At 67.7% G+C, this 40,732-nt stretch carries 43 protein-coding genes and 1 pseudogene (2 of these 44 only partly in view); 14 read left to right on the top strand and 30 right to left on the bottom strand.

Translation table 11 applies throughout. The features are described from left to right. Positions 1-293: 293 nt before the first annotated feature. Positions 294-1,445 (bottom strand): hypothetical protein, encoded by a 1,152-nt coding sequence (locus KLK06_RS55140; protein ID WP_214643899.1) that lies wholly within the window; start codon positions 1,443-1,445, stop codon positions 294-296. A gap of 305 nt (positions 1,446-1,750) precedes the next feature. After that, positions 1,751-2,027 (bottom strand): annotated as a pseudogene (locus tag KLK06_RS63400) (HU family DNA-binding protein). 433 nt (positions 2,028-2,460) lie between these two features. On the opposite strand from KLK06_RS63400, the gene KLK06_RS55130 reads away from it, so the two are divergent. Next, positions 2,461-3,063 (top strand): NPCBM/NEW2 domain-containing protein, encoded by a 603-nt coding sequence (locus tag KLK06_RS55130; protein WP_214643897.1) that lies wholly within the window; start codon positions 2,461-2,463, stop codon positions 3,061-3,063. Between the two features lie 232 nt (positions 3,064-3,295). Here KLK06_RS55130 and KLK06_RS55125 read toward each other — a convergent pair whose 3' ends face one another. Both KLK06_RS55125 and KLK06_RS55120 read right to left on the bottom strand, forming a co-directional pair. Next, positions 3,296-3,733 (bottom strand): DNA cytosine methyltransferase, encoded by a 438-nt coding sequence (locus KLK06_RS55125; RefSeq protein ID WP_214643896.1) that lies wholly within the window; start codon positions 3,731-3,733, stop codon positions 3,296-3,298. 86 nt (positions 3,734-3,819) lie between these two features. Continuing rightward, positions 3,820-4,080 (bottom strand): hypothetical protein, encoded by a 261-nt coding sequence (locus KLK06_RS55120; protein WP_214643895.1) that lies wholly within the window; start codon positions 4,078-4,080, stop codon positions 3,820-3,822. Positions 4,081-4,584: 504 nt separating this feature from the next. Here KLK06_RS55120 and KLK06_RS55115 point away from each other — a divergent pair. Beyond that, positions 4,585-5,439, top strand: a complete 855-nt coding sequence (locus tag KLK06_RS55115) for a helix-turn-helix transcriptional regulator (protein ID WP_214643894.1) — start codon at positions 4,585-4,587, stop codon at positions 5,437-5,439. A 101-nt stretch (positions 5,440-5,540) separates the two neighbouring features. Here the strand turns inward: KLK06_RS55115 and KLK06_RS55110 are convergent, their stop codons facing one another. The 3 genes from KLK06_RS55110 to KLK06_RS55100 are packed head-to-tail and all read right to left on the bottom strand — an operon-like array spanning position 5,541 to position 6,594. Then, positions 5,541-5,702 (bottom strand): hypothetical protein, encoded by a 162-nt coding sequence (locus KLK06_RS55110; protein WP_214643893.1) that lies wholly within the window; start codon positions 5,700-5,702, stop codon positions 5,541-5,543. Continuing rightward, the gene (locus KLK06_RS55105; protein WP_214643892.1) at positions 5,699-6,298 is read right to left on the bottom strand and encodes an rRNA adenine N-6-methyltransferase family protein; all 600 of its coding nucleotides are present in this window, start codon (positions 6,296-6,298) and stop codon (positions 5,699-5,701) included. The genes KLK06_RS55110 and KLK06_RS55105 overlap by 4 nt, the downstream gene beginning before the upstream one ends. Beyond that, positions 6,292-6,594 carry a hypothetical protein gene (locus KLK06_RS55100; RefSeq protein WP_214643891.1) on the bottom strand — a complete coding sequence of 101 codons (303 nt, stop codon included), beginning with the start codon at positions 6,592-6,594 and terminating at the stop codon, positions 6,292-6,294. Before KLK06_RS55100 ends, KLK06_RS55105 begins: the two co-directional genes overlap by 7 nt. 265 nt (positions 6,595-6,859) lie before the next feature. Between KLK06_RS55100 and KLK06_RS55095 the strand changes: the two genes are divergently transcribed. Beyond that, on the top strand, positions 6,860-7,432 hold the full coding sequence (locus tag KLK06_RS55095; protein ID WP_214643890.1) for a hypothetical protein: 573 nt from the start codon (positions 6,860-6,862) through the stop codon (positions 7,430-7,432). Between the two features lie 97 nt (positions 7,433-7,529). Next, entirely contained in the window at positions 7,530-7,718 is a 189-nt protein-coding gene (locus tag KLK06_RS55090; RefSeq protein WP_214643889.1) for a hypothetical protein, read from the top strand. Positions 7,719-7,893: 175 nt separating this feature from the next. On the opposite strand, the gene KLK06_RS55085 is transcribed toward KLK06_RS55090, so the two are convergent. The 10 genes from KLK06_RS55085 to KLK06_RS55040 all read right to left on the bottom strand — a co-directional run bounded on the left by KLK06_RS55085 (position 7,894) and on the right by KLK06_RS55040 (position 14,270). After that, positions 7,894-8,193, bottom strand: coding sequence for a hypothetical protein (locus tag KLK06_RS55085; RefSeq protein ID WP_214643888.1), 300 nt, complete (start codon positions 8,191-8,193; stop codon positions 7,894-7,896). Then, a complete protein-coding gene (locus KLK06_RS55080; RefSeq protein ID WP_214643887.1) occupies positions 8,190-8,591 on the bottom strand; it encodes a hypothetical protein in 402 nt (133 codons plus the stop codon). The genes KLK06_RS55085 and KLK06_RS55080 overlap by 4 nt, the downstream gene beginning before the upstream one ends. Next, positions 8,588-9,316: a protein phosphatase 2C domain-containing protein gene (locus KLK06_RS55075; protein WP_214643886.1), complete on the bottom strand. Its 729-nt coding sequence runs from the start codon at positions 9,314-9,316 to the stop codon at positions 8,588-8,590. Before KLK06_RS55075 ends, KLK06_RS55080 begins: the two co-directional genes overlap by 4 nt. An 11-nt stretch (positions 9,317-9,327) precedes the next feature. Next, entirely contained in the window at positions 9,328-9,606 is a 279-nt protein-coding gene (locus KLK06_RS55070) for a hypothetical protein (RefSeq protein WP_214643885.1), read from the bottom strand. Between the two features lie 70 nt (positions 9,607-9,676). Next, complete coding sequence (locus KLK06_RS55065; RefSeq protein ID WP_214643884.1) at positions 9,677-9,841, bottom strand: hypothetical protein; 165 nt, start codon at positions 9,839-9,841, stop codon at positions 9,677-9,679. A gap of 154 nt (positions 9,842-9,995) precedes the next feature. Beyond that, positions 9,996-10,562 (bottom strand): hypothetical protein, encoded by a 567-nt coding sequence (locus KLK06_RS55060; protein WP_214643883.1) that lies wholly within the window; start codon positions 10,560-10,562, stop codon positions 9,996-9,998. A 26-nt stretch (positions 10,563-10,588) separates the two neighbouring features. Next, positions 10,589-10,735, bottom strand: a complete 147-nt coding sequence (locus tag KLK06_RS55055; protein WP_214643882.1) for a hypothetical protein — start codon at positions 10,733-10,735, stop codon at positions 10,589-10,591. A gap of 23 nt (positions 10,736-10,758) precedes the next feature. Continuing rightward, positions 10,759-11,805, bottom strand: coding sequence for a hypothetical protein (locus KLK06_RS55050; protein ID WP_214643881.1), 1,047 nt, complete (start codon positions 11,803-11,805; stop codon positions 10,759-10,761). Positions 11,806-12,762: 957 nt separating this feature from the next. Further along, complete coding sequence (locus KLK06_RS55045) at positions 12,763-13,074, bottom strand: hypothetical protein (RefSeq protein WP_214643880.1); 312 nt, start codon at positions 13,072-13,074, stop codon at positions 12,763-12,765. Then, complete coding sequence (locus KLK06_RS55040) at positions 13,071-14,270, bottom strand: hypothetical protein (RefSeq protein WP_214643879.1); 1,200 nt, start codon at positions 14,268-14,270, stop codon at positions 13,071-13,073. The genes KLK06_RS55045 and KLK06_RS55040 overlap by 4 nt, the downstream gene beginning before the upstream one ends. 270 nt (positions 14,271-14,540) lie before the next feature. Between KLK06_RS55040 and KLK06_RS55035 the strand changes: the two genes are divergently transcribed. Next, the gene (locus KLK06_RS55035) at positions 14,541-15,947 is read left to right on the top strand and encodes a site-specific integrase (RefSeq protein WP_214643878.1); all 1,407 of its coding nucleotides are present in this window, start codon (positions 14,541-14,543) and stop codon (positions 15,945-15,947) included. An 89-nt stretch (positions 15,948-16,036) separates the two neighbouring features. On the opposite strand, the gene KLK06_RS55030 is transcribed toward KLK06_RS55035, so the two are convergent. Both KLK06_RS55030 and KLK06_RS55025 read right to left on the bottom strand, forming a co-directional pair. Beyond that, the gene (locus KLK06_RS55030) at positions 16,037-17,245 is read right to left on the bottom strand and encodes an acyl-CoA dehydrogenase family protein (RefSeq protein WP_214643877.1); all 1,209 of its coding nucleotides are present in this window, start codon (positions 17,243-17,245) and stop codon (positions 16,037-16,039) included. Between the two features lie 165 nt (positions 17,246-17,410). Next, positions 17,411-18,640, bottom strand: a complete 1,230-nt coding sequence (locus KLK06_RS55025) for an MFS transporter (RefSeq protein WP_214643876.1) — start codon at positions 18,638-18,640, stop codon at positions 17,411-17,413. An 88-nt stretch (positions 18,641-18,728) separates the two neighbouring features. Here KLK06_RS55025 and KLK06_RS55020 point away from each other — a divergent pair, with 88 nt between their 5' ends. Beyond that, a complete protein-coding gene (locus KLK06_RS55020; RefSeq protein ID WP_214643875.1) occupies positions 18,729-19,316 on the top strand; it encodes a TetR/AcrR family transcriptional regulator in 588 nt (195 codons plus the stop codon). Between the two features lie 269 nt (positions 19,317-19,585). On the opposite strand, the gene KLK06_RS55015 is transcribed toward KLK06_RS55020, so the two are convergent. The 5 genes from KLK06_RS55015 to KLK06_RS54995 all read right to left on the bottom strand — a co-directional run bounded on the left by KLK06_RS55015 (position 19,586) and on the right by KLK06_RS54995 (position 25,253). Continuing rightward, positions 19,586-21,817 (bottom strand): cation-translocating P-type ATPase, encoded by a 2,232-nt coding sequence (locus tag KLK06_RS55015; RefSeq protein WP_214643874.1) that lies wholly within the window; start codon positions 21,815-21,817, stop codon positions 19,586-19,588. Between the two features lie 29 nt (positions 21,818-21,846). Beyond that, positions 21,847-22,776, bottom strand: a complete 930-nt coding sequence (locus KLK06_RS55010; RefSeq protein ID WP_214643873.1) for a hypothetical protein — start codon at positions 22,774-22,776, stop codon at positions 21,847-21,849. Beyond that, positions 22,773-22,985: a heavy-metal-associated domain-containing protein gene (locus KLK06_RS55005; protein WP_214643872.1), complete on the bottom strand. Its 213-nt coding sequence runs from the start codon at positions 22,983-22,985 to the stop codon at positions 22,773-22,775. Before KLK06_RS55005 ends, KLK06_RS55010 begins: the two co-directional genes overlap by 4 nt. A gap of 18 nt (positions 22,986-23,003) precedes the next feature. Continuing rightward, a complete protein-coding gene (locus KLK06_RS55000) occupies positions 23,004-23,285 on the bottom strand; it encodes a metal-sensitive transcriptional regulator (protein WP_214643871.1) in 282 nt (93 codons plus the stop codon). A gap of 495 nt (positions 23,286-23,780) precedes the next feature. Further along, positions 23,781-25,253 carry a helix-turn-helix domain-containing protein gene (locus KLK06_RS54995; protein WP_374197207.1) on the bottom strand — a complete coding sequence of 491 codons (1,473 nt, stop codon included), beginning with the start codon at positions 25,251-25,253 and terminating at the stop codon, positions 23,781-23,783. Between the two features lie 267 nt (positions 25,254-25,520). On the opposite strand from KLK06_RS54995, the gene aceA reads away from it, so the two are divergent. The 5 genes from aceA to KLK06_RS54970 all read left to right on the top strand — a co-directional run bounded on the left by aceA (position 25,521) and on the right by KLK06_RS54970 (position 30,398). Further along, a complete protein-coding gene (aceA, locus tag KLK06_RS54990) occupies positions 25,521-26,807 on the top strand; it encodes an isocitrate lyase (RefSeq protein WP_214643870.1) in 1,287 nt (428 codons plus the stop codon). A 131-nt stretch (positions 26,808-26,938) separates the two neighbouring features. Further along, the gene (locus KLK06_RS54985) at positions 26,939-27,139 is read left to right on the top strand and encodes a hypothetical protein (protein WP_214643869.1); all 201 of its coding nucleotides are present in this window, start codon (positions 26,939-26,941) and stop codon (positions 27,137-27,139) included. A 220-nt stretch (positions 27,140-27,359) separates the two neighbouring features. Continuing rightward, positions 27,360-27,533 (top strand): hypothetical protein, encoded by a 174-nt coding sequence (locus tag KLK06_RS54980; protein WP_214643868.1) that lies wholly within the window; start codon positions 27,360-27,362, stop codon positions 27,531-27,533. 599 nt (positions 27,534-28,132) lie between these two features. Next, positions 28,133-29,638 carry a carboxylesterase/lipase family protein gene (locus KLK06_RS54975; protein ID WP_214643867.1) on the top strand — a complete coding sequence of 502 codons (1,506 nt, stop codon included), beginning with the start codon at positions 28,133-28,135 and terminating at the stop codon, positions 29,636-29,638. Between the two features lie 85 nt (positions 29,639-29,723). Further along, a complete protein-coding gene (locus tag KLK06_RS54970) occupies positions 29,724-30,398 on the top strand; it encodes an ABC transporter substrate-binding protein (protein ID WP_250907528.1) in 675 nt (224 codons plus the stop codon). Between the two features lie 253 nt (positions 30,399-30,651). Here KLK06_RS54970 and KLK06_RS54965 read toward each other — a convergent pair whose 3' ends face one another. Further along, positions 30,652-31,305 carry a class I SAM-dependent methyltransferase gene (locus KLK06_RS54965; protein WP_214643866.1) on the bottom strand — a complete coding sequence of 218 codons (654 nt, stop codon included), beginning with the start codon at positions 31,303-31,305 and terminating at the stop codon, positions 30,652-30,654. Between the two features lie 37 nt (positions 31,306-31,342). Between KLK06_RS54965 and KLK06_RS54960 the strand changes: the two genes are divergently transcribed. After that, positions 31,343-31,822 carry a MerR family transcriptional regulator gene (locus KLK06_RS54960; protein WP_214643865.1) on the top strand — a complete coding sequence of 160 codons (480 nt, stop codon included), beginning with the start codon at positions 31,343-31,345 and terminating at the stop codon, positions 31,820-31,822. On the opposite strand, the gene KLK06_RS54955 is transcribed toward KLK06_RS54960, so the two are convergent. From KLK06_RS54955 to KLK06_RS54935, 5 genes are all read right to left on the bottom strand, one after another. Then, positions 31,788-33,836, bottom strand: a complete 2,049-nt coding sequence (locus tag KLK06_RS54955) for a serine/threonine-protein kinase (protein ID WP_214643864.1) — start codon at positions 33,834-33,836, stop codon at positions 31,788-31,790. The genes KLK06_RS54960 and KLK06_RS54955 overlap by 35 nt on opposite strands. A 2-nt stretch (positions 33,837-33,838) precedes the next feature. Beyond that, positions 33,839-35,938 (bottom strand): serine/threonine-protein kinase, encoded by a 2,100-nt coding sequence (locus KLK06_RS54950; protein ID WP_214643863.1) that lies wholly within the window; start codon positions 35,936-35,938, stop codon positions 33,839-33,841. Positions 35,939-36,029: 91 nt separating this feature from the next. After that, positions 36,030-37,529, bottom strand: coding sequence for a serine/threonine-protein kinase (locus KLK06_RS54945; RefSeq protein ID WP_214643862.1), 1,500 nt, complete (start codon positions 37,527-37,529; stop codon positions 36,030-36,032). Positions 37,530-37,755: 226 nt separating this feature from the next. Further along, positions 37,756-38,589 carry a siderophore-interacting protein gene (locus tag KLK06_RS54940; RefSeq protein WP_214643861.1) on the bottom strand — a complete coding sequence of 278 codons (834 nt, stop codon included), beginning with the start codon at positions 38,587-38,589 and terminating at the stop codon, positions 37,756-37,758. A 161-nt stretch (positions 38,590-38,750) separates the two neighbouring features. After that, a complete protein-coding gene (locus KLK06_RS54935) occupies positions 38,751-39,725 on the bottom strand; it encodes an alpha/beta hydrolase (protein ID WP_214643860.1) in 975 nt (324 codons plus the stop codon). A 113-nt stretch (positions 39,726-39,838) separates the two neighbouring features. On the opposite strand from KLK06_RS54935, the gene KLK06_RS54930 reads away from it, so the two are divergent. Further along, positions 39,839-40,732, top strand: the 5' portion of a protein-coding gene (locus KLK06_RS54930) for an ABC-2 family transporter protein (RefSeq protein ID WP_250907527.1). Its footprint extends 3 nt past the window's final position; the window shows 894 of its 897 coding nt (coding positions 1-894); the start codon lies at positions 39,839-39,841; its stop codon lies off the right edge, out of view. Further along, on the top strand, positions 40,728-40,732 hold the 5' end (the start) of the coding sequence (locus KLK06_RS54925) for an ABC-2 family transporter protein (RefSeq protein WP_308168945.1). 784 nt of this gene lie beyond the right edge of the window; 5 of the gene's 789 nt are visible here — the first part of the coding sequence; it begins with the start codon at positions 40,728-40,730; the stop codon falls past the right edge of the window. The genes KLK06_RS54930 and KLK06_RS54925 overlap by 8 nt, the downstream gene beginning before the upstream one ends.

Below are 40,732 nucleotides of genomic sequence, written 5' to 3'. Positions count from 1 at the left end.
CTCTGCTCCGCCGGGCCATGACCAACTTCGCTGTCACCGACCTGGCCGGTCTCGTCCGGATCGTCAAACGCAAGCTGAAGAAGATCCAATACCGGCCCCACCTGCTCACCGGCTGCCTGGCCCAGACCGGACTCACCCTCGATACCCCGACAAAGCCATGACCGACTCTACGAATTCAACCTGTGTAGCCGGGCTGCAATGCCGTGAAGCGGACACTCCATAGGCACGTGGCCATGGGCTATTTGGAACAGTCGGCGCGTTCATATTTGTTCCACATTAAACCCAGACTTGCGTCAACGACCTCCAGGAGTCCGCTTTCGCTTCCAATGCATCCTTCTGGCGATCTCACCTCGAAAGTAGCAGCCCGCAAAAAAGGACACCAAGGAAACCACAAGAAGCCCCTTCGAGCTAGGGCGTTTCTGCGAAAACTTCTCCGTACGCTCGCCTGTGGATAAAGTGGTCACACTTGAGTCCGGATCAGTGCCACTAGAAACGGCTTGCGCCGATTGACTAGCAGGGTCATGCTGTTCGCTAAAGAATGCAGTCCTGATGCCAGCAAGTAGTTCGAGTGCCCAAATGAACGCACCTCCTCCAACACCCAATAGGGCGCCAGCAAAAAAGATACGAGCTTGCCCCGAGGACTGCCGGTCCTGCAACTCGCCTGCGAGTCGGTACTCGGACGGGAGCCTGCTTTCCGACCCGAGTCTATTTGTCCATCGCAGACGCCCGGAATCGGGAAACTGAGGACTCGCCGTGACGGCTTGAAGGTCTATCGGTACCGAATTAAGACCCACCGTTAGAGAGGATTTAGGTGGCAGGGGAACCGGCGTGAGGTCGCCTAGCGGAAGTGTGGCCGTCACTGTAACTACACCTGGCAAGGCATACAGCACCTTCGGCCCGGAAACCTGATTAGGAGGATTCCCAGAAGAGCCGGCGAGTATTGCTTGGCGAAATTTCACGCTCGGGTTGAACTGTACCATCTTGACCGGCGTGAAGACACATTGCGATACGTCGCCAAATGACGAGCTCCAAACCTCGCCCTTCTCTAGGGCTGGCGCTCGCCACTCAATCTGCCGGTTGAGGCTATCCACGAAATGCGGGTTTTTTGCGATTGCTCCGCATAGGAAAACCAAGAGTTCGTAGGGATCACTGTCCCGAGCAGCCTGGTCTGGTCGCTGGGTCAGGACGATGTCGAAGACCGTGGTTCTCTGGTCTATGGAGCCCGCGAAATTCAGATCGATCGAGAGCGGGTCGCGCGCACCGCCATGTGGACCATTTACGGCTACGACAATCGTGCCCGGCCGGGGAACTCGCGGAGCTAGCGAGAACTCGCTTGATGAGAGGTTCCAAGCCCATAGCGCAGCTATGGTCGTCACGCTCACTGCGAGCACAAAAAGCACAAGACTCTCGATTACGCCACGACGTCGTTTGGCGATCATGGTCATTGGGCCAACCTACCGCGACCGCTTAGGGCTGTACTGCGGATCTGCCGAAAGCGCAGGTCAACGAACGCAAGGCGCCGCAAGTGCGAAGGGCATGCAGCCCACCGTGGGTGGGGTGTCGCGCGACACGGGGCCGCCTACGCCGGGCGTAGTCCCGAATCGTCTGCCAGAACTGCGTTGAAGGTTGTAGTTGGGTCTTGAGACAGTCCAATTGGTCCGTAGCTGCCACCGCTCCATATGGCGCCCTTCGCAAATGGAAACGTCGGCGGTCCGCGCCCCCGCAGCGGACCGCCGACGAGCTGGTGTTGTTACTTGTTGACGGCGGCCTTGACCTTGGCGGACGGCCGGAACCGGATGACCCACTTGCCGGGCACCTCGACCACTTCGTTGGCGTTCGGGTTCCGGCGCGCGCGCCTGGTGATACGCGCGCTCGAACACGCCGAGCCCGCCGACCCGCACCTCCTGGCCAGCAGCCACGGTGCCGACGATGATGTCGATGAACGCCTGGACGCTCCGCGCCGCGGCGGCACGGGACGGCGCGGCGGTGCGCTGACGGAGCTCCTCGATGACGTCTGCCTTGTTCACGCGCCTAACTCCCGTGTGCGACAAGCCTGCTGGCACAGAATTCTAAAGTACGCACCAGACGCTGCAGACACTTCTGACGCGTCAGACAGGTCCATCCTCTGCATGCGAGCGACGTTGCAGGCACTTTCAGCAGATTCCGACGCCCACAGCACACTCATAGCTCCAGAGGTACAAGCCGCCCGTTTTCGCTAGCCCATAGCACTACACGACAGGCAATTCCTCCCAGATAGGCCCAATGGACGCAAATACGATATATATGCCATTCGAGCTGCACCAGCGCGAACTCCTGCTTGCCGATCAGCACGTATACCCATTCAAGAGCAACTGACTGATTCGCCTGTTTCGCAACGCTGCGACCGTTACCCTCGCCTCCATGACTCCCCCAACGACTCAACGGCGCCGCCCCCCATGGGCGGATCGCCCTGGCGCCAAGATGACCACCTGGATAGTCGGCATAATCACCGCCATACTGACGGCTGCTGGTGTGATAGTGGCATACCTCGCATTGCCGCAAACCACCCCCTTGGCGCAAGCAACCCAGCAGCCTCACACCACCTCAAGCAGTCGACCCAAGACACGTTCACCTGACCCTTCATCGACAAAATCGGACGATGCGAAGCCCCTCGTCGAAATGGATCTGCAGTCGACAGACCAGGGCGGTGACTCGTGGTTTTCCTACACGACTGGCGAGGCAAGGGTGCAGGGCAAGCAGTATTCAGCTTCGCTTATCGCAGAAGCCAGTTGCTTGGATTATGGAGCCAACATCAACCTGCTGCGCAAATATCGCACCTTTACGGCAACAGTAGCTTTGCTTGATTCCTCCGGAATCCCTGAGGATCCCATCCCTTTCGCCGTATTCGTTGACGGCAAGCAGGTCCGTACGGTGTCCGTCTCCTTGGGAGAGGATAAAGCGATCAAAGTTGATGTGTCGGGCGCCTTCAGGTTGACGATCACCACCGAGCTGAGAGCGAAGGGTCTCCGGTGTCAGCCCGAGGATGTTTCCGCTGCCTGGCTAGATCCGGCCCTGCACCGATAGGCAGCGGGAGTCGCACCCGTCGAATCCAGGCTGTGCGCGGCATAGCGGTGCGTACATCAGCAGCAAGCCGCCGCGGTGTCGAACAGACTCGGCTGTCGAACCTTCCTGCGACGACGGACCAGACCGCCGCCGCTCATCTGCACGACATGGCGGGTGGCCATGACGATCTCCTTCGTTCTTGGGATGGGCCCTGCCGTGCAAGCAGGGCCAAATGCGGTACCGCAATTAGCTGTCAGGCGGCGGGTAGGTAGCGCTCCAGTTCCTCAGCCGTAATGCACTCGACCAGCGCAGAGACCAGCACCTCAGCAGCAGGCGGCGTGACGGCGTTGCCGTACTGCCGCACCTGCGACCTCTTGTCGCCGAGCACCACGTAGCCGTTGTTGAACGCCATGCCCCTGGCGATCTCGTGAGGTTCGAGCATCCTGAAGCCGACCTCGTTTATGTCGATCTCTGGCAGGTCGGCAGTGGCGAGCCCGTACCGGTCGTGCGTGGACAGCGTCCCCATCGGCTGTGACGTGGGCCGGGCCACGCCGGTGCGGTAGTACGGAATCAGCAGCGCCTCCGGCGGCTCCACGAGTCCGTGATGGTTGCCGCCTGAGGTGATCGTGTGGAGCGGGTCGGAGAGCGGGCGGGCCCGCTCCTTGTCGCCGCCCCCGCGCATGGGGATCATGAAGGATTCGGCCTGGACGATGTTCCTTTCGCGTTCAGCAGGACGGCCCCGCCTTGGGCAGGCGAGGCCGTCGAGATGGTGAGGGGTTAGAACGAGAGCGAGAGCTGGGCGGGCCCGTTGAGCCCGGCCAGCCATGCCGTCTCGAAGGAGCGATAGGTCTTGTGGTTCGCCAGCGCGGGCGCGGCGGTCAGGATGTGCTCGACGCACGGGTAGTAGAGGTTCCGGGTGCGCAGCCACACCCGGTGGTGGCGGCTGTCCGTCTCGATGTCGCGACCGAGCAAGTGCGCGGCCCGGCCAAGGCGAGCAAGCACATTGGCGCGCGAGCCCTTGGTCGGCAGCTCTAGCAATTCGAGGAGAAGAGCCTCATAAGCACAGGGCCTAGATCCGATCCGCCGCTCACGGCGATCCAGGCCCTGTGAACAAAGCTGACTGGACAGTAAGGGCTTATCTACGATTGCGACGCCGCAACCAACTACGCATTCGCAAGGTGAACCGCGCGGTCGTAGAGATGAAAATGATAAGCGCAGTAGCGAATTTGAGAGCAACCGTAATTTCGGCCAACGCCTCGGTCCACTGCGCGACTTGCACGACCAAATAGCTCATGCCCGCTCCCTTCGCGAAATCGCTAGTGAGCAGTACTCCACCAGGCCGCAAGCCGTCCCTGCGAGAGCTCAGGACGAAACAGGCTGGCCCAACATGTCAGTACGAGGCCGCTCGCTACTCGTGATGCTGTCCGGCTTGTCCGCCAGACAGGCCGGACAAAGATGGGCCAAAACAGGACGCTGCTCAGCTTTGGATCGGATGGCGCTCGCAATACCATAGGAATGTCAATTCTTCCCGGGAGGCACAGTATGACCCAGAACGTCGACGCAAACGATCTCGCCGAGGTACGCACCCCGGACCAGTTCGGCAAGTGCCTGCATCGCCTCCGGCGCCATAGTGGCCTATCGCTCAGAGACCTACACAGGGAAGGCCGTAACGGACCAGGGCTGTCCAGAACCTCCCTCAGCGAGTTCGAGGCAGGTACACGGTTACCTCCGAAGACCACGCTCGAAAGTCTCCTCAAAGTCTGCAAGATCACCGATCAGGGCGATATCGATCACTGGTGGGAGGCACGAGAACGCGCTGCCGAAGGAATCTTCACGCCGACGCGCGGCGGCATTATTCGCGCATCACAATTCTTTCAAGAGGAGGACAGCGAGAACGAGATTCGGCGACTAATTCTTACAGCACAAGAGGAAGTGTGGCTCTGGGGGGCGACTCTTTCAGCGCACATCCCTGGACTAGTTGATTATTTCGAGCGCGCACTGGAAAACGGCACAAAGATCAAGATACTCTTGATCAAACCGAGCGATGAGACTGGACCTAGCACGAGCCTCACAATGTCGGCTTTCCGCGCCAACAAGAGCGCAGAGGCGTTGAATAGGAGACTGCAATATAACCTTAACCTGCTCGAACCACTGTCCGAGCAGAAAGGTTTCGAGCTTCGCGTAGTCGACTATCTCGGCCCATATACTTTATACGCTTATGATCCTGACTCACCGCACGGGAAGATGGATCTTCGGCTCAGTTCATTTCGGGGCAAGCACGAGCTACGTCCTACATTCCGCATCGAGCATGAGCACGACCCCGACTGGTTCGACTACTTCCTTGATCAGTTCCTACAAACCTGGAACGCTGGCGAGCGAGTGACACCCGGGTCGTAGCCTTTCTGCTTCGTATTCGCGCCCGCATAGCAAAATGATCTTCACAGAGTTTTCGGCAGGATGCCCCCGCCTCAGCAGGCGGGGGCGAGTACGGGCGGCGGCTACTGCTCTGCGGGGATGACCACGACGACCGTGTTGATGCCGGTCGCTGGGGCGAACGAGCCCTCGGGCAGCTCCTCGAACCGGCCGTCGCGCTCCTCCACCAGGGCGCGAAACCGTTCGGCCGCCTTGAACTGCTGGTGGAGTACCCCGGCGGCTATCACCGCGACGAGCCGGCCACCGGGCTTGAGGAACTGCAGGGCGTGCGTGATGTGCGCGATGTCCTGCCGCCAGAGAACGGCGGGTTCATCACGACCCGGTCGAACGACTGGCCGTCCGGCTCCAGATCGAGGAAGTCTCGGATGCTGAGGCGATTCACGCCAGAAACGCGCTCGGCCAGGACCTTCGCCAAGCCGCTGTCGAGCTCGACGCAGTCCACAGCCGCGCCCAACTCGACAGCGGCCGCCGCGATGTTGCCGGTGCCCGCCGAGGGTTCGAGGACCGTCATGCCGGGCTCGATCTCGGCTAGGTCCTTGAGCCGGTCCACCACAGCGGGCGGGGACACGAACGCCTCACGCTCCCGGCCCACCCGCATGTTGTCAGCCATGTTCGCGGCCGCCTTGAGCTTCTCGGTGTCGAGCTTCGACACCTCGACTTTCGGCCTGGCCGGGGCCTTCTTCGCGGGCCGATTCGGCGCGATGACGGCCGGCCCATCCTCCCCGTGCGGGCATTCGATGGCGCGGATGTCGGTGAAGGGCACCTTGTCGGGCCAGGAGTAGCCGGAATCGGCGCTTACCGTCACCCGGTTGACTTTCAGCACGACGCTCCGGCGCCAGTAGAGACCGTGTCACCGACGTGCACGCTGTGCTTGCCGTACTCGATGTACTCGCCCGCCCCCGCCGCAGCGACGAGCTGCGCCCGGTCGTATTCGAGCTGGTTCTCCAACTGCGCCTTGCGGGCGAGCTGCATCTCCCGGTAGTCGCCCTCGGCAGGCTCGTGCTTCTCGATGTAGTACGGGTTGCCCGAGTGGTCGCGGAACGCCCGCTGGTAGCCGTCCAGGTTCTTCTCGATCTTGCGTAACTCGGACTCTGCCGTCTTGATGCGGCGCGCGGTCACGGCCGGAGTCGCGGAGCGACGTAGCTGTTGCCGACCGCGTTCGCGCGCTGGGCAGCACTCTGCGCCGCGTCGTTCTCGGTGATGCTCTTGCCCCGGCCTAGTACCCCCAGCCGGGAATCGGCCAAACGGAACCAATACTGCAATTGCTGACAATTCGACGGCAATGACCATGACGAGCCTCAGATCGGTACCACATTCCCCTTGCGGCTCGCCGAGACACCCGTACAAACTGTCGGCATACAACAGTCATACCGGGAGGCAGCGCATGTTGACACAGTTTCTCGCGCTCGCCGGAGTGGTCATTGGTGCAACGATTTCCTATGTGTTCGCGGCCCGTATGGATAAGGCTCGTAATCAACGAGAAATGATCATTCGCTGGGACGTCCGCAGGTACGAAGCGTTCACCGAGTACCTTGGCGCCGTCACGCAGATGGCCCGGGTAGCCGGCCAACTCGTGCGGGCCCGTGGCTGGGACAATCTCGCGGCCGACGTCGACCGGGAAGCCGGGCTCATGGCTTTGGACGGCTTCGAGAGTGCGCGTACGAGCACATATGAGCGAGTCGTCCTACTCTCCACACAGGATTGCATTGACGCCGCCGACATGCTGAACGCGGCGGTCTGGAGACTCGAATGGATCGCACGCGGCGCCGTCGATGGGGCGCTTCAGGACTGGCGGGCCGCCCTGGACAGTTACACAGCCTCCCTTGACCGCTTCCAACAGGCTGCCCGTGCGTGCCTGATGCTGCCTCTGGCGACGTTCGTCCGTCAAATCAAACGCCCCTCAACACTGACTCATCGGGATTCCAGTCCATACTCGACTTCGCAACCCGGCAATTAAAGTAGTCACAACTGTGACGAATCGTTCACCCACGCGAACAGAGGTACCAATAATGCGGACGTTTAAGATAATCGTAAGCCTCATAGGCGCGGTCGTCATGTCTGCTGCACTCACGTTCGGTTCATCGGACATGTCCGTACTCGAAATGATCATCTTCTTTCCGTTCATTACCATCGTCTTCACGCCGGTGGTCTACTTGGCCCTCACCATCGCGCCGTTCTTCTTTTCGTTCGTCTTCTGCAGCCCACCGAAGGACCTGATAGAGCCCAAGAACCGTCCGCGCTGACCGGCTCAGCGGACAGACGGGCTCAAACAGCAGTCACCCCTCTCTCGGCGTGGACGTGTGTTGTGTACGGCTCGCCCATGCTGCCGCCGTCGTATCGAATGATCAGCCGGACCTTGACCTCGCCTTCGGGGACGACGTTCTCTACCACCCCGGCGTGCTTCCCGACGATGACGCGCTAGCCACGGCGGAATGCCGACATCTGCTCCCGGTCGCCCCGCAGGTAGCGTCTCAGCCTGCCGATCGCCAGGACGCTCGTCGGGCGGGACTGGCCGGGGTACTGGACGACGGCCGCGCACGCCTTCCCCGTCCGGAACGCGACGATGATCCGCCATGCGTCGCGGGTCAGGATCATCTCGGTAGTGCCGTCCTCGTCGGCCGGGCTGGTGGCGAGGGACCACCCGCAGCCCTGCGCCTTCGTAGTGATCACGCTGTGGCTGGTGGCCGGGTTGACGGCGGGCCTAGTTCTTCTGCTCATGCGATTCCTCTCGGGATGGACACGGCGCGAGCCGCGTCGTAGACGGGGGCGGGAAGGTCCGCGGGGGCGCCGCAGTGGCACAGGCCGGTGATGACGACGCTGCCGCGGATGTCGAGCCACCAGCGGTTGGCGGCGGGCGGGAAGTACTGGTCGAGCAGCGCCGCGGCCACTTCGTTGCGCGGCCGGTCGCCAGAGTGCGACAGGCGCCCAACGATCAGGCGGGCGGCCGGGTACTCCTCGACCTCGGAGATCTCGGTGTCGTTGTCGCCGTCGCCGAGGGTCAGCGCGGCCGTCAGGTGCCGGAGACAGAGGCGGTCGCCGTCGTCGGCCAGCAGCAGATGCACGCGAGTGCCCCAGCCTCGGGCGGCGAGCAGCAGCCCGATCACGGTGCTCGTCACGTGGGCTCACCCTCGTGCGTGATGAGGTCGATGACAGCGACCGTCGTGTGGTCCCGGCCTCGGCCCTGCCTGGCCATGTCGAGCAGTTGCGCCGCGACGTACTCGCCGGCCAGGTCCGGCGCGGCCATGCGCGTGAGGTCATCGAGCATCGCGTTCATGTGGTCGGCTCTCCCGGTGAGGGGCAGGTGTGCGGTGAGGCCGTCCGACGCGAGGATGATGCGGGCGTAGTCGTCGGTGTTGGTGAGCATGCGGTGCGGCCAGGTGCCCCCGGCCTCGTGCTTCTCCTCGACGTTGCACGGCGTCCAGCGAGGGTGGCAGGACGGCACAGTCAGGGGGACGACCGTGCTGTCCAGGCGCACCGCCCAGGCGGGCGAGTCGCCGACCCAGGCCATGTCGAGCCCACCAGGTGTGATCGCAGCGACGACCGCCGTGGTGATGCCCTCCTGCCCGGGCGGGGCGTCCTCGTTGCGCTGCTGCAGGTAAGTGCGGGCCGCGTGCAGGCCCTGGACACCGCTGTTGGTGGAGCCGGTGACCGCCGCGGCGATCTGCGCGCTGATCTGGGCGGCGTCGGCCGCGTCGGAATCGTCGCCCGCGCCGTCGCAGACTGCGACGGCCAGCGCCCACGAGCCGTCGAGCACGGCGACGTAGTCGGCCTGGGTGTTGCGGCTGTTCTGGATGCTGTCGTAGAAGACGCGGGCGATGCCCGGTACATACATGAGGGGCATGAGGTTGCCTTTCAGTTGTTCCAGCCCTGCTCGGGCATGGTGTTGAGGAGGCCGATGATGCGGGTGGCGCCGGTGCGCTTCCGGGTGGTGAGGTTCGGCTGCCAGGTGAGGGAGATTCGCAGGGCGCGGCCCTTGTCGGCGGAGACGTCGAGGGTGCCGAAGTACAGGCCGCGGCTGAGCCGGAGCTGGTAGATGCGGCGGTACGGCTCGTCGGGGATGTTCACGGTGAACCCGTCGTTCCGGAGCCGCTGGATGATTCCGGAGGCGCTGCGGTTGGGCTGCATGGGCATGATGTTGGTCCTTTCGTGAGCAGCGCAGGGCCCGCCCCGGGCTGGCAGCCGCAGGGCGGGGCGCGGTCAGCTAGTTCCAGTTGATGGAGCAGGCGACGTGGTGCTTCTCCGGGGGCGCGTCCCATCGGGCCGTGCAGTCGCCGCACTGGTCTTGGATTTCGACGGGAAAGACGCCGGTGATGCTCTGCGGCTCGTGCTCGGTGTCGTCGTGGCTGTCGGTGGCGGCGCGGTTCACGGATGCTCCCCTTCTGGGCGGTCTGTCTCGGCCCGGCAGGTGCGTTACGCTGGGGCGCACTGGGTCTTCGTTGTGGCGACGGGGGTCTAGGGCTTTTTGTGGTGTTGGGATGGCCGGGCCCGTGGCGGGCCCGGCCATCGCCGTTCTCGGGCCCTTACTGACGGGGCATGACGCGCAAGGCGCAGGGGTTGATCGGTTCGACCCACACGCCAGCAGGCAGGGAAACCGGCTCGTACTCCGTGGGCGAGTCATCCGACCGGCCGCCGTGGGAGACCAGGAACGTCCAGTCGGGCACGCCGTGATCCCAGACGATGACGCGGCCGCTGCCGTCGTCCCAATCGGCGTCCATGACCTGCGGCCAGTAGTTGCGGTCGCCGCTGAAGTGCTCGCCGATCGCGTCGGCGATCTGCTGCGCCAGCTCGTCGCTGATCTCCGTAGGGGCGACGTCCGTCGAGGTAGTCACGTTCATTGCGGTACCGCATTCACCGGCGCGCGTGGCCATCATGGCGTCGAACAACGTCGAGCCTTCCTGTATCGCGTGCTGGATAGCCTCGCTCGCGTGAGCGGGGCCCCAGTCTGCGGTCTCCATGATCGCGATGAGCGCGTGCCGGGCGTGCCCGAACGCGCCGGGGTCGCGGGCGAGCTTCTGGTCATCGGCCTGGTTGAGGCGGCGCAGGACGAGCAGCAGGTCTTCGGTGATGCCGCGGGTGGTGGTGTCCATGGTGTGCTCCGTTTCGGGGGCGCGGGTCAGATGAGGCCCATGCGGAGCAGGGGCGAGACATGCCCGTCAGGGCAGGTACCGTCCAGCTCGATCTCGAAGCCGTCCGGGCAGACGAAGGAGTCGCCGTAGGCGCTCCACTCCCAGCCCTCGGGCAGGTCGATCAGGTCGCGCATGTCCGTGTCTCCTTTGCTGGCGTTCAGTGGCCGGTGTTGGCGCAGACGGGCTTGCCGTCCGTCGTGCGGGTGACGGCGGCGCCGTCGCAGGTGCGGCAGGTGGCGCGCTCACGGATCATGTCGAGCGCCTTGTCGATCGCCGCGCACGCGGCCATGAACAGGCGCCGCTTGCAGTCGAGGCCAGCGTTGCCCCGGACGATTTGCTCGTCGTCGAGCCGGTCGTCCACGGCGGCGCGGGAGGCGCCAATCAGCAGCAGCTCGACGCCGACGTGGTCGAGGCCATATGTGGCGGGGTCGGTGGCCTGGGCGGCGGTGAACGTCGCGATGAGCATCGCGTCGAGCAGCGAGCCGCGCTCGTCAAGCTTTTTCCGGCCGTCGAGGTAGTAGGGCATCGGGCGGCCGGCGTGGTACTCGATGCCGGGCGGCGTCCTTTGCGGGTCGGCCGGGGACACCTCGTGCTCGGCGTTGTCGGGGTGGCTGTCGCTCTCCCCGACCAGCTTCCAGCCGTGAGCCGTGAGCAGGCCGTCCAGCGCAGGGGCGTCGTCGCCAAGGTGGGCGCCGGAGTCGAGGATGGCGACGACGTTGGGCAGGGGGAACAGCTTCGTCTCGCCGTCTTCGGTGTACTCCTCGGCTTCGGAGATGGCCACCAGGTGGTGCGCGGGGAGGGGAGCGCCGTCGATGCCGAGCTCGAAGACGTTCAGCTCGTCGATCGCGATGGCCAGGTAACGAGTGGTCGTGTCCTTGCTGGCCGGGGTGGTGGACGTCGCGGTCGGCTGGATCCGCACGCCGAAGTCGAAGATGACATGCCGGATGACGACCATCTGGCCTTCGGGGGCGAGGTTGTCGTACGTGGCGTCGTCCGGGTACGGGGTGGGGCCGGTGTCCTTCTCGTACGCGAAGTGGTGGGCGGCCGTCCGGGTGACGGTGTCCAGGATGTCCTCGTACTGCTCGGGGGCGGCCGGGTCGGTCAGCATGCGGGTGATGGTCGCGAGCATCTGGCTGGTAGTGCCGCCCGCGTTGCGAACTCCCTTCACTGCGGCGAGCAGTTCGGTGTGGGTTCGGATGGTCATCGTGTCCATGTCGTTTCCCTTGTGACATGCCGCGGCCCCGCGACCGTGGCGGTCGCGGGGCCGTAGCCTGCTTGTTGATTGCGGTGCCGCTATCAGCACATTTTGTCGGGCCTGTCCAGCCGGGTGATGATGCCGGTGGTGGCGTTCATTCCGGCGTTTTGGCTGGTCAGGAGCGGTTTTTGTGGTGTTACGTCTTCGACGCTAACATATACAAGAGGGTGATATAGACATTAAGGGGTTCGGTGATCTCGTCTCCTCGTAACGATTCGATCAACGCGTCAGACGCGTCCTAAGCGTCTTATGTCGTGCGATGCGTCAGATGCACCGGACGTTCATCGAACGCGCGTCTCCGTGGATCTGACGCGCGTTCAGCGGTACTTGCGGACGCTAGATCTACACCTTCCGGGGGCGACTCGGCGGCCCCTTCGGCTCCGGACGATTCGACATCCACCGCAGCAATCGGAACGCCCGCTCGCTGATCATCTCGGAGCCGAACAGCGCCGCCCCTAGCACAATCAACACGACGGCCATCTCCAGGCCGAACAGGGCGACACCCAACCCTGGGAAGACGGCCCCTGCCAGAGCAGGTCCGCCCAGACCTACCGTCCCAGCACCAAGCGCCCGCAACCAGCCTGCCCGCCGCGCCACCGACTCCATACAGCCACCCGCCCCTCCCAATAGGCCCAAAGCCCTTGGGATCGGGGAATGAAGGCATAAAAACGATTCCACCTTTGAAGATCCACTAACATGCCGAAGCCACGGAAGCCTGAGTCGTCGCACAGGGGCCGCTACTTGTCTACGCACTAGCGAACCCGCAGGTCGCGCCGCCTCCATCTAGCACATAAGGCCACACAGGCAGCCAGCCGAAGGGGCGTATCCGCCAGGCACTGTGTTCAATCGGCCCAACGTTTTCGCCACTCTGTAAAAAAAATAGCCAGCTCGCCTTTACCGCGTAGATCAGGATTTGTCGTTTTGTCGGTGCGCGCGGGCTCGCATCCGCGCCCGCGCCAGCGACACCCGACGCCGCTCCGCCTCCTCGTCCTTCACCGCCTCCTCAACCTCCGGCGGCGAGACCTCGACGAGCTGCGGCTGTGCCTCGATCGACTGCTTCACCTGCCAATCGATCAGGGCCCACCGCCCCTCCTCCACCACCCGGCGCGGTCGCGCAGCTTCTTGGTCACGAGCCCGCATCGCCCGAGCAGCCGCCGGTGACGACCGCGCCAGCAACTCCCGCGCCTGCTGCGCCCTCTCGGCGTACTCGTCGCTCATGACGCCAACCACCGAAGACGCTCAGCCTCCCGCTGCAGCCGCTTGGCATCCAACGCTGCGCGCGCCGCCCGGTAAGCCTCACCAGGACCGGACGAGGAACCCTGCTCGGCCACCGGCGGGCCCGCGAGAGCTTCCGCCCTGCTCAACCTCGGCGGCGGCTCGACCGGCCCACCGACACGACGAGCTCTCATCTCCTCGAACCGCTCCCGCAGCGCTGCTCGCTCGGCGCGGAGTTGGGCGGCGGCCGCCATGAGCCGCTGCGACTTGCCGGGCAGGGGCCGACCGTGCTCGTCCAGCCACGCCGACAGCCGGAACCGCACCCAGCCGGGGGTGTTGCGGATCTGGTCGCGGCTGGTCCAGGTGTAGGTCCAGGCCGCGCCGTCCGGCTGGTGGTCGAGGGCGTGCAGCACGTCGGCGGCGGTCCACCCCGCAGCGACGAAGACCCTGGTCAGGTGCCGGATGTACCACGGGGATAGCCGCCCCAGTGTGGTGCTCTCGTCGTGGATCTTCTGGGCGACCTGGAGCGCGTGCTTGCGGGTCCCCGGCGTGGCGGCGGCCTCGTTCGTCGTCGAGATTCGGTTCGAGCGGCGCGGAGATGATCTTTCCTCGCGCGCGTGCGTAGGACCTTCCTTGACTCTCTTAGGGAGAGTCAAGGAAGGGGGTTCAGTTGTCGTTTTGTCGGTGCGCATGTCGGTTTCGTCCAGCTCAGGGATAGGCGTGCACAGGACCCAGACGGCCGCTCTGTTACCCAAGCCGTCGTCGGTGAGCCCGCACTGGTTGCCCCTGCGGAACCGGTTCGTCGTACCTTCCTCGACGACGCCGAGGAAGCCGCGCTCACGCAGCCATCTGATCCAGCGCTTCACCGTGGACAGCGCCAGGTCAAGGTCATCAGCGATTCGCTGCTCGGTCGGGCGGGTCGTCAGCGTGGTCCAGTCGGCCCAGTCGGCGAGCTTGCCCGCCACTTCGGTGAGGTTCCGGTAGGCGTGGCACTTCAGCGCGAGCGCGTCGGGGTGCTCCTTGACGGCGCGGAGGAACGCCCGCTGGGAGGTGGCGCGGCGCATGCCCTCGGGGACGGCGGACAGGACCGCCGCGCGGGAGGGGATCAGCGAGGGTTGAGAGGCGTTCGGCCGTGGTGTGCGCCGGTGGTTCGGGCGCGCCAGGGCGAACGCTTGGCGAGGTGATATCTTCGGCTCCAAGCATTTTCTGTGGCACCCACCCGATCGGTTCGTCTGGCGACCAACCTGGAACCGGTCAGTGGATGCGGTGTTGACGATGATGTGTGAGGCGCTCTCCGCTTGGCGGGGGGCGCCTTTCTTGTTGCCTGGCTCCGTGACTTCCGAGTGAGCGAAGTCTCGGTTGTGGGCTTTCGCCCTTGTTGCGGCGGACTCGTGTGATACAAACAGCGTTATTCGACGTGTCAGACGCGTCAGAAACACCATAGCGCGACGAGTGCGCTTGCACGAGACGTGTCTACAAAGATCACTAAGCGCGTCACCAGGGCTTCCGATGACGGTGATCGCCACTCGCCTGCATGGTCCGACACCAGGCGAAACACCGCCGACGCGCTCCGCCACAACGCCCAGGAGAAGCAGATGGCCCGCGTGAGAGACCTGTGGTTCACGACGGTCAAAGGACCGGACGGCAAGCCCATCCGGAAGAAGACCACGAAGCATCCCGACAACGGCGGAAACCCGGAGGCGAACCGGTGGCAGGGCGTCTGGATCGGCCCAGATGGCAGGGAGAAGACCGCCACGCGGCGCGTGAAGGACGCCGCCAAGAAGTACGCCCGGAAGATGGAGGAGGACCTAGAGCGAGGCGAGTACATCGACCCAGCCGCCGGCAACGCCCAGTTCGCCTCCTACGGGCAGCGGTGGCTGTCCTCCCGCTCGGGCATCGACCCGGCCTCTCTCATCCGGTACGAGTCGATGCATCGGCTCCACGTCGAGCCCAAGTTCGGCAAACGAAAGGTGGGGTCGATCAAGCCGTCCGAGGTTCAGGAGTTTCTGGCCGAACTCGGTGAGCGGTACGAGGCCTCAACTCCGATCACAGCGCTCCTCGTTCTGCAAGGCATCCTTGATCTCGCCGTTGCCGACGAGAAGATCAAGAAGAACCCAGCCAAGGCCGAGATCGTCAAAGCACCTGCGCACGCGTACAAGAAGGTGGTTCCCTGGGCGGACCTGGTGGTTCTCGCGATCATCGCCGCCCATCCCGAGCACCTACGGGCGATGCCCGTCCTCGGGGCGGGGTGTGGCATGCGGGCAGGTGAGTGGTTCGGGCTCGCCCTCGAGGACGTGGATTTCGAGGAGATGACCATTCACGTGCGGCGCCAGGTCAAGAAGCTGAGGAGCGACTTCGTCTTCGCCCTGCCGAAGAGGGACAAGGAACGCACTATCCCCATGTCTCAGTGGGTTGCGGAGCACCTGCGCACGCACATCGACGCCCACGAGCCGCGGCCGTACACGCTGCCCTGGGAGAAACCCAATGGAAAGCCGCGTACTCACAACCTGCTGTTCCGCTGGGCGACCGATGATTTACACATTCGGCACCGGAACTACGACTTGAGTGTCTGGAAGCCTGCGCTCGTCGCGGCCGGGGTCCTTCCTGAGCCGGTCAGGGACGCACAAGGCCGGCGCCAGTACCTCACCAATCGCCAGGAGGGCACACACCAGCTTCGCCACTACTTCGCCAGCGTCACTCTGGCAGGTGGCGTGACAATCAAGGACTTGTCCGAGTACCTGGGGCACTCCGATCCGGCGCTTACTCTCCGTGTCTACGCTCACATGCTGCCTTCGTCGCACAATCGAGTCCGCGAAGCTATCGATCGGCAACTCCGGCAACTCGAAGCCGGTGAGACAGAACTGAGACAGAACTGAGGTCTGTTCCATCGGCAAGGCATCAGGCAGGGTGATGTGCTGCGGTGAATCTACCCGCGTCACGTCACCCCTGCTGACGTGCGAAGTTCTTAGCGAACCTGGAGGCCGGTGACGGCGCGGCCGATGATCAACCGCTGAATTTCGGACGTCCCTTCGAAAATGGTGTAGATCTTGGCGTCCCGGTGGAAGCGTTCCACCGGGTGCTCCCTCGTATACCCCGCCCCACCCAGGATCTGGATCGCCTGCTCCGTCACCCAGACCGCCGTCTCCCCCGCCACCAGCTTCGACATCGAGCCTTCCGCCTGTTCGAACTGCTTGCCCTTCCTGGCCATCCAGGCCGCACGCCAGGTGAGCAGGCGGGCCATGTCCACGCGGGTCGCCATGTCGGCGAGGAGGAAGGCGATCGCCTGGTTCTCACCGATCTTGCGGCCGAACTGCTCGCGTTCCCGCGCGTAGTCCCTGGCGTACTCGAAGCCGGCCCGCGCGATGCCGACCGCCATGGCGGCCACCGAGGGGCGGGTGGTCTCGAACGTACGCATCGCCCCCTGCTCACCGGCACGTTCGCCGTTGCGTACGCGGGCCAGGCGGGCGTCGAGCTTGTCCTTGCCGCCCAGGAGGCAGGAGCCGGGGATGCGGACGTTGTCCAGGACGACCTCGGCGGTGTGGGAGGCGCGGATGCCGTGTTTGCGGAATTTCTGCCCCATCGACAGGCCGGGAGTGCCGGGCGGGATGACGAAGGTGGCCTGGCCTCGGGTGCCCAGCGACGGTTCTACCGAGGCGACCACGACGTGGACGTTCGCGATGCCGCCGTTGGTGGCCCAGGTCTTGACGCCGTTCAGGACCCAGTCGCCGCCGGAGTACACGGCGCGGGTACGGATCGACCCGATGTCGGAACCCGCGTCCGGTTCCGAGGCGCAGAAGGCGCCGAGCTTGACGTCGTTCTCCGTGCCGAACATCTGCGGCAGCCACTCCCCCATCTGCTCCGGAGTGCCGTTCGAGGACAGGGCGGCGGCGGCCAGGCCGGTGCCGACGATGGACAGGCCGATGCCCGCGTCACCCCAGAAGATCTCCTCGAACGCCACCGGCAGCGCCAGGCCGCTCTCCTCGAACCACTGAGTGGCGAAGAAGTCGAGCGAGTACAGGCCGATCTTGGCGGCCTCCTGGATGACGGGCCAGGGGGTCTCCTCGCGTTCGTCCCACTCCGCGCCTGCTGGGCGGATCACGTCGCGGGCGAACTCGTGCACCCAGTCGCGCACCTCGGCGACGTCGTCGCTCAATTCTGGACAGAAGCCGCCCATATTGTTACTCCCTGAAACATCCCGTGAAAAGCGCCTGATCCAGATACGGCCCGCAGACTCCCGGCCGTTACCGCTGGTAACACCCTACCGGCCAGTAGTCCTCATCGGAAGCCAGCCCGCCCAACCTTCGGCATGGTCCGCACCCCCCGCCACCAGTGGTCACCGTCAGTGACCGTGCGGGGCCGGGCGCCTGGGCAGGGTCGAGGCCAGTACGGCGACGGCGGCCAGAACCATCGCGATCGCCAGGCCGTACATGAGCGGGCCGAATCCGCCGAACGCGGCGGCAACCTGGGGACCGATGCTGCCACCGACGGCGAGCGCGAAGGAGAACAGCGCCAGAGCCGTGCCGCGCGCTCGCCCCGCCCGCGCGGAGACCGCTTCATTGAGGCTCGGCAGTCCACCCGTGATCGAGGCGACATAGACGGCGAGCAGGAGCACCAGGCCCAGCGCGGCGGCGGCCGTCCAGCCGACGACGGCCAGCGCGACGGCCCCCGCGAACAGCAGCGACACGGCCCGAGTGGTCGCCGAGACCCGGCCCAGCCAGGGCATGAGCAGCGGCACGAGCACGATCGAGGGCAGGCCGCCGGCACGCAGCAGGAGCAGTTCGCGGGGCGTCGCCATGCCGTAGATCTGCAATCCGGTGTAGACGGCCACGAAGCCGACCATCAACACGATCGTCGCGACGTACCGCAGCAGCAGCACCCGGTCGAACAGCAACCCCGGCACCGACCGGTACACCGACAGCAGCGACCCCGTCCCCGCACTCGGCAGGTCGGGCAGCATGACGGCCCGCAAGCCGAGCGCGGCCAGCGCGAACCCGGCCGCCGACAGCCCGAACAGGCCCCGCCAGCCGATCACCTCCACCAGCACCTGCGCGGCCACCTGCAGCAGTACGGCCGAGGCGAGGAACGCGCTGGTCACCGCGGCGATCGCCACCACCCTGCGCCTCGGCTCGATGCGCTCGACCAGGTACGCCATACCCGCCGGCGGGAACATCGCCACGACCACGCCCTGCACCGCCCGCAGCACGAAGGCCACCTCCGGCGAGGGGCTCAGGGCCACCAACGCGGTGGCGACGGCGGCCAGCGGCAGGCCCAACATGAGCAACCGCCTGCGCCCGAACCGGTCGGACAACGGACCGAACACCAGGAATCCGACGCCATACCCGATCCCAAAGGCGGTGACCAACCAGGTCAGAGCACCGGCGGATGCGCCCCAGCCGGTCGCCATGTCATGCAAGAGCGGGATTACGACGTACAGCTGACCACTGACGAGGACGGCGGTGAGCACGAAGGCCACCATCGTCCGTCCGAACGCCGCGACACCTCCGGCGGTCTCAGCACGCGCCCGTTCGCCGGCGTCGGCCGACGCGGAACGCACAAAAGAAAGAGTCATGTGCCGGGACGGTAGCCAACCAACCAGTTGGATGTCAACCAGTCAGTTGGGTTACAACCAACCGGTTGGTCGTGGCAAGATGGACACCATGGCACCCAAGGTCTCGACCGCCGCCACCCGGGCCGCCCTCCTGGAGGCCGCGCGGGAGGAGTTCGCCGCGTACGGCATCGCGGGCGCCCGCGTGGATCGCATCGCCGAACGCGCAGGCGTCAACAAGGAGCGCATCTACGGCCATTTCGGCAGCAAGGAAAAACTGTTCGACGCGGTCATCACGGAGGCGCTCGACGACCTGACCGCGCAGATCGCGCTACCGGGCGCCGACCCGGTCGACTACGTGGCCAAGCTGACCGACTACTACCGCGAGCACCCCGACCTGGTGCGCCTGCTGATGTGGGAGGCGCTCAACTACCGCGGCCAGGACCTGCTCCCCGGCCAGGAGGCCCGCGTCGAACGCTGCGCCCGCAAGACGGCCTCGCTCGCCGAGGGCCGGGGCGAGGAGCCGGACGCGGCGACGGCGCGCACGTTGTTCCTGTTGACGGGGCTGGCGTTGTTCCAGTCGATGATGCCGCAGCTCGCGCGCATCATCTTGGGCGACGAAGCAGACTCCCCCGAAAGCCGCCACGCCCTCCGCGACCAAGCCGCCGCCCTCGCTCTCAACAGACCGCCCCGTACTTAATGGACCGCCCCGTTTTTTACTGGACCGCCCGTTCTTAAGCCCGCGCGTTCTTAAGGACCGCGCGGGCCCTCCCGTTTTTAACGACATTTCTCCTGTACGGCAAGCCCGGGAAGACCCACCCGCCGACCAGGGCTGAGGGCCTCCACGAATACGGCCGCTGAGCCCGCACAGGGCCGGGCGCCGCAACAAGACGGCGGAAAAGCCCCGCTAAGCCGTGACAAACGCCGAAGTGGCCGGAGGCGAATACCCCCGGCCCCCTTCGACCGTCGTTACCTGAACCGGCGCAGCCGCAAGCTGTTACTCACCACGAAGACGCTCGAGAACGCCATCGCCGCCCCCGCGATCATCGGGTTCAGCAGCCCGACCGCCGCCAACGGCAGAGCGGCCACGTTGTACGCGAACGCCCAGAACAGGTTCGTCTTGATCGTCCCGAGCGTCCGGCGGGACAGCCGGAGGGCGTCGGCCGCCACCCGCAGGTCGCCGCGGACCAGCGTCAGGTCGGCGGCCTCGATGGCCGCGTCGGTGCCGGTGCCCATGGCGAGGCCGAGATCGGCCTGGGCCAGCGCGGCGGCGTCGTTGACGCCGTCGCCGACCATGGCCACGACCTTGCCCTGAGCCTGGAGCCGCTTGATCACGTCGACCTTGTCGGCGGGCAGGACCTCGGCGATCACCTCATCGATGCCCACCTCGGCCGCGACCGTCCTGGCCACCGCCTCGTTGTCACCGGTCAGCAGTACAGGGGTCAGGCCCAGGCCGCGCAGTTGCCCGATGGCCTCCTTGCTGGTCGGCTTGATCACGTCGGCCACCACGAGCACCGCACGCGCCTGACCGTCCCAGCCCACCGCCACCGCCGTGCGGCCCGCAGCCTGTTCTTCGGCCAGCTTGCCTTCCAGGTCCACGGGCAGGTGCTGCGACCACTCCGTGAGCAGCTTCGGGCGGCCGACCAGCACCGCGTGCCCGTCGACGACGCCCTGGACGCCGAGACCCTCGATGTTGGCGAAGTCCTCGGCCACGGCGTCGGAGCCGGCCGCCCTGGCGATGGCCTGGGCGATCGGGTGTTCGGAGGCGTGTTCCAGCGCGCCGGCGAGTCTGAGGACCTCGTCGCGGTTCTCGCCGTCGGCCAGGTGCACGCTGGTGAGGGTCATCTTGCCCTCGGTGACCGTGCCGGTCTTGTCCAGCACGATCGTGTCGACCTTGCGGGTCGACTCCAGCACCTCCGGCCCCTTGATCAGGATGCCGAGCTGGGCGCCCCGGCCGGTGCCGACCAGCAGCGCGGTGGGTGTGGCCAGGCCGAGCGCGCACGGGCAGGCGATGATCAGCACGGCCACCGCCGCGGTGAACGCCGCCCCGGCGCCGCCACCGGTGCCGAGCCAGAAGCCCAGGGTGGCGACCGCGAGTCCGATCACGATCGGCACGAAGATGCCGGAGATCCGGTCGGCCAGCCGCTGGACCTGCGCCTTGCCGGTCTGGGCCTCCTCCACGAGCCTGGCCATCTGGGCGAGCTGGGTGTCGGCGCCGACCCTGGTCGCGCGGACCACGAGCCGGCCGCCCGCGTTGACGGTGGCGCCGGTGACGGCGTCGCCGGGCCGTACCTCCACGGGCACCGACTCGCCGGTCAGCATCGAGGCGTCGACGGCCGAGGCGCCCTCCTCGATCACGCCGTCGGTGGCGATCTTCTCGCCGGGCCGTACGACGAACGTGTCGCCTGCCTTGAGCTGGTCGGCGGGGATGCGGGTCTCGACGCCGTCGCGCAGCACCGAGACCTCCTTGGCGCCCAGCTCCAGCAGGGCACGCAGGGCCGCTCCGGCGCGGCGCTTGGAGCGCGCCTCGAAGTAGCGTCCGGCCAGGATGAACGCGGTCACCCCCGCGGCGGCCTCCAGGTAGATGTTGCCGGAGCCGTCAGTGCGCTGGATCGTGAACTCGAACGGGTGCGTCATGCCGGGAGTCCCGGCCGTACCGAAGAACAGGGCCCACAGCGACCAGCCGAGCGCGGCGATGGTGCCGACCGAGATCAGCGTGTCCATCGTCGCCGCGCCGTGGCGCAGGTTGGTCCAGGCGGCCTTGTGGAACGGCCAGCCCGCGTAGACCACCACCGGCGCGGCCAGCGTCAGCGACAGCCACTGCCAGTTGGTGAACTGCAGCGGCGGGATCATCGCCATCGCGATCACCGGCACGGCCAGCACCACTGAGGTGATCAGGCGGCTGCGCAACGGCCGGAGCTCGTCCTGCGGCTCCTGTTCGGCGGCCTCCGCCTCGGTCTTGGGCGGTGCGGGCAGCGCGGCGGTGTAGCCGGCCTTCTCCACTTCCGAGATGAGCTGCTGCGCGTCGACGTCGCCGGAGAACGTGACCTTCGCCTTCTCCGTCGCGTAGTTGACCGTCGCCGTCACGCCGTCGAGCTTGTTCAGCTTGCGCTCGATCCGGTTGGCGCAGGATGCGCAGGTCATGCCACCGATCGAGAGTTCGACCGCGTTGTGTGGCCGGTCATCGGTGAGGGGAGACATCACCTCTCCTTTCTCGCGTCGCGTCCTGGTCAGTGTTCGCCGTGCGTGGTCGCCGGGGCGGGGGCCGGCGTGCCGGCCGGTGCGGGGGCCGCCTTGGCGGTGAAGTCGGCGGTCCGTACGGTGCCCTCGTGCTGGAAGTCGAGGAACAGCCGGTAGTCGCCGCCGCTGGGCACCTCGGCATAGAAGGTTATCTCCGGGCCCGCGGCCGTCTTGCCGTCGCCGGGGGCGCCGTCGGGGTGTACGTGCAGGTAGGCCAGGTCTCCGGCGCGCAGCGCGACCAGATGGCCGTAGGCGCCGAGGTATGGTTGCAGGTCGGTGACGGGCTTGCCGTCCTTGCTGACCTTGAGGGTGAGCTTGCTGGACCGGCCGGGGATCAGGTCGCCGTCGAGGGTGACGGTGTAGCCGTCCACGGTGGACGTACGGCCGACCGGCGGGAGCGCCTTGGGCGCGTAGTCACCGGCGACGAGCACGTCCGTGCCCAGCGTCAGCCCATCGGCGCCCGTGGGGGCGAAGTCGGCGAAGGCCCGGTAGGCGCCTGCCGTGGGCAGGGTCAGCTTGATCGTCCAGACGCCGCCGCCGGCCTCGGCCGGGTGCACGTGCTGGAAGTTCGTCAGGTCGCGGGAGACCACGATGAAGTGCAGCTTCTTGTCGTGCTGCACCTGGTAGTCGGTCACCGGCTCGCCGCCGGGGCCGGTCACCTTGAACTGGAAATCGGTGGGCTCGCCGGGGCGGATCGTGGAGGTGAGCGGGGTGAGCGTGTAGCCGTTCTCGGACATCTGAAGCCCTCCGGGGGTATCCTCTCGCACCGCGGCCGCCGTCTCGGTGGAGTGGGCGGCACCTTGGCTCTCCTCCGCCGCAGGCGGGGCCACCTCGCCGACCGCGCTGCCCACGCCCAGGGCGCCGCCGAAGACGACGGCCAGCCCCAGGACGTAGGTGCCGAGCTTGGCTGCGGTGTTCACGAGGGATTAGCCACTTCGTACCCGGCCCCCTTGACCGCGGCGACGATCTTCGCCTCATCGATCGGGCCCTCGCTTCCGACGGTCAGCAGGCCGCTGGCCAGGTCGACCTCGACGCCCGTGACGCCGGGGACCTCGCCGACCTCCTCCTTGACCGAGCTCACGCAGTGGCCGCAGGTCATGCCCTTGACGGTGTAGGTGGCAGTGCTCATATCGATCAACCTTTCGGGTCAGGAACGAACAAGACGGGCGATGGCGTCACTGGCCTCTTTGACCTTGACCTGGGCCTCGGGACCGCCCTTGAGCGAGGCCTCGGCGACGCAGTGACTCAGGTGTTCTTCGAGCAGGGAGAGGGCGAACGACTGCAGGGCGCTGGTGGCCGCCGACACCTGGGTGAGGATGTCGATGCAGTATTTGTCTTCCTCGACCATCCGCTGCAGGCCGCGCACCTGGCCTTCGACCCGGCGCAGGCGTCGCTGGTGGTCCTGCTTGTTGTGGGTGTAGCCGGCCATCCGCTTCTCCTCTCCCGCGTTCTTCGGTGGACGCTACCATACCCCCCTACCCTATACAAAGGCGCGGCTCATGCGCTTGTCTCCGTCCGCTGGACGCTGGGGACGAGTCGGCGACCTCGCCCTGGGCGACCCGCAGGTCAGCGGCGGGATCGTGGCGGGCTGAGATCAGCCGCAGCCGATCAGACGCGACCGGCCAGGTGCGGTCGGCCAGGCGCGGCCGATCAGACGCGGCCAGCCAGGTGCGGCCGGCCAGGCCATGGCCGTCGAGCGAGGCCGGTCAGGCGATGGCAGGCCGGCCGGCCGGGACGAGCCGACGGCCGAGCTACGTCCTCGGCCGATGGTGAGCCGCCCATCTGCGGCAGCGGCGGGCGGGGACCTCGGCGGCGCCGGACATCAGGAGCGTCCGGCCCGTAGCACCGCCGCCGCGTGCGGGCGCCATGCAGGCACGGCTGCGCAACTTCTCAGACGTACGGGGACGGCCTCGGGAAGAGGCGTCTAGATCGCGGCCGCGTGCCGTTCCAGGAAGGTGTAGACGTCCGCCTCGTCCACCCCCGGGAACGACCCCGGCGGCAGGGCGGCCAGGACGTGCGAGTTGGCGCGGGCCGACGGCCAGGCGTAGCCCTCCCAGCGTTCGGCCAGCTCAGTGGGCGGGCGGCGGCAGCAGTCGCCGGTCGGGCAGTTGGATTTGGTGCGGTTGGTGGTCTCCCTGCCCCGGAACCACCGCGACTCCCTGAACGGCACCCCGAGCGTGATCGCGAAGTCCCGCTCCCGCGACGGGTCCACGTGCGCGACGCAGAAATAGGTGCCCGTGGGCGAGTCCGAGTACTGGTAGAACACCGAGAACCGGTCCGGCGAGGAGAACACCTGGCGCCCCGACCACTGCAGGCACATCCGCTGCCCCTCGATCGCCCCCTGCTCGTCGGCGGGGAACACGATCCCGTCGTTCTCGTACGCCTTGTAGATCGTGCCGCCCGCGTCGTTGCGGACGAAGTGGCAGACCAGGTCGAGGTGGTGGGTGGCCAGGTTCGTGAAGCGGTGGGCGGCCATCTCGTAGGACACTGCGAACACGTCACGCAGGTCCTCCACCGACAGCGCCCGGTCCGACTTGGCCTCCTGCAGGTAGAGGGTGGCGGCCTTCTCAGGTACGAGCACGGCGGCGGCGAAGTAGTTGGCCTCGGTGCGCTGCCGCAGGAAGTCGGCGAAGTCGCGTGGCTTGCCGTGGCCGAGCGCGAGGTGGCCGAGAGTCTGCAGCAGGATCGTCCGGGGGGTATGCATGCCGAGCTGTTCGTGCTTGACGTAGATGCGGCGGTTGCGGAGGTCCGTGATGGAGCGTACGGACCTGGGGAGGTCCTGGGCGGTGTGCACCGTGAAGCCGAAATGGGTGACCAGGCCCTGGATCGTGCTCTGCGACAGGGCGCCGGTGCGGTAGCCGACTGAGTTCAGCGCCTCGGCGGCGGCCTTCTCGATCTCGGGGAAGTAGTTGCCGACCTCGCGCTGGCGGCGCCTCAGCTCGGCGTTCGCGGCTCTGGCCTCTTCCGGGGTTGCGGTGCCCCGTGCTTGCCTCGCGCGCAGCTCCCCGTACAGGCCGAGGAGGTGTTCGAGTACGTCGTTCGGCACGCGCGCGGAGACCTTGAGCCGGGGCAGGCCGAGGCTCGCGTAGATCGGGTCGCGCTGGGCCTCTTCCAGCGCGATCTCGAGCTGGGCGCGGCGGTTCGGCGGCTGGCGGCGCAGCAGCTCCTCGACGGGCACGCCCAGCGCGGCCGCCAGGGACTTGAGCAGTGTGAGCTTCGGTTCGCGCTTGCCGTTCTCCAGGAGCGACAGCTGGCTGGGCGCCCTACTAACCCGCGACCCAAGGTCGGAAAGGGTCAGACCACGCTGTTTGCGCAGGTGGCGAAGGCGTTGCCCAAACGCGATGAGATCAAGCTCCTGCGTCAAAGACAGCGGTTCTTCGCCTAGCAAGGACGCCATGCGAGCATCTTAGACAGAAATTCCAGCCATTTTCTAGACATCGGAGGACCAGGCCCAGAGGTGTCGTGAGACCACGGAGGGAAGCCGTCGCCCCATGAGATTGGTCTAGTCCATCGGGAAAACTTGCCTTTTATTCTCGGCTGAATACCAGCGAGTATTCATCTGAGAAGAAATTTGACGCTTCTTCTAGCCACAGCGGCCTATTGGCCCCTACCAACCCGGGCACAGACTCGGCACAGGCCCCAGGGGACGACAAAGGAGTGCAAAATGAACGATCGCCTCAAGGGAGCTGCTGAGCAGCTGCAGGACGAATGGGACAGCGACCCTCGCTGGGCGGGCGTCGAACGGACTTACCGCGCCGAGGACGTGATCAGGCTGCGCGGAAGCGTCCAGGAGGAGCACACGCTGGCCCGGCGCGGCGCTGAGCGGTTGTGGAACCTCCTGCAGACCGAGGACTACGTGCACGCGCTCGGCGCGCTCACCGGAAACCAGGCGGTCCAGCAGGTGAAGGCCGGGCTGCAGGCCATCTACCTGTCCGGCTGGCAGGTCGCGGCCGACGCGAACCTGGGCGGCCAGACATACCCGGACCAGAGCCTCTACCCGGCGAACTCCGTGCCCGCCGTCGTGCGCCGGATCAACAACGCGTTGCTGCGTGCCGACCAGATCACCTGGTCAGAGGGCATCCAGGACGGGCCGCACTGGCTGGCGCCGATCGTGGCGGACGCCGAGGCGGGGTTCGGCGGCGTGCTGAACGCGTACGAGCTCATGAAGGGCATGATCGCCGCGGGTGCGGCGGGCGTGCACTGGGAGGACCAGCTCGCCTCCGAGAAGAAGTGCGGCCACCTGGGCGGCAAGGTGCTGATCCCGACCGGCCAGCACGTCAAGACGCTGAACGCCGCCCGCCTGGCCGCCGACGTGGCCGGTGTCCCGACTCTGATCATCGCGCGGACCGACGCCCAGGCCGCGACGCTCCTGACCAGTGACGTGGACCCCCGTGACCAGGCGTTCGCCACCGGCGAGCGGACCGCCGAGGGCTTCTACCGGGTCCGCAACGGCGTCAAGTCGTGCATCGCGCGCGGCCTGGCCTACTCACCGCACTCCGACCTGCTCTGGATGGAGACCGGCACGCCCGACCTCGACGTGGCCCGCGAGTTCGCCGAGGCGATCAAGGCCGAGTACCCGGACCAGATGCTGGCCTACAACTGCTCGCCGTCGTTCAACTGGAAGAAGCACCTGGACGACTCCACGATCGCCAAGTTCCAGCGGGAGCTGGGGCACATGGGGTACAAATTCCAGTTCATCACGCTGGCCGGATTCCACTCCTTGAATTATTCGATGTTCAACCTGGCGCAGGGTTACGCCAACGACGGCATGACCGCGTACGTCGACCTGCAGGAGGCCGAGTTCGCGGCCGAGTCGCGCGGCTACACCGCCACCCGTCACCAGCGCGAGGTGGGCACCGGCTACTTCGACCTCGTCAGCACCGCCGTCGCCCCCGACTCCTCGACGACAGCGCTGCGTGGCTCCACCGAGGAAGAGCAGTTCAAGCACTAGATCCCTTGATCTCGCCGGCCACCTCCAGGGCATGGGATGGTTCCCCCGGCGATGGGCCGCGCCAGACTCCCCCCGGCCTGGCGCGGCCCACTTTCGTGCGCGCCACCCGCTCTGGAAACAGGAAGATCCGCATGATGCGACTGTCCGCTCGCTTACGCCGCGAAGTGCCGGAGTCGGTGGACCGGTTCCTGATCGCTAGGGCCGTCACTACGAGGGTGGTGACCGAGCGGAAGATGCCGTGGGAGTTCCTGCCCGACGCGATGCTGCGTGAGCCGAGCGTGTGGGAGACGCTGATCGACACGGTCGGCATGACCGTTCACAGGTTGGCTTGATCATGAGCATGCCGGTGTCCAGCCGCGGTAAGACCCGTTTTTTCCTTGGGACACGCCAATGTCAAAACTGCGCGAAATCGTGGGCGCGTACGGGAGATCCCCGTATCGTGCCAGGTAGAGGGCCTTCTCCTACTGGATCCACCCCGGACGGCTCCACTGCGCATCGCGCGCATGGAGCCTGCTTCGGATGGGGTTCTTCGTTGGATAGGAGTTGGTTCGTATGGACACGCAACGCGCGCTTCTCATCGCGCTCGCGATAGTCGCATCCACCAGCATCGCGACCGCTCTCATGCTCGCGGACGGCTCCACATGGCCCGCCGCACTCCTGACCGGGCTCGCCGCCGGCGGCGCCGTTCTGTGGGGGCTGCTCGGTTGTTTCAACCGCCACCCATAGACGCAAGGAAGAGGCCCAGCTCTTCTCTGGGCTGGGCCCCTTCCTCGTCACCCCAGCGCGGTTGGGTGCGCCACGAACAGCCTGTCCGGCAGCCGCCGTCCTCGCCCGTCACGCCGTCCGACGCTTGCTATCCAGCCGTGGCGTGCCAGCTCCGCGAGCGCGACCCGCGTGCCGTTCGCGCTGCACCGTACTCGCCTCAGAACCGGGTCACGGCAGCTCGCGCCGATCTGTGGCCGCGAAGCCTCTGGCAACCCTGCTGAGCAACGTCTTCGGCGCGAGCTTGCCGACATGGCACCGGTTCCTCAGCTCGCCCTGGCTGATGCCCCAGCGAGTGAGCAGGGCGGCGACGATGCACGGAGGCGGACAGTGCGCAGGCCGCCGTGCGGACTGTCACCGGCGGAATCGGAGATGTCGGCAAAATGCGGGTGCTCTTGGTGGTGGATGCGCACCAACTCGACCCGGTGGCCGACGCGGTCGCGATCGAGCCAGGAGACCGATACTCCGGCCCGCTCGATATTGAGGTGCGGCGGGCCCGCGGTTTGGGTGAAGATGGCCGCGCCTGGCTATGGGAGCCGGCACCCCCGGAAGAGGAGTGTGCCATGAGCGCCATCGGATCCGCAGACCCGGAGGTCCGGGTGACCACGGGAAGGCTGCGTGGGCGGGTGGAGGATGGCGTGGCCGTCTTCCGCGGCGTGCCGTTCGCGCGCCCGCCGGTGGACGCGCTGCGGCTGGCCGCACCGGTGCCGGCCGAGCCGTGGGACGGGGTGCGCGAGGCCGGCGCGTTCGGGCCGCCGCCGCCGCAGTCCAGGTTGCTGGGCGCGTCCGGCGCGGACAGTGCGGACGGCGACTGGTTGACGGTCAACGTCTGGTCCCCCGACCTGGGCGCCGCCCGGCTGCCGGTGATGGTGTGGATCCAGGGCGGGGGCTACATGTACGGGCGGTCCGGCGACCCGGTCTTCGACGGCCGCGTGCTCGCCCGGGACGGCGTCATCGTGGTCACCTTCAACTACCGGGTCTCCGCCGAGGGCTTCGGCCACTTCCAGGGGGCACCGGCCAACCGCGGGTTACTGGACCAGGTGGCCGCCCTCCGCTGGGTGCACGACAACATCGCGGCTTTCGGCGGAGATCCGGACCAGGTCACCGTTTTCGGAGAGTCCGCCGGGGCCGGGAGCATCGCGGCGCTGATGGTGATGCCCCAAGCCGCCGGTCTGTTCCGCAGGGCGATCGCGCAGAGCGTGCCGGCCCTGTTCTTCTCCGCTGAGCTGGCCGCCGACATCGCCGCCGCCGTAGCCGGTGAGCTGGGCCTGGCCCCGCTCGCGGACGAACTCGCCCGCCTGTCACCGGAGCAGCTGATCGACGCCGGGGACGCGGTGGCGGACAAGATGGGCGGCTTCCCGCAGTGGGGCCGGGTCGCGTACGTCCAGTCGCTGTTCGCGCCGGTCGTGGACGGCGAGGTGCTGCCCGCGGTGCCGTGGCGATTACTGGCGGACGGGGCCGCGCGCGATGTGGAGCTGATCGTGGGGCACACCCGCGACGAGTATCGGCTGTTCATGGCCATCAGGGGCGACACCGGCCAGATCACCGCCGAGCGGGCGGCCACCGCGTTGCGGGAGCTCGCCCCGGACCCGGAGGCCTACCGGGCCGCCTACCCGGAGGCCGACGAGGAGCGGCTGTACGAGCTGGTGCACTCCGACTGGATGTTCCGGATGCCTTCCGTCCGGCTGGCCGAGGCCCACCAAAGGCACGGCCGGGCCCACCTGTACGAGCTGACCTGGCCGGCCCCCGGCATGGGCGGCGATACCCTCGGCGCCTGCCACGGGCTCGGCCTGCCATTGACGTTCGGCAACCTGACCGCTGGAGCGGCAGGACTGCTGATCGGGCTGGAGCCGCCACCAGCCGCGGCAGAGCTGTCGGCCCGGGTCCGCGCGGCATGGATCGCCTTCGCCACGACCGGCGATCCGGGCTGGCCGGCGTACGAACCGCAGAACAGGCATACCTGGATCATCGACACCGAGCCGGGCATAACGGCGTACCCGGAGGAGACCTCCCGTGAGTTGTGGGCCGGGCACGCCTTCGACCCCCTCACGTTGCGGGCGCGGCCATAGCCGGTCCAGGAGAGCGATCGAGGTAACGCGCCCTCGTGGTCAGCTCGGAGGGGCGAAGCGCGGCAGGGCGCAGGGGGCCATCTTCTTGGTCCTCGGCGCGGGCCACAGTCGCATCGCCGTAGCAGCCGAGTCGAGTGTCTACTGGGCATCTGGGGCCCGCATTCTGCGGGACTACCTCGCTCCACGCGGCGGCACCGTCATCGAACTCGACATGCGCGCGCTCGCCCCCACGGCCGTGTGCGACGAACTCGTCGACAATCGCGCGACAGCCCTCCTTCTTCTGGTCGGCCACCCGGAGCCGGCAGTGTCGATCGTCAAGTCCGTCCGCCGCGACCAGCGCCTCGCCGAGATCATGATCGGTGCTCCGGCCGGGCAACCGGAGTTCGCCGAATGGGCGACGTTGCTGGGCGACGACGGCGCCGCGATCCCGTTCTTGCGCTACCTGCCCGAGTGCCTCAGCCCACTCGGCGCACGAGTCGAGACGGCCCTCCGCGAGCGGCTAGCCGAAACGCCCTCCTTCGTCGCCTTCGAGGGCTACGACACGGTCGCCGTCCTCGCCGATGTGCTGCGTTCGAACGGCGCGGACCGGGCGCGCACCGCCGGATCCTGGCCGCGCGTTGCGGTCGAAGGCACCCGCGGGCAGATCCAGTTCTCCCGCACGCCAGGCATCAGCGTTTGGCAATGGGCTTGGACGCCCATCCAAGTCGTTGATCGAGATCCGGCGGAACCCGATCGCTTTCGGATCCTTCACACCGGCTGAGAGAGCACGGACGGTCACCACGTTGCCGATAACGCGCGACAGTTGAACGGGCGAGCTCACCAGTACCGACCCCGCACCTGAAACGGATCCGCGTCGAGCACGGGTTCGGCCGGAATTCCGGTTATCTCGGCTGGACCCGGCGCTGCGGGCGATGGCGGCGCCGGCCTGGTTGGGTTGGGCGATGCGCAGGAGGACTTGCTTCATCGCGCGCGAGTGGGCTCGTACCCGTCGCTGGTCGGTGTGTTATCTGCGGTCATGACGGCATGCCGGGCGGATTGTCGGCAAGCACACAGGCGACCGGCGGGTCGAGCTCAAGGGTCTCGACCCGGAGATGGGTGAAGCCGGCCTGGGTGAGCATGTCATGGAGCTCTTGGGCGGCTCGGGTCGTGGTGTCCCGGGTGGCACCGGGGCAGCGGGGCTGGCTGACGAGCGCGATGCGTCCTGTGGGGCGGAGCAGGCGGCGCAGCTCGCGAAGCCGCGCCACCGGGTCGGGCCAGAATCCCACGGAGTTGACGGCGAGGATGGCATCGAGCGAATCGCCGAAGTTCGGCAACTGCTCCACGGAGGCGTGCGTGAGGTGCACACGGTGGGCGCGGACGGCGGCGGCGTTGCGACGGGTGGCCTGCCGGACCATGGCCTGCGAGTGGTCGATGCCGAAGACGTGGCCCTGAGTGGCGCGGCCGGCGAACTCGGCGATGGCGACGCCGGGACCGAAGCCGATCTCGAGCACCCGGTCGGTGGGCCGCACGTCCAGCAACGACACCGCCCAGATGTTGCGCTGCCGGTTGGAGGGGCGATGAGCGAACATCCAGCCGATCGCCCACCCGACGATGCCCCGGGGGTGGTGCGCCTGGCGCACCAATCTTCTGAGCGCGCGTTGCTTGAGAGATGTCTCTGCTGTCTGCATGATCGCAGTCAACGGCTTCAAGTACGCTTGAAGTCAAATGGATGAGCAGTTGACGATCGGCGAGCTGGCGAGCCGCACCGGTGTCGCCACCTCCGCCCTGCGCTACTGGGAGGAGCTCGGCCTGCTCCCGGCACCGGCCCGGGTCTCAGGCCAACGGCGTTATCCGCCATCGGCGGTCGAGCTGGTCGGTGTGGTGGTGTTGCTGCGCGATGTCGGTTTCACGTTGCGGGAGATCAAAGCGTTCATCGCGTCTCGTTCGCCGGCCGGCGACGGCTGGCGGGAGCTGTACCAACGTAAGCTCACCGAGCTGGATCAACGGATTGCCCAGGCTCAGGTGGCACGTACTGCCATCGCCCATGGCTTGGCCTGCCCGCACAAGGACATCTTCGAGTGCTCCAACTTCACCAGCGGGGTCGCGGCGCTTCTGGCGGGATCTTCTCTCGAAGAGGCTCACGAAGCGGTTCATTCGCGCCGGAGGACGATCACTTCCAGCTGTACCAGAGGCTGGTCGCCTTGAGCTGCTTCGCGGGTCCCTCGGCCAGGACTCGCTTGGTCTTGCCGTCGAGGCCGGCCAGGACCACGCGGGTGGTGCCGCCCTTGGTGACCAGGGCGAGGATGTGCTCACTGTCCAGCCAGCCGCTGAACGTCGTGTTCTCGTCTCCCGGCACGACGGCCTTCCTGGCGCCGGTGACCACGTCCCACAGGCAGACGTCCCTGGGCTTGCCCGGGCAGACGGTGGAGAACACCGTGGCGGTCTCCGTCCCGATGCGCAGCGTCGCGGCGCTCCTGTGCATGAGGTCCCCCATGCCGCGGAAGGAGCGGATCACCGTGCCGTCCAGCCCGACGAAGCTGATCGCACCATCCCTTTCCTGACGCATCAGGGTTGAGGCGTCCGGGCCCCAGGAGTAGCCGCCTTTGTACCCTCCGGCCGTCAGGCGGGTGCGGACGCTCTTGGTCGCGGCGTCCACGATCACGAACCCCGCCATGGTCCGCGAGTCCGCCTTGCCGGTGTAGATCGTCATGAGCAGGTGACGGCCATCCGCGTTCCACGCCGTGCCGATCGTGTCGCCGGGTTTGTCGGCGGTGCGGAGTTCCACGTCCTCACCGGTGGCCGTGGTGACCAGCCTGATCGTGTTGTAGTCGGTACGGTTCAGCGTCGTGGTGGACAGGGCGGCCACGTAGGTGCCGTGCGGTGAGACCGTCGGCTGCTGGAAGTTCCCGAAGTACTCGAACTTGCCGGTCTTGGCGTCGCGGACATAGGCCGGAGCGCCCCCACCCAGCGGCAGGACCCCGTAGGCGGAGCTGACCCAGACGGGGTCGGCGGGGTTCTCGTGCAAGGTGATCTTCGTTTCGGGGATCTTCGCCGTGGTCGTCGCGGTCGTGGGGATCACTTCGTCGACCGAGACCGTCGGCGCGCCGGATGACGCCGCGGATGGGCTGCCGCTCGGGCCGGTGGCGGTGGCGGTGGCGGTGGCAACCGTGGCGGTGGCGGTCCCTGCCGTGCCCGTCACGGTCGTCGTACGGGCGAGCTTGATCGTGACGGTCACCGCCACGGTTGCCACCAGCACCGCGGCGGCGGCCGCCCCGACCAGCGCGAGCCGCCGCCATCCGAAGCGCCGCCCGGGAACCGATGTCGAAGGGGACGACTCAGAGGGCGCCTCACCGATTCGCGCTCCGGCGGAGGGCGGCGAGGCGGATCTGGTGCCCTCGGTGAGCAGGCCCTGTGGCGGGACCGGGTGGCCGAGCAGGGTGAGCAGCGCGCGGGCGGCCGTCGGGCGGGCGGCGGGGTCCTTGGCCAGGCAGCGGGCCACCAGGTCACGCAGGTCGCCCCGCAGGTCGCCGAGGTCCGGTTCCGCGGTCAGGATCCGGTTGAGCACGGACGGCAGGTCGCCCGAGCCGAAGGGCGGCTTGCCCGTCGCGGCGCACACCACCGTGGCCGCCCAGGCGAACAGGTCCGCCGGCGGCCCGGAGCCGACGCCGCCGAACTGCTCGGGAGCCATGTACGGCGGGGTGCCCACCAGGTGGTCGCCGGTCAGCTCGCTGGAGTCCAGCGCCCGCGAGATACCGAAGTCGATCACCCGGGGACCGTCCCTGCCGAGCAGCACGTTGCCCGGTTTGAGGTCCCGGTGCACCACGCCGGCCTGGTGGATGGCGGCCAGCGCGGTCAGGCTGCCGATCGCCAGACGACGCAGTTCGGCCTGCCGCAGCGGCCCCCGCTCGGCGAGGACCCTGGCGAGCGAGGGCCCGTCGACGTACTCGCTGACGACGTACGGGACGCCGTTCAGCTCGCCGGTCGCCAGCACGGTCGCCGTGCAGAACGCCTTGACCCGCCGCGCGAGCTCGATCTCCTTGGCGAACCCGGCCCGGTCCTCCTCCCCGGCCGCGCGCGTCAGCAGCTTGATCGCGACCCGCCCCCCGTCGGCCGACTCGCCGAGGTAGACGACCCCCTGGCCGCCCTGGCCGAGCCGGCCCGCGACACGGTACGACCCCACCTGGGCGGGATCGCCCGTGAGCAAGGGGCGCGGTTCCATGGTCACGGAGCCTTGGGCCCGAACTGCCGGGCGCTGTTGTTCGGGGCGAGGTCCACGAGCACGCGCTCGACCTTGCCCAAGAAGTCGACGATCTCGACCTGGGCCCGGCCCTTCTTGGCGCTCTCCTGCACCAGGATGTGGTCCTCGTCGAACCAACCGAGCAGGTAGGAGTCGTCCTTGATGTCGGGCACGGTGGCCTTGCGGTCACCGGTCGTGGCGTCCCAGATGCAGACCTCCTTGCCGGTGGGGCAGACCGTCATGAACTGCTTGCCCGACGGGGAGTACCAGGAGACGTCACGGGGCCTGCCCACCCAGTGCATGCTGTGCGTGACTTTTCCCGACATGTCGTACGTCTCGATGCCGTGGCTCTTGATGCTGTTGTAGCCTCTGGCGATCTTGCCGTCCGGGGTGAACGCGAACGGCAGGCTGCTGGCGTCGCTGTACTGCGTCTTCACGACAGTGGCCGTGCGCGCCCGCACGTCGACGACCACGAAGCCGGTGATCCGGTCCCGCTTGGCGTTCATGATCGACAGCAGCAGCCGCCCGCCGTCCCGCGACCAGGCGGGAGACCAGGTCTGCGCGGGTTTCTTCACCGTGTTGACGGTGAAGGACTCCTTGGTGTTCAGGTTGGTGAACCGCACGTGATCCATGTCGGAGGTCTGGAACTTCACCCACGGGTTGAGCGCCACCCAGTCCCCCATCGGCGACACGCGTGGCTCCTCGGCCAGGCCGACCTCCTTGAACTGGCCGGTCCGGTCCCTGGCGAACGCCTTGAACGGCCTCTTGACCTGGAGGTAGGCGGCCAGCCGTACGGGGTCGGCGGAGTTCTCGTGCAGGATGGCGTCGATGTCGGCGAGCTTGACGTCCTTGTCGGCCTTGGGCGCGACGCTGGCGACCGGCGCGCTGGTCACGCTCGGGGTGATCAGAGGCGCGGCGGTGATGACCGAGGTGGGCACGCTCGTACCGGCCTCGGATCGGACCGCCCCGGACGGACGGGGTGCGGACGGGCCGGACGCCACCACGATCGGCTGGCGAGGCAGCGTGTAGACGCCGACGCCGGACACCAGGGCCCCCGCGAGGAAGGCCACCACGGCGATCAGCACCCCGCGGCCCCGCCGTACCGGCACAGTGGCCGCGACGCCGGCCGAATCCTGCCCGACCGACGGCGACAGTGACCGCGGTGGCGAGTCCGGCGATAAAGGCGGCTGCGAGTCCGGCGGTAATCGCGGCGGCGGCAGACTGTACGGCAGCCCGGACGGCGGCGGCAGCCGCGCGGTCAGGAAGTTGGTCTCCCCGACCAGCCGCAGCAGCACGTCGCTCGACGTGGGACGCAGCGCGGGATCCTTCGCCAGGCAGGCCAGCACCAGCTCACGCAGGTCCCCGAGGTCGGGCAGGTCCGGCTCGCCGTTGGTGATCCGGTTGACTGTGCCCGCCATCGAGCCGCCGTCGAAGGGCGAGCGGCCGGACGCCGCGGCCACCAACGTCGCCGCCCAGGAGAACAGGTCGGCCGGCGGTTCCGCCGGGGCCCCGCCGAGCCGTTCGGGCGCGGTGAAGGCGGGAACGTCCACCTTGCGGGTCGTGGCGGACGCCGTGCCCGCCATCGCCCGGCCGATGCCGAAATTGATCAGCCGGGGCCCGTCAGGGCCGAGCACCACGTTGCCGGGCCGGATGTCGCCGTGCACGACGTTCGCCTGGTGGATGGCCACCAGCGCGGTCGCGGTCCCGACCGCGAGCCGGTGCAGCGCCGAGTTCCGCAGCCGCGTGCCCGCCGCGGTCGCCTGCTCCAGCGTGGGGCCGTCGATGTACTCGCTCACCACGTACGGCCGATCGTCCAGCAGCCCCGACCCGAGCACCTGGGCCGTGCAGAAGGCGGAGACCTCCTGGAAGGGCTCGATCATGCGCAGGAAGCGCTCCTGATCGACCTCCGGGTCCAGCAACTTCACCACGACGAGCTCCGCGGCACCGCTGGGCGGCTCCGGGGCGTCCTCGGGGTTCGCCCCTCCGACGAATCCGACGAACACGTCCGGGCTCAGCCGTCCGATCAGCCGGTACTCACCCACGTGAATGGGGTCTTCCTCGCGCAGCGCTGCGAATTCCGGCATGCGGATTTCTCCTCCCGGCACAACCAGGCCGTAGATCACCAATTATGGTGACTTGTCGCCGGGAATGCAGGGGTTGCCCGTGATCCCGAGATCAAGTGACCGTCGCGCTGGGCGTTTCCGACACCGATGGCGTAATCGACGGGCCCGGTGACTCACCGGGGCCATCCTGCGGGATCGGGGTGATCGACGCCGACGGCAGCGGACAGCCGCGCCTGGCCGCGTTCCCGCGTCTCTTCGCCGCAGGACTGGCGCAGCCACCCGGGTCCGCATCGCCCGGTTCGTCCGGTTCGTACGTGGCCGGCGGATGCCAGGCGGTCTTCTTCCGGTCAGGCGACGGGTCGAGCAGGATGATCGGGGCGGTCGTCCGGGCCCGGGTGGCGGACATCGGCGGCGGCGAGGTGATCGCCGTGCCCGCGACGGTGCCCCCGGCCGTGGCCGGAAGGCCGCTCGTCGAAATGGCCTCGGGGCGCCTCGTGGAGTCGACGGTCTCGTACGGCTGGACGGCGGGCCGGTTCTCCGGCACCGGGGAGGCGCCGCCAGGGCCCAGGTCGCCACCGCCCGACGCGGCGATCACCGTGACGGCCGCGATGGAGACCGTGGCCAGCGCCGCGAAGGTGGCGTGCGACAGGTGCGCCCCCGCCCCGGCCCGGCGCCGGCGCTTCGGCGCGGTCGCCTCCTCCTGTTCGCCGGGCTCGGGCGCGAGCCGTACCCTGCCCGCTCCCGGCGGGTAGGGCACGGCCGTCCAGATCTCCGCGAGTACGCCCGCCACCGCGGCGCGCAGGTCCCACGGGTCGCCCACTCCCCCGGCGGTCAGCAGGACGCGCAGCAGGTCGGCGGCCTTGGGCCGGTCGGCGGGCGCCTTGGCCAGGGCCGCCTCGACCGCGGGCCGCAGCAGGGCGGGCACGCCCTCGACGCGCGGCGCCTCGAACAGGATCCGGCGGGTCAGCACATCGACCTCGCCGCCGCCGAACGGGTGATGCCCCGTGGCGGCGAACGCCACCAGGCAGCCCCACGCGAACACATCCGAGGCGGGCATCGCGGCCCCGCCGGTCAGCCGCTCGGGCGCCACCCAGCCCGGACTGCCCATGACCTGCCCCGCCTGGGTGTGCGCGGCCAGCGTGTCGACGTCACGGGCGATGCCGAAGTCGATCACCCGCGGTCCATCCGGGGACAGCAGCACGTTGCCCGGCTTGAGGTCGCGGTGGACCAGCCCCGCGTCGTGCACGGCGACCAGCGCCGCCGCCACGCCGAGCCCGGCGCCGTAGGCCAGGTCGGGTGTGAGCGGCCCGCGCGCCATCACGACCTGGGACAGCGCGGGGCCCGGGATGTACTCGGTGACCAGGTACGGGCGGTCGCGATCGGTGCCGTCCTCGATCACGGCGGCCGTGCAGAACTGCACAATTCTCCGCGAGAATGCGACTTCCTCCGCGAAACGGGCGCGCAACGTGGGATCGTTGAGGTGTACCGCGTGCGGCGTCTTCAGTGCCACCAGACCGCCCCGCGGATGTTCGGCCAGATACACCACCCCCATGCCGCCGGTGCCGAGGCGGCCCAGGAGGAGGTATCGGCCGATGATGACCGGGTCACCCACCGTAAGCGGTCGCACCCCTGGAGGCATGTCGCTCGCACCACGCGCCATCCGGATCGCCCTTCGCTGTCTGGGACACGGCCAAGGCACACTGTTGTCCCATTAGCGAAGGGTCGCCGCACGGTTTTCAGAAGGGGTATCAGAGGTAAGGCGGTCGTGCCCCTGAGGTGAGTAAGCGGTGTGACTAGACGGCCTGAAGTGGCGTTTTACCACCTGCAGCCGGGATCTCCTAGCCGAGCGCCGCGGCCTCCTCGGCTTCGACCTGGCGGTTCCAGTCGCGCTTCACGGCTCGCCAGCCCTCGTCGTCGGCCCCGAGCCGCCAGTAGCCGGAGATCGACAGCCGCTCCATCGGCACCTGGCGATCGACCCGGAGGTGACGCCGCAGCTCCTTGACGAACCCCGCCTCGCCGTGGACGAACGCGTGCACGTCACCCTCCGGGAACGCCAGCTCACGCACCGCCTTCACCAGCGCCTCGCCGACGGGCGCGCCGTTGCGGTGCAGCCAGACCAGCCGCGTGTCACCGGTGACCCGCAGCTTCTGCTCCTCCTCCGGCCCGTCCACCTCGATGAAGGCGTGGGCGGGGGCGCCCTCGGGCAGCGCCTCCAGCGAGGCCGCGATCGCCGGGAGCGCGCTCTCGTCACCGACGAGCAGGTGCCAGCCGGCCTCCGGGCTCGGCACGTAGCCGCCGCCGGGGCCCAGCATGAACAGCTCGTCGCCGGGCACGGCCCGCGCGGCCCACGGCCCGGCGATGCCCTCGTCGCCGTGGTAGACGAAGTCGAGCGTCATCTCCTGGGCGTCGGGGTCCCAGGCCCGCACGGTGTAGGTGCGCAACCGCGGCCAGACCTCCCGGGGCATGGTCTCGCGTACGTGCTGGACGTTGAAGGGAGTCGGGTAGTCGACACCCTCGTGCGGGAAGACGAGCTTGACATAGTGGTCGGTGAGACCTGAGGTGGCGAAGTCACACAGATCCTCACCACCGACCACGACGCGGATCATGTGGGGCGAGATCCGCTCCGTACGCACGACGACGCCGCGATGGTGATCTCTGGGCTTGTCAGCCATCGGACACTCCTCGAATATTAGGTATGCCTAACCTACACTGTCATACTCTGAACGGCCCCGGCGACGACGAGGCACCATTCAGGTGATACCAGCACACCCTTCACTCGCCGCGATCTCTCCAGCATGTCATCACCAAGAGAGCCTCGGGCGTCAAGGGGGTCTCAGGCCGCATCCTCCAGCGAGGACGACCGGGCGGCCGCGACGGCGGCGAAGAAGCTCGCCATGTGCCGGAAGGCCAGCCGGCCCTCGGGCAGCACGTCCGCCAGGATCGGGAACACGTGCGGCATCCGCCGCCACTCCTCGTACGTCACCGGCACCCCCGCCCGCCTGGCATTGACCGCCACGCGCCGCGCCTCGTCCCGGAGCACCTCCGTCGAGCCAGCGATGATCATGAGCGGCGGCAGGCCGGTGAAGTCGCCGTGCACGGGCGACACGAGGGGGTCGCGCGGGTCCAGGCCGGAGGTCCAGCGCCGGGCCAGCCAGCGGATGCGACTGGACGCCAGCATGGGGTCCTGCCAGCGGTTCGCGCGCTTGGGCAGGTCCGTCAGGTCGGCCCAGGGCGACAGGCAGAGGGCCGCGGCCGGCAGCGGCAGGCCCCGGTCGCGCAGGGCGAGCAGGGTGGCCAGCGTGAGATGCCCGCCCGCCGAATCGCCGGCGAACAGGACGTCCTCGGGCGCGTACCCGCGGTTCAGTAAGCAGTCGTAGGCGTCCAGCGCGTCGCTCAGGGAGTCGGCCAGCTTGTGGACCGGCCCCTGGCGGTAGTCGAGGGCGAGCACCGGGCGGCGGGCCGCGACGGACAGGCGCCAGGTGATCGGCCGGTGGGTCCTGGGCGAGCAGGAGAAGTAGCCGCCGCCGTGAAAGTACAGCAGCACCTTGCCCTCGTCGGGAGCGGCGCCCGCGCGCACCCACTCCCCGCCGCACGCGGAGAAGGCGGCGGGCTCGACGTCCACGTGGCCGGGCGGGCGCAGCGGCAGCAGCCGGGCCAGGTCGCCGAAGCGGGCGGCGCAGTCGATCGTCAAGGGGTGGCGCATCAGGAGGTGGGAGGCCGGCTTGAGGGTCCCGCGCATCAGACCGGTGAGCGCGCGAGCCTGCCAGCTCAAGGGGTAGTCGGGAGTGTCATCCCTATCCAGGTCCATGTGTCCTCCGATGAATATCCTTCCCCTAGAACATCGCTCTACTCGCAAGTAAGTATCTCCTCGCTTACGGGATTATTTCGGCGATGTGTCACGCGGGCGCTCGGTTTATCGCGTTGCGGATCACTGACCGGAAAGCAGATAATTCAAGGCTTCCATCGGCCGACCCGCGTGCGGGTCCGGGCACGGCTGGTCACCGTGCCATCACTCTCCGGAGGTGCAAAACCATACCCCTCTACGCCCTGCTGGTCCGGTACGGCTTCCGCAAGCACGCCACCTACGTCTGGGCCACGGTCGCGGGCGCCTTCACCAACAGCGTCTTCGGCATCCTGCGCGCCTACATCCTCATCGCCCTCTGGCAGGCCAGGCCCGGTCTGGCCGGCTACGACGTCACCCAGGCCGTCACGTTCTGCTTCATCACCCAGGCCTGCATCGGCCCGATGCAGCTGTTCGGCACCGGTCTCACCATCCCGGAGCGGATCCGCAGCGGCGACATCGCGCTCGACCTCGTCCGCCCCGCCTCGCTCCAGCTCTGGTCCCTCGCCGAGGACCTGGGCAGGGCCGCGTACCTGTTCTTCGCTCGCGGCATCCCGCCGATGCTGCTCGGCGCCGCGCTGTTCGGCATCGCCCATCCCGCGGAGCCGGGGCAGTGGCTCGCCTTCCTCGCCGGCTTCCTGGCCGGGGTGATCGTCAGCTTCGCCTGGCGCTACCTGGTCGCGCTGTCGGTCTGCTGGCTGATCGACGACCGTGGCGTGGGGGCGTTCTCGCTGGTGCTCACCACGCTCTTCAGCGGGATGCTGCTGCCACTCAGCCTGTTCCCGGGCATCCTCGGCGATCTGGCCAGGGCCCTGCCGTGGGCCGCGATGGTCCAGGCCCCTACCGACCTCTACCTCGGCAAGGCGCCCGTCCTGGAGACCCTGGCGTTCCAGGGCTGCTGGGCGGCGGTGCTGCTCGCCGCCGGCGCGCTCGGGACGCGGGCCATCCGCCACAAGGTGGTGATCCAGGGTGGT

Source organism: Nonomuraea sp. NEAU-A123 (assembly GCF_018603905.1).
Classification (GTDB): Bacteria; Actinomycetota; Actinomycetes; order Streptosporangiales; family Streptosporangiaceae; genus Nonomuraea.
This window is presented reverse-complemented; position numbering and strand designations above follow the sequence as displayed.

Excerpts from the sequence above, each read along its gene's own strand:
- KLK06_RS55140 (WP_214643899.1), bottom strand. The coding sequence starts at position 1,445 with ATGACCATGATCGCCAAACGACGTCGTGGCGTAATCGAGAGTCTTGTG.
- KLK06_RS55130 (WP_214643897.1), top strand. The coding sequence starts at position 2,461 with ATGACCACCTGGATAGTCGGCATAATCACCGCCATACTGACGGCTGCT.
- KLK06_RS55125 (WP_214643896.1), bottom strand. The coding sequence starts at position 3,733 with ATGATCCCCATGCGCGGGGGCGGCGACAAGGAGCGGGCCCGCCCGCTC.
- KLK06_RS55115 (WP_214643894.1), top strand. The coding sequence starts at position 4,585 with ATGACCCAGAACGTCGACGCAAACGATCTCGCCGAGGTACGCACCCCG.
- KLK06_RS55095 (WP_214643890.1), top strand. The coding sequence starts at position 6,860 with ATGTTGACACAGTTTCTCGCGCTCGCCGGAGTGGTCATTGGTGCAACG.
- KLK06_RS55090 (WP_214643889.1), top strand. The coding sequence starts at position 7,530 with ATGTCTGCTGCACTCACGTTCGGTTCATCGGACATGTCCGTACTCGAA.
- KLK06_RS55085 (WP_214643888.1), bottom strand. The coding sequence starts at position 8,193 with ATGAGCAGAAGAACTAGGCCCGCCGTCAACCCGGCCACCAGCCACAGC.
- KLK06_RS55075 (WP_214643886.1), bottom strand. The coding sequence starts at position 9,316 with ATGCCCCTCATGTATGTACCGGGCATCGCCCGCGTCTTCTACGACAGC.
- KLK06_RS55070 (WP_214643885.1), bottom strand. The coding sequence starts at position 9,606 with ATGCCCATGCAGCCCAACCGCAGCGCCTCCGGAATCATCCAGCGGCTC.
- KLK06_RS55060 (WP_214643883.1), bottom strand. The coding sequence starts at position 10,562 with ATGGACACCACCACCCGCGGCATCACCGAAGACCTGCTGCTCGTCCTG.
- KLK06_RS55055 (WP_214643882.1), bottom strand. The coding sequence starts at position 10,735 with ATGCGCGACCTGATCGACCTGCCCGAGGGCTGGGAGTGGAGCGCCTAC.
- KLK06_RS55050 (WP_214643881.1), bottom strand. The coding sequence starts at position 11,805 with ATGACCATCCGAACCCACACCGAACTGCTCGCCGCAGTGAAGGGAGTT.
- KLK06_RS55045 (WP_214643880.1), bottom strand. The coding sequence starts at position 13,074 with ATGAGCGACGAGTACGCCGAGAGGGCGCAGCAGGCGCGGGAGTTGCTG.
- KLK06_RS55030 (WP_214643877.1), bottom strand. The coding sequence starts at position 17,245 with ATGGGCGGCTTCTGTCCAGAATTGAGCGACGACGTCGCCGAGGTGCGC.
- KLK06_RS55025 (WP_214643876.1), bottom strand. The coding sequence starts at position 18,640 with ATGACTCTTTCTTTTGTGCGTTCCGCGTCGGCCGACGCCGGCGAACGG.
- KLK06_RS55020 (WP_214643875.1), top strand. The coding sequence starts at position 18,729 with ATGGCACCCAAGGTCTCGACCGCCGCCACCCGGGCCGCCCTCCTGGAG.
- KLK06_RS55015 (WP_214643874.1), bottom strand. The coding sequence starts at position 21,817 with ATGTCTCCCCTCACCGATGACCGGCCACACAACGCGGTCGAACTCTCG.
- KLK06_RS55005 (WP_214643872.1), bottom strand. The coding sequence starts at position 22,985 with ATGAGCACTGCCACCTACACCGTCAAGGGCATGACCTGCGGCCACTGC.
- KLK06_RS55000 (WP_214643871.1), bottom strand. The coding sequence starts at position 23,285 with ATGGCCGGCTACACCCACAACAAGCAGGACCACCAGCGACGCCTGCGC.
- KLK06_RS54995 (WP_374197207.1), bottom strand. The coding sequence starts at position 25,253 with ATGGCGTCCTTGCTAGGCGAAGAACCGCTGTCTTTGACGCAGGAGCTT.
- aceA (WP_214643870.1), top strand. The coding sequence starts at position 25,521 with ATGAACGATCGCCTCAAGGGAGCTGCTGAGCAGCTGCAGGACGAATGG.
- KLK06_RS54985 (WP_214643869.1), top strand. The coding sequence starts at position 26,939 with ATGATGCGACTGTCCGCTCGCTTACGCCGCGAAGTGCCGGAGTCGGTG.
- KLK06_RS54980 (WP_214643868.1), top strand. The coding sequence starts at position 27,360 with ATGGACACGCAACGCGCGCTTCTCATCGCGCTCGCGATAGTCGCATCC.
- KLK06_RS54975 (WP_214643867.1), top strand. The coding sequence starts at position 28,133 with ATGAGCGCCATCGGATCCGCAGACCCGGAGGTCCGGGTGACCACGGGA.
- KLK06_RS54965 (WP_214643866.1), bottom strand. The coding sequence starts at position 31,305 with ATGCAGACAGCAGAGACATCTCTCAAGCAACGCGCGCTCAGAAGATTG.
- KLK06_RS54960 (WP_214643865.1), top strand. The coding sequence starts at position 31,343 with ATGGATGAGCAGTTGACGATCGGCGAGCTGGCGAGCCGCACCGGTGTC.
- KLK06_RS54955 (WP_214643864.1), bottom strand. The coding sequence starts at position 33,836 with ATGGAACCGCGCCCCTTGCTCACGGGCGATCCCGCCCAGGTGGGGTCG.
- KLK06_RS54950 (WP_214643863.1), bottom strand. The coding sequence starts at position 35,938 with ATGCCGGAATTCGCAGCGCTGCGCGAGGAAGACCCCATTCACGTGGGT.
- KLK06_RS54940 (WP_214643861.1), bottom strand. The coding sequence starts at position 38,589 with ATGGCTGACAAGCCCAGAGATCACCATCGCGGCGTCGTCGTGCGTACG.
- KLK06_RS54935 (WP_214643860.1), bottom strand. The coding sequence starts at position 39,725 with ATGGACCTGGATAGGGATGACACTCCCGACTACCCCTTGAGCTGGCAG.